The sequence below is a fragment of the Streptomyces sp. NPDC000410 genome (assembly GCF_040300305.1).
GTDB lineage: Bacteria > Actinomycetota > Actinomycetes > Streptomycetales > Streptomycetaceae > Streptomyces.
Genome location: NZ_JBEPDM010000049.1, coordinates 1 through 50,738, shown reverse-complemented (window position 1 = coordinate 50,738; position 50,738 = coordinate 1). Strand labels below are relative to the sequence as shown.

General features: G+C 71.4%; 49 protein-coding genes, 1 tRNA gene and 1 pseudogene. 23 read left to right on the top strand and 28 right to left on the bottom strand.

What is annotated here, in order from left to right; translation table 11 throughout:
• Positions 1–286: 286 nt before the first annotated feature.
• From otsB to ABT342_RS31645, 3 genes are all read right to left on the bottom strand, one after another.
• A complete protein-coding gene (otsB, locus tag ABT342_RS31655; RefSeq protein WP_351581452.1) occupies positions 287–1,138 on the bottom strand; it encodes a trehalose-phosphatase in 852 nt (283 codons plus the stop codon).
• A 9-nt stretch (positions 1,139–1,147) separates the two neighbouring features.
• Positions 1,148–1,384 (bottom strand): DUF3263 domain-containing protein, encoded by a 237-nt coding sequence (locus ABT342_RS31650; RefSeq protein ID WP_351581449.1) that lies wholly within the window; start codon positions 1,382–1,384, stop codon positions 1,148–1,150.
• 79 nt (positions 1,385–1,463) lie between these two features.
• Positions 1,464–2,750, bottom strand: a complete 1,287-nt coding sequence (locus ABT342_RS31645) for an ABC transporter substrate-binding protein (RefSeq protein WP_502965647.1) — start codon at positions 2,748–2,750, stop codon at positions 1,464–1,466.
• A gap of 123 nt (positions 2,751–2,873) precedes the next feature.
• On the opposite strand from ABT342_RS31645, the gene ABT342_RS31640 reads away from it, so the two are divergent.
• The 3 genes from ABT342_RS31640 (at position 2,874) to ABT342_RS31630 (ending at position 6,167) form a co-directional block, all read left to right on the top strand.
• Positions 2,874–3,806 (top strand): ROK family protein, encoded by a 933-nt coding sequence (locus ABT342_RS31640; protein ID WP_351581445.1) that lies wholly within the window; start codon positions 2,874–2,876, stop codon positions 3,804–3,806.
• The gene (nagA, locus tag ABT342_RS31635) at positions 3,806–4,942 is read left to right on the top strand and encodes an N-acetylglucosamine-6-phosphate deacetylase (protein WP_351581443.1); all 1,137 of its coding nucleotides are present in this window, start codon (positions 3,806–3,808) and stop codon (positions 4,940–4,942) included. The genes ABT342_RS31640 and nagA overlap by 1 nt, the downstream gene beginning before the upstream one ends.
• A gap of 298 nt (positions 4,943–5,240) precedes the next feature.
• Positions 5,241–6,167, top strand: coding sequence for a 1-phosphofructokinase family hexose kinase (locus tag ABT342_RS31630; protein ID WP_351581458.1), 927 nt, complete (start codon positions 5,241–5,243; stop codon positions 6,165–6,167).
• A gap of 72 nt (positions 6,168–6,239) precedes the next feature.
• On the opposite strand, the gene ABT342_RS31625 is transcribed toward ABT342_RS31630, so the two are convergent.
• Together ABT342_RS31625 and cdgB are read right to left on the bottom strand one after the other, a co-directional pair.
• A complete protein-coding gene (locus ABT342_RS31625; RefSeq protein WP_351581441.1) occupies positions 6,240–7,211 on the bottom strand; it encodes a carbohydrate-binding protein in 972 nt (323 codons plus the stop codon).
• A 134-nt stretch (positions 7,212–7,345) separates the two neighbouring features.
• Entirely contained in the window at positions 7,346–9,130 is a 1,785-nt protein-coding gene (cdgB, locus tag ABT342_RS31620; protein WP_351581439.1) for a diguanylate cyclase CdgB, read from the bottom strand.
• A gap of 269 nt (positions 9,131–9,399) precedes the next feature.
• Here cdgB and ABT342_RS31615 point away from each other — a divergent pair, with 269 nt between their 5' ends.
• A complete protein-coding gene (locus tag ABT342_RS31615) occupies positions 9,400–9,957 on the top strand; it encodes a flavin reductase family protein (protein ID WP_502965646.1) in 558 nt (185 codons plus the stop codon).
• A 124-nt stretch (positions 9,958–10,081) separates the two neighbouring features.
• On the opposite strand, the gene arfB is transcribed toward ABT342_RS31615, so the two are convergent.
• Complete coding sequence (arfB, locus tag ABT342_RS31610) at positions 10,082–10,516, bottom strand: alternative ribosome rescue aminoacyl-tRNA hydrolase ArfB (RefSeq protein ID WP_351581437.1); 435 nt, start codon at positions 10,514–10,516, stop codon at positions 10,082–10,084.
• A 227-nt stretch (positions 10,517–10,743) separates the two neighbouring features.
• Between arfB and ABT342_RS31605 the strand changes: the two genes are divergently transcribed.
• Positions 10,744–11,319, top strand: coding sequence for a TerD family protein (locus ABT342_RS31605; RefSeq protein ID WP_351581434.1), 576 nt, complete (start codon positions 10,744–10,746; stop codon positions 11,317–11,319).
• Between the two features lie 85 nt (positions 11,320–11,404).
• Here the strand turns inward: ABT342_RS31605 and ABT342_RS31600 are convergent, their stop codons facing one another.
• Positions 11,405–12,820 carry a M1 family metallopeptidase gene (locus ABT342_RS31600; protein WP_351581432.1) on the bottom strand — a complete coding sequence of 472 codons (1,416 nt, stop codon included), beginning with the start codon at positions 12,818–12,820 and terminating at the stop codon, positions 11,405–11,407.
• Between the two features lie 484 nt (positions 12,821–13,304).
• Positions 13,305–13,862 (bottom strand): GlcG/HbpS family heme-binding protein, encoded by a 558-nt coding sequence (locus tag ABT342_RS31595; protein WP_351581430.1) that lies wholly within the window; start codon positions 13,860–13,862, stop codon positions 13,305–13,307.
• A 384-nt stretch (positions 13,863–14,246) separates the two neighbouring features.
• On the opposite strand from ABT342_RS31595, the gene ABT342_RS31590 reads away from it, so the two are divergent.
• The 4 genes from ABT342_RS31590 (at position 14,247) to ABT342_RS31575 (ending at position 17,304) form a co-directional block, all read left to right on the top strand.
• Positions 14,247–15,563, top strand: a complete 1,317-nt coding sequence (locus tag ABT342_RS31590) for a sensor histidine kinase (RefSeq protein WP_351581454.1) — start codon at positions 14,247–14,249, stop codon at positions 15,561–15,563.
• A complete protein-coding gene (locus tag ABT342_RS31585; RefSeq protein ID WP_351581428.1) occupies positions 15,560–16,198 on the top strand; it encodes a response regulator in 639 nt (212 codons plus the stop codon). Before ABT342_RS31590 ends, ABT342_RS31585 begins: the two co-directional genes overlap by 4 nt.
• 86 nt (positions 16,199–16,284) lie before the next feature.
• Positions 16,285–16,788, top strand: coding sequence for a hypothetical protein (locus ABT342_RS31580; RefSeq protein ID WP_351581426.1), 504 nt, complete (start codon positions 16,285–16,287; stop codon positions 16,786–16,788).
• Between the two features lie 12 nt (positions 16,789–16,800).
• Complete coding sequence (locus tag ABT342_RS31575) at positions 16,801–17,304, top strand: hypothetical protein (protein WP_351581424.1); 504 nt, start codon at positions 16,801–16,803, stop codon at positions 17,302–17,304.
• Positions 17,305–17,319: 15 nt separating this feature from the next.
• Here the strand turns inward: ABT342_RS31575 and ABT342_RS31570 are convergent.
• Positions 17,320–18,014 (bottom strand): annotated as a pseudogene (locus tag ABT342_RS31570) (pentapeptide repeat-containing protein).
• A 157-nt stretch (positions 18,015–18,171) separates the two neighbouring features.
• Here ABT342_RS31570 and ABT342_RS31565 point away from each other — a divergent pair.
• The gene (locus ABT342_RS31565) at positions 18,172–19,167 is read left to right on the top strand and encodes a zinc-binding dehydrogenase (protein ID WP_351581422.1); all 996 of its coding nucleotides are present in this window, start codon (positions 18,172–18,174) and stop codon (positions 19,165–19,167) included.
• Between the two features lie 171 nt (positions 19,168–19,338).
• Here the strand turns inward: ABT342_RS31565 and ABT342_RS31560 are convergent, their stop codons facing one another.
• The 3 genes from ABT342_RS31560 to ABT342_RS31550 form a co-directional block, all read right to left on the bottom strand.
• On the bottom strand, positions 19,339–19,581 hold the full coding sequence (locus tag ABT342_RS31560; protein ID WP_351581419.1) for a hypothetical protein: 243 nt from the start codon (positions 19,579–19,581) through the stop codon (positions 19,339–19,341).
• Positions 19,582–19,691: 110 nt separating this feature from the next.
• On the bottom strand, positions 19,692–20,162 hold the full coding sequence (locus ABT342_RS31555) for a GNAT family N-acetyltransferase (protein ID WP_351581417.1): 471 nt from the start codon (positions 20,160–20,162) through the stop codon (positions 19,692–19,694).
• A gap of 26 nt (positions 20,163–20,188) precedes the next feature.
• Positions 20,189–21,094 (bottom strand): aminoglycoside phosphotransferase family protein, encoded by a 906-nt coding sequence (locus ABT342_RS31550; RefSeq protein ID WP_351581415.1) that lies wholly within the window; start codon positions 21,092–21,094, stop codon positions 20,189–20,191.
• A 169-nt stretch (positions 21,095–21,263) separates the two neighbouring features.
• Between ABT342_RS31550 and ABT342_RS31545 the strand changes: the two genes are divergently transcribed.
• Both ABT342_RS31545 and ABT342_RS31540 read left to right on the top strand, forming a co-directional pair.
• Positions 21,264–22,655 (top strand): NAD(P)/FAD-dependent oxidoreductase, encoded by a 1,392-nt coding sequence (locus tag ABT342_RS31545; RefSeq protein WP_351581413.1) that lies wholly within the window; start codon positions 21,264–21,266, stop codon positions 22,653–22,655.
• Between the two features lie 107 nt (positions 22,656–22,762).
• Positions 22,763–23,497: a hypothetical protein gene (locus ABT342_RS31540; RefSeq protein WP_351581411.1), complete on the top strand. Its 735-nt coding sequence runs from the start codon at positions 22,763–22,765 to the stop codon at positions 23,495–23,497.
• A gap of 220 nt (positions 23,498–23,717) precedes the next feature.
• On the opposite strand, the gene ABT342_RS31535 is transcribed toward ABT342_RS31540, so the two are convergent.
• A tRNA-Thr gene (locus tag ABT342_RS31535) sits at positions 23,718–23,793 on the bottom strand.
• A 146-nt stretch (positions 23,794–23,939) separates the two neighbouring features.
• On the opposite strand from ABT342_RS31535, the gene ABT342_RS31530 reads away from it, so the two are divergent.
• The 4 genes from ABT342_RS31530 (at position 23,940) to ABT342_RS31515 (ending at position 28,111) form a co-directional block, all read left to right on the top strand.
• Positions 23,940–25,292, top strand: a complete 1,353-nt coding sequence (locus ABT342_RS31530; protein WP_351581409.1) for an RNA-guided endonuclease InsQ/TnpB family protein — start codon at positions 23,940–23,942, stop codon at positions 25,290–25,292.
• 288 nt (positions 25,293–25,580) lie between these two features.
• Entirely contained in the window at positions 25,581–26,717 is a 1,137-nt protein-coding gene (locus ABT342_RS31525) for an ABC transporter ATP-binding protein (protein ID WP_351581407.1), read from the top strand.
• Positions 26,718–26,912: 195 nt separating this feature from the next.
• The gene (locus ABT342_RS31520) at positions 26,913–27,335 is read left to right on the top strand and encodes a hypothetical protein (protein WP_351581405.1); all 423 of its coding nucleotides are present in this window, start codon (positions 26,913–26,915) and stop codon (positions 27,333–27,335) included.
• A gap of 68 nt (positions 27,336–27,403) precedes the next feature.
• Positions 27,404–28,111 carry a nucleotidyltransferase family protein gene (locus ABT342_RS31515; RefSeq protein WP_351581403.1) on the top strand — a complete coding sequence of 236 codons (708 nt, stop codon included), beginning with the start codon at positions 27,404–27,406 and terminating at the stop codon, positions 28,109–28,111.
• A 92-nt stretch (positions 28,112–28,203) separates the two neighbouring features.
• Here ABT342_RS31515 and ABT342_RS31510 read toward each other — a convergent pair whose 3' ends face one another.
• The 6 genes from ABT342_RS31510 to ABT342_RS31485 form a co-directional block, all read right to left on the bottom strand.
• Positions 28,204–29,805 (bottom strand): DoxX family membrane protein, encoded by a 1,602-nt coding sequence (locus ABT342_RS31510; protein ID WP_351581401.1) that lies wholly within the window; start codon positions 29,803–29,805, stop codon positions 28,204–28,206.
• Positions 29,806–30,037: 232 nt separating this feature from the next.
• Positions 30,038–30,991 (bottom strand): 23S rRNA (guanosine(2251)-2'-O)-methyltransferase RlmB, encoded by a 954-nt coding sequence (gene rlmB, locus ABT342_RS31505; protein ID WP_351581399.1) that lies wholly within the window; start codon positions 30,989–30,991, stop codon positions 30,038–30,040.
• Positions 30,992–31,118: 127 nt separating this feature from the next.
• Complete coding sequence (gene cysS, locus ABT342_RS31500) at positions 31,119–32,519, bottom strand: cysteine--tRNA ligase (RefSeq protein ID WP_351581397.1); 1,401 nt, start codon at positions 32,517–32,519, stop codon at positions 31,119–31,121.
• Positions 32,520–32,595: 76 nt separating this feature from the next.
• Entirely contained in the window at positions 32,596–33,087 is a 492-nt protein-coding gene (gene ispF / locus ABT342_RS31495) for a 2-C-methyl-D-erythritol 2,4-cyclodiphosphate synthase (protein ID WP_351581395.1), read from the bottom strand.
• Positions 33,077–33,814: a 2-C-methyl-D-erythritol 4-phosphate cytidylyltransferase gene (gene ispD, locus ABT342_RS31490; RefSeq protein WP_351581393.1), complete on the bottom strand. Its 738-nt coding sequence runs from the start codon at positions 33,812–33,814 to the stop codon at positions 33,077–33,079. The genes ispF and ispD overlap by 11 nt, the downstream gene beginning before the upstream one ends.
• A gap of 322 nt (positions 33,815–34,136) precedes the next feature.
• The gene (locus ABT342_RS31485) at positions 34,137–34,619 is read right to left on the bottom strand and encodes a CarD family transcriptional regulator (protein WP_017945956.1); all 483 of its coding nucleotides are present in this window, start codon (positions 34,617–34,619) and stop codon (positions 34,137–34,139) included.
• 574 nt (positions 34,620–35,193) lie between these two features.
• On the opposite strand from ABT342_RS31485, the gene ABT342_RS31480 reads away from it, so the two are divergent.
• Entirely contained in the window at positions 35,194–35,883 is a 690-nt protein-coding gene (locus ABT342_RS31480; RefSeq protein ID WP_351581391.1) for a copper chaperone PCu(A)C domain-containing protein, read from the top strand.
• A gap of 118 nt (positions 35,884–36,001) precedes the next feature.
• Here the strand turns inward: ABT342_RS31480 and phoP are convergent, their stop codons facing one another.
• Positions 36,002–36,673: a two-component system response regulator PhoP gene (phoP, locus tag ABT342_RS31475; RefSeq protein ID WP_465269169.1), complete on the bottom strand. Its 672-nt coding sequence runs from the start codon at positions 36,671–36,673 to the stop codon at positions 36,002–36,004.
• 5 nt (positions 36,674–36,678) lie between these two features.
• Positions 36,679–38,049 carry a two-component system sensor histidine kinase PhoR gene (phoR, locus tag ABT342_RS31470; protein ID WP_351581388.1) on the bottom strand — a complete coding sequence of 457 codons (1,371 nt, stop codon included), beginning with the start codon at positions 38,047–38,049 and terminating at the stop codon, positions 36,679–36,681.
• A 200-nt stretch (positions 38,050–38,249) separates the two neighbouring features.
• Between phoR and phoU the strand changes: the two genes are divergently transcribed.
• Positions 38,250–38,927 carry a phosphate signaling complex protein PhoU gene (phoU, locus tag ABT342_RS31465; RefSeq protein WP_351581386.1) on the top strand — a complete coding sequence of 226 codons (678 nt, stop codon included), beginning with the start codon at positions 38,250–38,252 and terminating at the stop codon, positions 38,925–38,927.
• A gap of 153 nt (positions 38,928–39,080) precedes the next feature.
• A complete protein-coding gene (locus ABT342_RS31460; protein WP_351581384.1) occupies positions 39,081–39,233 on the top strand; it encodes a hypothetical protein in 153 nt (50 codons plus the stop codon).
• Between the two features lie 96 nt (positions 39,234–39,329).
• On the opposite strand, the gene ABT342_RS31455 is transcribed toward ABT342_RS31460, so the two are convergent.
• The gene (locus ABT342_RS31455; protein WP_351581382.1) at positions 39,330–40,088 is read right to left on the bottom strand and encodes a phosphoglyceromutase; all 759 of its coding nucleotides are present in this window, start codon (positions 40,086–40,088) and stop codon (positions 39,330–39,332) included.
• A 162-nt stretch (positions 40,089–40,250) separates the two neighbouring features.
• Here ABT342_RS31455 and ABT342_RS31450 point away from each other — a divergent pair, with 162 nt between their 5' ends.
• Complete coding sequence (locus ABT342_RS31450; RefSeq protein WP_351581380.1) at positions 40,251–41,516, top strand: MDR family MFS transporter; 1,266 nt, start codon at positions 40,251–40,253, stop codon at positions 41,514–41,516.
• A gap of 42 nt (positions 41,517–41,558) precedes the next feature.
• On the opposite strand, the gene ABT342_RS31445 is transcribed toward ABT342_RS31450, so the two are convergent.
• On the bottom strand, positions 41,559–42,050 hold the full coding sequence (locus tag ABT342_RS31445; RefSeq protein WP_351581378.1) for a type III secretion system chaperone family protein: 492 nt from the start codon (positions 42,048–42,050) through the stop codon (positions 41,559–41,561).
• Complete coding sequence (gene mshA, locus ABT342_RS31440) at positions 42,043–43,386, bottom strand: D-inositol-3-phosphate glycosyltransferase (protein WP_351581377.1); 1,344 nt, start codon at positions 43,384–43,386, stop codon at positions 42,043–42,045. The genes ABT342_RS31445 and mshA overlap by 8 nt, the downstream gene beginning before the upstream one ends.
• A 451-nt stretch (positions 43,387–43,837) precedes the next feature.
• On the opposite strand from mshA, the gene ABT342_RS31435 reads away from it, so the two are divergent.
• From ABT342_RS31435 to ABT342_RS31425, 3 genes are all read left to right on the top strand, one after another.
• Complete coding sequence (locus ABT342_RS31435; protein ID WP_351581376.1) at positions 43,838–44,656, top strand: class I SAM-dependent methyltransferase; 819 nt, start codon at positions 43,838–43,840, stop codon at positions 44,654–44,656.
• A gap of 201 nt (positions 44,657–44,857) precedes the next feature.
• A complete protein-coding gene (locus tag ABT342_RS31430; protein WP_351581374.1) occupies positions 44,858–45,931 on the top strand; it encodes a C40 family peptidase in 1,074 nt (357 codons plus the stop codon).
• 329 nt (positions 45,932–46,260) lie between these two features.
• Positions 46,261–47,562, top strand: a complete 1,302-nt coding sequence (locus ABT342_RS31425) for a PP2C family protein-serine/threonine phosphatase (RefSeq protein ID WP_351581373.1) — start codon at positions 46,261–46,263, stop codon at positions 47,560–47,562.
• A 159-nt stretch (positions 47,563–47,721) separates the two neighbouring features.
• On the opposite strand, the gene ABT342_RS31420 is transcribed toward ABT342_RS31425, so the two are convergent.
• The 4 genes from ABT342_RS31420 to ABT342_RS31405 all read right to left on the bottom strand — a co-directional run bounded on the left by ABT342_RS31420 (position 47,722) and on the right by ABT342_RS31405 (position 50,536).
• A complete protein-coding gene (locus ABT342_RS31420; protein ID WP_351581372.1) occupies positions 47,722–48,060 on the bottom strand; it encodes a DUF2516 family protein in 339 nt (112 codons plus the stop codon).
• A 106-nt stretch (positions 48,061–48,166) separates the two neighbouring features.
• On the bottom strand, positions 48,167–48,784 hold the full coding sequence (locus ABT342_RS31415) for a hypothetical protein (RefSeq protein WP_351581371.1): 618 nt from the start codon (positions 48,782–48,784) through the stop codon (positions 48,167–48,169).
• A gap of 82 nt (positions 48,785–48,866) precedes the next feature.
• Complete coding sequence (locus ABT342_RS31410) at positions 48,867–49,289, bottom strand: helix-turn-helix domain-containing protein (RefSeq protein WP_351581370.1); 423 nt, start codon at positions 49,287–49,289, stop codon at positions 48,867–48,869.
• Positions 49,290–49,351: 62 nt separating this feature from the next.
• Positions 49,352–50,536, bottom strand: a complete 1,185-nt coding sequence (locus ABT342_RS31405; RefSeq protein WP_351581368.1) for an MFS transporter — start codon at positions 50,534–50,536, stop codon at positions 49,352–49,354.
• Between the last annotated feature and the right edge of the window lie 202 nt (positions 50,537–50,738).

Sequence of the window (50,738 nt, the reverse complement as noted above, 5' to 3'; positions counted from 1 at the left end):
TCCTCGTACTGGACGTACTTGGATGACTCCGACAACGCAGCGAGTGCGCGTGCCGGGCGTCGCGCGCCAGGCGGGATTTGTCAGACACGGCCTAGGGCCCGTCTTCGGGATCAGGCCGGATCAGCGAGCGGGGTCTGGTGCGTGCGATCGCAAGGCGGAGGAAGGAATCCACGCGGTGGGGGCACCTCCCGTGCCCGAAGGGCTACGGGGGAGTCGATGACTGACGACAACGCAGCGAGCGCGCGTGCCAGGGCACGCGAGCCCGGCAAGATCCGAAAGGCAGGCCCTACGTCCGCTCGGCCAGCGCGCCCAGGAAGCGCACCACTTCGCCCGGCCCCGACAGCACCACGTCCGCGCGCTCCGCCAGTTCCGGGACCTCGTTGCTGCCGCTGCACACGAGCAGTCCGGGTACGCCGTCCGAGCGGAGTTTCTCGACGGCGGCGAAGGCGGCGAGGTCGCCCAGGTCGTCACCGGCGTACAGCACGGCCCGCGCCCGCCGCTCGCGTACGTACTCGACGAGGGCCAGGCCCTTGTCGACACCCGGCGGCCGGACCTCCAGGACCAGCCGGCCCGGCTCCACGATCAGCGCGTGGCGGGCGGCCAGCTCGGCGATGGGGCCGCGCAGCGCCTCGAAGGCGGCCTGGGGGTCGTCGGCGCGGCGGGTGTGGACGGCCACCGCGTTCCCCTTCTCCTCGATCCAGGTGCCGTGCCAGGCCCCGATCGTGTCCAGGAAGCCGGGCAGCTCGGCGCGCACGGCCTCGACGCCCGGATGCGGGGCGGGGGCGTGCACGGTGCCGCTGACGGCGTCCCAGCGCTCGGCGCCGTAGTGCCCGAGCACCACCAGATGCTCCAGGCCCGGCACCCCGGCGAAGCCGCCGTACCGCACCGCGACCCCGGCCGGGCGGCCGGTCAGCACCGCGACCGACGCGACCTTCGGCGCGAGGCGGGCCAGCGCGCCGACCGCCCCGGGGTGCGCCCGTGCCTGCTCCGGATCGGGCACGATGTCGGCGAGCGTGCCGTCGAAATCGAGTGCGACCACGCTCTCCCTCGGCCGCGCGAGAATCGCGGCGAGCCCCTCGCGCCCGGCGGGGGTGGTCGGCTCCGGCAGTACGTCGTCGACGTCCGAGTGGCTGCCCATGCTCCGACCCTAGCGGCGCGCGCGCTGGGCGTCCCGGACTCTGCGCAGCCGGTTGACCGTCACGGGGTCGTGGGCCAGCGCGCGGGGGTCGTCGAGCAGCGCGTTGAGCAGCTGGTAGTAGCGGGTCGGCGACATCCCCAGCCGCTCCCGTATCGCCCGCTCCTTGGCTCCGGGACCGGCCCATGCGGCGCGCTCGACGGCGAGCACGGCCCGGTCCTGCTCGGAAAGCTCCACGTCATCGGTCATATGAGCAACATAATGGCCGCCCTCGGCTGATGTCGGGCCCCTTGCCCAGCCCTTGCCCGGCCCTTGCTCCGCCACTCCGCTACTCCGCCGACTGCTCCTCGCGGGCCTCGTTCGCGATGCGGGTCAGCGGGAGGGACGCCTGCCCACCAGGAGCGACCGCCTGGCCGATGTTCTTCTTGACGCTCGCGCTGACCTTCGCCCAGGACGTCTCCCCGAACGGGTAGAGCTCCGACGTCGGCAGCGCCGTCAGGAATTCCCGCAGGTCCTTGTGCTCCGGATCCGCCTCCATCGCCTGGCTCGCCGTGGCCGTGACCGGCAGGATGTCGTAGCGGTCCGAGAATGCGAGCACGTTCGCGTCGTTGTACGCGAAGTCGAGGAAGCGCCCGATCTCCTTGCCGTGCCCCTTCTGCTTGAAGCCCATCATCCAGTCGGTCACCCCCATCGACGGCCGGGATTCACCGTTGGTGCCGGGCAGCGGCACCTTGCCGACCTTGACGCCCGCCCGCTCGGCCGTGTGCATCAGCGTCGGATGGCCGTTGAGCATCCCGACCTCGCCGCGCGCGAACGCCGCGAAGGCGTCCGCGCGGTCCAGTTCGGCGGGCGCGACCGGACCGGTCAGCTTCGGGCGGACCAGGTTGTCCTCGAGCCACTTGAACGTCTGGACGTTCTCGGGCGAGTCGATGGCATAGGCACCGGTAGCCCGGTCCTGGTAGCCGCCCCCGCCGCTGAGCATCCAGATCATCGCCTCGGCCTGCGCCTCCTCGGAGCCGAACGGCAGCGCGAAGGGGTACTTCACGCCACGCGCCTTCAGCTTCTGCGCCGCGCCCCGGATCTCCGCCCAGGTGCGCGGCGGCTGGATCCCCGCGTCGGTGAACAGCTCCTCGTTGAAGAAGAGCAGCCGGGTGCTGGCCGCGAACGGCATCCCGTACTGGACGCGCTCGTAGCGGCCCGCGTCGGCGAGCAGGGGCAGGAAGTTGGCCTGCGTGGCGACGGAGACCGTCTGGTCGAGGCGGTAGAGCTTGTCGTCGGCCGCGTAGTCCGCGTACGCGCCGATCTGCGCGATGTCCGGCGCGTTCCCGGCGGCGACCAGCTCCGCGACCTCGCGGTCGACGTCCTTCCACGAGTACACGTCGACGTCGATCTTGATGCCCGGGTTCTTGGACTCGAAGTCCCGGGCCACGCCGTCCCAGTACGCCTGCGAGGAGTCGTTCGCGCCGGTGCCGTAGTCGGCGGCGACCAGCTTGAGCGTGACGTCCCCGGACCCGGATCCGTCCGATGCCCCGCACCCGGCGAGTACCGCCGTCATCGCGAGTACGGCTGCCGCCGCTGTCGGACCCAGGAAGCGCCGCTGCACTGCTTTCCCCACCCTCGTTGTCGCCCTGTTGTCACCGTTTGTGAACCCAAGAGGTCTACACCACTACTCCCCCGTGCGGCAAAACCACTCCACAGTGGACTAGACCTTTCAATGGTCACGCGCGAGACTGTCCACGTGAGACACGTCATCGCCCTCGATGTGGGCGGCACCGGGATGAAGGCCGCCCTGGTCGGGGCGGACGGGGCACTGCTCCACGAGGCACGCCGCGCGACCGGCCGGGAACGCGGCCCCGAGGCCGTCATCGGGACGATCCTCGACTTCGCCGCCGAGCTGCGCGCCCACGGCCGCGAGCGGTTCGGCGAGGGCGCCGCCGCAGCCGGTGTCGCCGTGCCCGGCATCGTCGACGCCGAGAACGGCACGGCCGTCTACGCGGCGAACCTCGGCTGGCGCGACGTCCCCCTGCGCGATCTGCTCAGCCGCAGGCTCGACGGCATCCCCGTCGCCCTCGGCCACGACGTCCGCACCGGCGGCCTCGCCGAGGGGCGGATCGGCGCGGGCCGGGGCGCCGACCGGTTCCTGTTCGTGCCGCTGGGCACGGGCATCGCCGGGGCCATCGGCATCGGCGGCGTCATCGAGGCCGGAGCGCACGGGTACGCCGGCGAGATCGGCCACATCGTCGTCCGGCCCGGCGGCCCGGAGTGCGGCTGCGGACAGCGCGGCTGTCTGGAGACCCTCGCCTCCGCCTCCGCCGTGTCCCGGGCCTGGGCGGCGGCGAGCGGCGACCCGGGGGCGGACGCCGCCGACTGCGCGAAGGCCGTGGAGTCCGGCGACGCCGCCGCCGTACACGTATGGCAGGAGGCGGTCGCGGCGCTCGCGGACGGACTCGTCACCGCGCTCACCCTGCTGGACCCCCGCACGCTGATCATCGGTGGCGGCCTCGCCGAGGCGGGAGAAACCTTGTTCACACGGCTGAGGAGCGCGGTGGAGGCACGCGTCACCTTCCAGAAACTGCCCTCGATCGTCCCGGCGGCCCTCGGGGACACCGCCGGCTGCCTGGGCGCGGGACTGCTCGCCTGGGATCTACTCGACACGGAGGTAACCGCCTGATGGCCGACCGGATGGTTCTCACGGGAGCCCGTGTGGTGCTGCCCACCGGGATCGTCGAGAACGGACGGGTGATCGTCGAGGGAACCCGGATCGCCGGGGACGCCCCCGCCGACGCGCCCGGCGTCGACCTGTCCGGCCACTGGCTGGTCCCCGGCTTCGTGGACATGCACAACCACGGCGGCGGCGGCGCGTCCTTCACCTCCGGGAGCGCCGAGGACGTGCTCACCGGCGTGCGTACGCACCACGAGCACGGCACCACCACCATGGTCGCCTCCACCGTCACCGGCGACATGGACTTCCTCACCCGCCGCGCCGGGTTCCTCTCCGAGCTCGTCGAGCAGGGCGATCTGGCGGGAATCCACTTCGAGGGGCCGTTCATCAGCCCGTGCCGCAAGGGCGCGCACAGCGAGCAGCTACTGCGCGACCCCGACCCTGCGGAGGTGCGCAAGCTGCTCGACGCGGCGCGCGGGACGGCCAGGATGGTCACCCTCGCCACCGAGCTGCCGGGCGGCATCGAGTCCGTACGGCTGCTCGCCGAGCACGGCGTGATCGCGGCGATCGGCCACACCGACGCCACGTACGAACAGACCATCGAGGCGATCGAAGCGGGCGCCACCGTGGCGACGCACCTCTTCAACGCCATGCCCGCCCTCGGCCACCGCGCCCCCGGGCCGATCGCCGCCCTGCTGGAGGACGAGCGGGTCACCGTCGAGCTGATCAACGACGGCACGCATCTGCACCCGGCGGCCCTGGAGCTGGCCTTCCACCGCGCCGGCGCCGCGCGGGCCGCGTTCATCACGGACGCGATGGACGCGGCGGGCTTCGGCGACGGCGTCTACCACCTCGGCCCGCTGGAGGTCGAGGTCAAGGACGGGGTCGCGCGGCTGGTGGAGGGCGGTTCGATCGCCGGGTCCACGCTCACCCTGGACACCGCGTTCCGACGGGCCGCGACCGTCGACCGGCTGCCGGTCGAGGACATCGTGCGGGCGATCTCGGCGAACCCGGCCCGGCTGCTCGGCGTCTACGACAGGGTCGGCTCGCTGGAGCCCGGCAAGGACGCGGACCTGGTGGTGCTGGACGCGGACTTCACGCTCAAGGGCGTGCTGCGCAAGGGCGCCTGGGTCGTCGAACCGTAGGACGGCGGGCCGTCGAACCGGAGGACGGCCGGTGCGCGAGGCCCGGGCCGGGCCTGGGGCGCAGAACGGCCGGTGCGCGAGGCCCGGGGGGCGCCGTCGAGCCGGAAGACAGCCGGTGCGGGAGGCGTGGGGGGCGCCGTCGAGCCGGAAGACGGCCGGTGCGGGACGGGCCTGCCGGGGCGCAGAACGGCCGGTGGGGGAGGGCGTTTGGCCGACGCGGGTCTGGGCCAACCGCCTTCTTTTTGGCATGATCAGGACCCGTCCGGCCAGGCGCGCAGATTCTCGGGGGGTGTCAGAAGTGATCCTGACGGTCACGCTGAACACCGCTCTGGACCTCACCTACAAGGTGCCCGCCCTCGTCCCGCACAGCTCCCACCGCGTCACCGAGGTCACCGAACGCCCCGGCGGCAAGGGCCTCAACGTCGCCCGCGTGCTCGCGGCGCTCGGTCACGAGACGGTCGTCACCGGCTTCGCGGGCGGCCCGACCGGCGCGGTCCTGCGCTCGATGCTGGCGGACCTGCCGGTACGCGAGGCGCTCGTCCCGGTCGCCGGGAACACCCGCCGCACGATCGCGGTCGCCGACGCGACGACCGGCGACACGACCCAGCTCAACGAGCCGGGACCGACCGTGACCGCCGACGAATGGGCCGCGTTCCTCACCTCGTACGAGACGCTGCTGCAAGGCGCCGACGCCGTCGCTCTGTGCGGCAGCCTGCCGCCCGGCATCCACGTGGGCGCGTACGCCGAACTGATCCGCCGGGCCCGCGCGGCCGGCGTCCCCGCCCTCCTGGACACGAGCGGCGAGCCGCTGCGCCGGGGCATCGCGGCCCGCCCCGACCTGATCAAGCCGAACGCGGACGAGCTCGCCCGGCTCACCGGCTCCCGCGAGCCGCTGCGCGCGACCCGTGACGCCCGTCGCCGGGGCGCCCACAGCGTGGTCTCCTCGCTCGGCGCCGACGGCATCATCGCCGCCACCCCCGACGGCATCTGGCAGGCACCCCCGCCCGTGAAGGTCCGCGGCAACCCGACCGGCGCCGGCGACTCCGCCGTCGCCGGGATCCTCTCCGGCCTCGTCGAATCGCTGCCCTGGCCGGACCGGCTGGCCCGCGCGGTGGCACTGGCGACGGCGACGGTGCTGGCGCCCGCGGCGGGCGAGTACGTGACCGCGTCGTACGAGGCGCTGCTGCCCGAGGTCAAGGTCACGGCGGCGGAACACGCGGCGTGACCGCATACGGCGACGGCCGTGGGAGGAGCACCCCTCCCACGGCCGTCGTATGCCTTTGCCTTGTCCGGGCTGTCAGCCCTTATCGCCCTTGCCGCCCTTGCCACCGGCCTTGCCCGCCTCGATCCACACCTGGTCGAGGAACGCCTCGCAGGTGTCCCCCTGCTCACAGGAGATCTTCAGCGTGTTCGAACCCTTGGTGAGGTTGACGTAGGAGTAGGTGCGCGTCCAGCCCTTCTCCCAGTCCCCCTCCTTGGCCTTGGCGAAGTTCGACATGTTGATGGAGCGGGTCGGCTGGTCGTTGATGGTCAGCGAGGTCTTGGCGTCCTTGCCCGGCACGCTGTACCGGATGAACAGCGTGTACTCGCCGTCGGCCGGGATGTCGACCGACCAGCTCGCCGCGCCGCCCACCCCGTTGAACATCACGTACGCGCCGTTCGTGCCCTGCGCCCCCTTGATGCCGGTCGCCGCCGCCGCCGGCGGCGCGAGCTTCAGGGTGGCCGCGTCCTGCTTCGGCAGCTCGTCGACCGGCTTGGTCGGGTCGCCGCCCTTCGACGGCTCGTCGCTCGGCCTCACCTGGTCGGCCGGGCCGGTGCTCTGATTGGCCCGCGGCGTATCTTCGTCGCCCTTGCTGTTCACGAGCGCGGCGGCGATGCCGATGACGACGACCGCGACGACCGCCACGGCGCCGATGAGCAGGCCCTTGGTGTTGGGCCCGCGGCCCCGGCCGCCGCCGCCCTGGCCGCCGGCCGCGGGGACCTGACGGGTGGGGGCGCCGCCGGGGTAGGTCTCGGGGGCCGCGTACTGGGGGCTTGGCTGCTGCGCGTGCTGCTGCTGCTGGTGCGGGACCTGCCCGTACTGGCGCTCGCCGACCGTCCTGACCTGGTTGTACGACGTTCTGGGCACGCCGGGCTGCGCGGCCGGACCGGGGTAGCCGTAGCCGCCCTGGCGGGGAGATGTCGCGCCCGCCTGCTGTCCGTCCGCGTACAGGTAGCCGAACGGATCGTCGTCCTCAGGCGTGCTCGCGCCGCTGTTCCCGGCCGTCATCCCTGGTCACTCCTATCCATGCTCGCCAGCCGTCGCCGACCGGCCGAGCCTACCCCGTTCGAGCAAGTCCAAAGACGGCGCTTGGCCCCGCACCGGTTCCACGTACGGCAGCCACGATTCGTTCACCGCGTCGGCTAGCCGGCCCGCCTGTGGACCTTGGCCCGGGACCGCTTCTCGATGTACATCCGCTGGTCAGCGGATTGAAGGACCTCTTCCACGGACATTCCGCAGACCGCCCAGCCGATGCCGAAACTCGCCCCGACGCGGACGGCCCTTCCGTCCACCCGGATCGGCGGGATGATCGCGTTCCGCAGGCGCACGGCCAGGTCGGCGGCGTCGGCCGCACCGAGACCGTCGGCGAGGACGACGAATTCGTCACCCCCGAGCCGGGCGACGGTGTCCCCGTCGCGTACGGCGGTGGTGAGCCGGCGTGCGACCTCGATGAGAACGGCGTCGCCGGTGTTGTGCCCGAACCGGTCGTTGATCGACTTGAAGCCGTCCAGGTCGCAGAAGAGGACCGCCAGGCCCTTCGTGCCGTCGTCGTGCTCGCTGTCCGGCGCGACGGCGTGCACATGGTGGTCGAACGGGCCGCCGGGGGCCGGGGGCTCGAAGGCGTCGGCCCTGAAGCCGTGCTCCTCGTCGCTCCCGTGACCGTTCCCGTGTCCGTTCCCGGCGGCGGGGTCGTATCCGCTGTAGCCGTTGTGGCCGTTCTCGTACGGGGTGGCGTAGCCGGTGCCGTCACCGCTGCCGTTGGCGTTGGTGTTTCCGTTGCCGTTGGCCGAGTACGCCGCGTCCAGGGCCTCCACCGCGGTCGAACGCGCCGACTGCGCCGACTGCGGCCGCTCGCACAGCCGCGAGCTGAGGCGGGCGCGCAGCTCCGCGCTGTTGGGCAGACCGGTGAGCGAGTCGTGACTGGCCCGGTGGGCGAGCGCCAGCTCATGGCGCTTGCGCTCCTCTATGTCCTCGACGTGCGTGAGCAGGAACCTGGGGCCGTCGGCGGTGTCGGCGACGACGGAGTTGCGCAGCGAGACCCAGACGTACGTGCCGTCCCTGCGGCCGAGGCGCAGCTCGGCCCGGCCGCCCTCGGCGGACGTGCGCAGCAGGGTGCCGATGTCCTCGGGGTGGACGAGGTCCGCGAAGGAGTAGCGGCGCATCGCGGACGCGGGGCGGCCGAGCAGCCGGCACAGCGCGTCGTTGGTGCGCAGCAGCCGGCCGTGCTGGTCGCCGCCCATCTCCTGGATGGCCATACCGCTCGGCGCGTACTCGAACGCCTGCCGGAACGACTCCTCGCTGGCGCGGAGCGCCTGCTGCTCGCGCTCCAGCCGGACGAGGGCGCGCTGCATGTTTGCTCTGAGGCGGGCGTTGCTGATCGCAATGGCGGCCTGGGACGCGTACATCTGGAGGGCTTCCTGCCCCCAGGGGCCGGGGCGGCGGCCGTTGCGCGGCTTGTCGACCGAGATGACGCCGAGGAGCTCACGGCCGCCGCCCGAGGCGTACATGGGGGCGTAGAGCCGGTCCTGTGGGTGCCACTCGTCCTCGAAGCGGGGCTCGGGTCCTTCCGTGTACCACTGCGGAACGTCGTCCTCCAGCAGCACCCAGCCCTCGGTGTGCGGGATGAAGCGCAGGTCGCCCCAGGCCTCGCCCATGGACAACCTGCGGTCCCAGGAGAGGCGGGAGCCGACCCGGCCCGTGATCAGGGCTTCGGCCGCGGAGTTCCCGGCGAAGGCGGCGACGACGAGATCCCCGTCGGGGCGGACGAGATTGACGCAGGCCAGCTCGTAGTTGAGGCCGAGGATGACACCGTCCGCGACGCTCTGCAGCGTGTCCGCCAGGCTACGGGCGGTGTTGAGGTCTGCGACGACCTGATGCAGCTGCCGCAGGGTCGCAAGACGGACGTACGGCTCCGACTCGGTCTCCATCGTTCGCTCTCCCCGAGACCTCGACAGCTGACTCCAGTGTTCTCATCGGCTCTCGTACTGCACTGTCCCCGCCACTGAATCACAGCGAGCTGTCCACTCGGTACACAGGGTCAACAAATACCGCCCTCTGTGACTCAAGTCACAACGGGTGGGGATGGAGGGTCTGTTGGTGCGAACGCAAATCGCTGCCGTATGGCCCATTGGTCCTAGGACCATCCTGGTCCCCTGGCCCGATGTGACGGCGCGGGGACGAGATTAGCGTTCCGCTCGTGCCCCAGACGACCCCCACCCCGGTCCCCGCCCCGAGCGTCGATGTCATCCCCCATCCTGAGGGGGTGAGCAACGACGAGTTCCGCGCCGCCATGTCCCGGCTGGCGGCCGGTGTGGTGCTGGTGACCGCGCAGGAGCCCCCGCTCGGCGAGGACGTCGGCATGACCGCGACCGCCTTCACTTCGGTGTCCCTGGACCCTCCGCTGGTACTGGTGAGCCTGCGGGAGGGTTCCCGGATGGACGACCTGCTGGCCGAGCAGCCGCTGTGGGGCGTGTCCCTCCTCGCCGAGAGCCAGCGGCACATCGCCGGGCGGTTCGCGATGAAGGGCCGGATCAGCGACCGGCTGCTGTTCGAGGACATCGCCTACACGCGCGGGGAGATCTGCGGGGCGCCACTCGTCGGCGGGGCGCTGGCGGTCCTGGAATGCCGCACGGAACAGCGCGTCGAGGCGGGCGACCACACGCTGGTCATCGGCCGCGTCCTGAGCGTGGGCCTGCCGAGCGGGGACGGCGGCCCTCTGACGTACTTCCGCGGCAGGTACCGGCACCTGGGCTGACGGGGTGGGAGCGGGGGATCAGGGGTTCGGGGCTGCCGGGCCGGGATACGGGTCCGGGGCCAACGGCCCGGGGCTGCTGGACCAAGGCCAACGGCCCGGGGCTGACCGCTCTGGGGCCCCGGGGCTACCAGTCCCGGCCGCTGCGGCCGCGCTTCGTCTCCGCCCGCTGCTTCTTCTCCCGCAGGCGCCGCTCATTGATCCCGCGAGGGATCTTCGTCGCGCGCCGCGGCCTCGGCGGCGGCGCCGTCGCCTCCGCCAGCAGCGCGGCGAGCCGCACCGCCGCCGTCTCGCGGTTGCGCCACTGCGAGCGGTGATCGGAGGCCCGTACGCAGATGACGCCGCCGACGAGCCGCGAGGCCAGCCGCTCCAGCGCGCGCTCCTTCCACACCTGCGGCAGGGCGTCCGTCGCCGCGAGGTCGAAGCGGAGCTCCACCTGCGAGTCGCTCGTGTTGACGTGCTGGCCGCCGGGGCCGGAGGACCGCGAGAAACGCCACAGGAGCTCGGCCTCCGGGAGGGAGACCGAGCCGCGGATGAGATAGGGCCCGGACATGGACCCCATGGTCCCGTCCCCGCGCCGCCGCGTCACCCGCTTTTCCGTTCGACGCGCGGCACGGGGGCACGGGCGCGCACGGGAGCAGGGGCTTCGCCGGGGCCGCTTCGGTAAAGAAAGTAAAGCCCGCTGGAACCTGGACGTCCTGCGCGTGCGTTATGGGGGGTGACGGTAACTTCGGGACCACTCGAAGCCCGCACCACCGCGAGCATGGCGACTAGGAAAGGGACTTCCCCATGGCTGTAAGCCTGTCCAAGGGCGGCAACGTCTCCCTCACCAAGGAGGCACCGGGCCTGACCGCCGTCACGGTGGGCCTCGGCTGGGACGTCCGTACCACCACCGGCACCGACTTCGACCTCGACGCCTCCGCGATCGCGGTCAACCCCGGCGGGAAGGTCGTGTCGGACGGCCACTTCGTCTTCTTCAACAACAAGTCCACGCCGGACCAGACCATCGTCCACACCGGTGACAACCGCACCGGCGAAGGCGGCGGCGACGACGAGCAGATCAACGTCAACCTGGCGGGTCTGCCGGCCGACGTCGACAAGATCGTCTTCCCGGTCTCCATCTACGACGCCGACAACCGCAGCCAGAACTTCGGCCAGGTGCGCAACGCGTACATCCGCATCGTCAACCAGGCCGGCGGCAGCGAGCTCGCCCGCTACGACCTGAGCGAGGACGCCGCCACCGAGACCGCCATGGTCTTCGGCGAGCTGTACCGCAACGGCGCGGAGTGGAAGTTCCGCGCGGTCGGCCAGGGTTACGCCTCGGGTCTGACGGGCATCGCCCAGGACTTCGGCGTCAACGTCTGACGCGCTTTCCGACCTGCCGGTCAAGCCCTGGGCCCGGCCCGGGGCTCGGCCGGCAGGCGAGAGCCGGGCCCGGCTGGGGCCGCGGCTAGGGCTTGGCCGGTTTGTCCTCGCCGTACAGCCAGGTGTCCCACAGTTCGGTGAGGTCCTTGCCGGACTCCTCCTCGACGTACGCGACGAAGTCGTCGGTGGAGGCGTTGGCGTGGCGGTGCTCCTGCGCCCAGCCCTCCACGATGGTGAAGAAGGTGTCGTCGCCGACGGCCTGGCGGATCTTGTGCAGGACCATCGCGCCGCGTCCGTACACCGGCGGGTCCGAGATGTTCTCGGCGCTCGGCGGCTCGGCGGGCGGGAAGGCCCAGTTGCTGCGGTCGGCGAAGGCCCTCTCGTGGCTGACCTGGGCGGGGGTGTCCTCGAAGTCCTCGGAGTACAGCCATTCCGCGTACGTCGCGAACCCCTCGTTGAGCCACATGTCCTGCCACGTCCTCGGCGTGACGGAGTTGCCGTACCACTGGTGGGCCAGCTCGTGGACGAGGATCCCCGTGGTGAACTGGTCGGCCGGCATGACGGGCCGGTTCTGCGTCTCCAGCGCGTAGCCACTGTCTCCCGTGCGCTCGACGATCGCGCCGGTGGACAAGTAGGGGTACGGGCCGAAGTTCTCCTGCGCCCACGCAAGCAGTTCGGGGATCCGGGCGAGCAGCTTCTCGCTGCGCGCGGTGACGGTCCGGTCGGAGGCCGAGTAGACGGGCACACCGTCCGCGCCCTTCTTGGGGGTGGTCCTGACGTCGTACGCGCCCATGGCGACGGTCGCGACGTAACTCGCCATCGGCTGCCCGGCGTGCCAGACGAAGGTGGTGCGGCCACCGGAGCCGGCGGGGCGCCGGGAGCGCAGCTCCCCGTTGGAGACCGCGGTCAATCCCTTGGGAACGGTGACGGTGATGTCGTACGACGCCTTGTCACTGGGGTGGTGGTTGCCGGGGAACCAGGCCATCGAGCCGGTCGGCTCGCCGAGCGCGATGGCTCCGTCCGACGTCTTCAGCCAGCCCTCCTCGGAGGAGTCCGCGTCCGTGATGGTGCGCGGGGAGCCGGAGTAGCGGACGACGGTCTTGAAGGTGCTGCCCTTGTCGAGGTCGGCGCGGGGGCGCAGGGTCAGCTCGTTGGCGGCGCGGTTGACGGCGGCCGGGGCGCCGTCGACGGTCGCGCTGTGGACGGTCATCCCGTGGAAGTCGAGGTTGAAGGCGCTGAGGTCCTGCGTGGCACGGGCGGTGATCTCGGCGGTGCCGGTGAGCTGGTTCGCCTTCGGGTCGTAGTCGAGGGTGAGGGCGTAGTGGCGGACGTCGTAGCCGCCGTTGCCGAGCTTCGGGAAGTACGGATCGCGCAGACCGGCGGCCCCGGGGGTGCCGCCGACTCCCCTGACGGCGTCTGTGGTGGCCGTGCAGCCCGCGCCGGCGAGGGCGAGCAGGAGGGCGGCGGCGAGCGCCGGGGCGCGGGATCGCTGGTGGTCCACACCAGCGATCCTACGCACGGCGTGACGCTGACCGCTCCCGCCGATCACCCGCCGATCACCCGCCGATCACCCGCCCTCATCGCTCAGCGGTGCTTCGGCGGTGCCTCGGCGGCGACCCGGCAGGCGGCCGGGCGACGGCCCGGCGGGCGCCCCGGTGGGCGGCCAGACGAGAGGCCCCCGGCGGGCCACCAGCCAACGGCCAGGAGACGGCTCGGCGAGAGACCAGGGATGCCCCGGCAGGCGGCCAAGCGGCGACCCGGCGACTGCTCGGCGGCGGCCAGGTGGCGGCCAAGCGGCGACCCGGCGACTGCTCGGCGGCGCCCCGCCAGGCGGCCCGGTGGCGGCCAGGCGATGCCTCGCCGGGCGCCCCGGCGAGAGACCAGGCGGCGCCCCGGCGGCGGCCACCAAGGCGGCCCCGCCGACGACCCCGCGGTTGCTCGGCAATGACCCGGCGGTCACTTGCCTCGCTTGCCGATCAATCGGCTCACTTGCCGAGGGCAGCCACGCCCGCCTGGGCGAACTTCTCGTCGAGGGCACCGCTCGGCGCGCCCGCGACACCGATACCGGCGATCGGGGCGCCCTTGACCTGCACCGGGGCGCCGCCCCCGAGGAACAGCGTGCCCGGGATGTCCTTCAGGTTCGGGGCCTGCGCCAGGCGCCCGGCCAGCTCGGAGGTGGGCGCGTTCCAGGAGACCGCGGTGAACGCCTTGCGCTCGGCGGACTCGTAGGACTGCGGGCCGGCGCCGTCGCCGCGCAGCGTGACGATCGTGTTGCCGTTGCGGTCGACGACGGCGACGGTGACCCGCTGGTTCTCGCCCTCGGCCGCGTCGAGCGCCGCCTGGGCCGCCTTGGTGGCCGCCGCGATGGTCAGGTGCGTGGTCTGGTGGAGGTTGCTGTTCGCGGCGTCGGCCGTGACCGTGGTGCGCGCGGCGGCGGCCGGGGCGGAGGCGTTCGCGGAGACGGCACCGAAGGTCCCGGCGCCGAGCGCGGCGGCGGCGACTGCACCGGTCAGGACGCGGGCGCGCAGCGACATCTTCTTCATGGGATAACTCCTCGGTAGGCGCCGGGGGTTCGGCGGGAACTCTCTCTGCCATCGATCCTCGTGCCACCGCCGGGCCCGTACGGTCGACGGAGCGGATGCCTCCTGCGCGCATGATGGATGACGGCGGTGTCAACCGATCGGCTGATGCCGCCGTGACCCCGCCGGGGCAGCATGGGCAGGTATACGCAGGTCAGCGAAGGGTGACGGACGGTGGACCGCCAACACGACCCCAGCCCCGACACCCACCGCACCTCCGGCGCCCCGGGCGCCTCCGGTCATCCGACCGCCCGCCCCTCCGAACCGGACGCGGGCGCCGACGCGCCCCGCGGCCCCAACCGTGCGCCGGAGAGCCGTGATCCCGATGCCCGGTGGCTGGCCCGGGTGATGCACGCGGCGTTCTTCCTGCTGCTCGGTGCCTCGCTGGTGCGCTATCTGCTGCGGCATCCCTGGGAGGGCCGCTCTCCGTGGATCATCGGCCTGTCGGCCGCGCTCGCCGCCCTGTACGTGCTCGGCCCGGCCATCGGCTCCCGCGCGACGTTCGCGCAGGGCGAGCCCGGCGGCGGTGCGGACGTCCCCACCAGGCCCCGCGCCGGAGCACGCCGCGCCCCGACGGCGGTCGGCGCACCCGGCACGCGCCGCGCCCACGCAACCGTCGGCGCACGTGGCGCCACCGCGCCCCCCAGCCACCGGGCCGGACCCGCGACGGACCTCGGGGCCACCCCGCGCCGGCTCGCCTGGCTGGGGACGGTCGTCGCCGTCTGGATGGTGCTCGTCGTCCTCGCGCCGAGTTTCGCCTGGTGCGCGGTGCCCCTGTTCTACACCGGTCTGCGTACGCTCCCGCCGCGCGCCGCGCTCGTCCTCGTGACCGTCCTGACCGCGTTCGTCGTCGCCGCGCAGCTCAAGCTCGCGTACGGCGGGTTCGATCCGAACCTCGTGATCGCCCCGCCCGCCGTCGCGGCGATCGCGACCGCCGTGTTCGTCCACGCCGAGCGCCTGGCCGCCCGCCAGCGCGCCCTCATCGACGACCTCATCCGCACACGCCGCGAACTGGCCGCCACCGAGCGCCGCGAGGGCACCCTCGCCGAACGCCAGCGGCTCTCCATGGAGATCCACGACACCCTCGCCCAGGGCCTGTCCAGCCAGCAGATGCTGCTCCAGGCCGCCGACCGCACCTGGGACGCGGACCCGGAGACCGCCCGCCGCCACGTCCGTACCGCCGAGTCGATCGCCGAGCGCAGCCTCGCCGAGGCCCGCCGCTTCGTCCACGACCTGGCACCGGCCGATCTGGCCGAGGGCGGCGGCCTGGAGGAGGCGCTGCGCGCGCTCGCCGCCCGCGAGTCGACCGCCGCCGGCATCACCGTCCGCGTCCACGTCGAGGGCGCACCGAACCCACTGCCCGACCGGGTCCAGTCGGCGCTGCTGCGCATCGCGCAGGGCGCCCTGGCGAACGTACGGGAGCACGCGGGCGCCACCACCGCCGCGCTGACCCTGACCCACCTCGGCGACCAGGTGGTCCTCGACATCGCGGACGACGGCCGCGGCTTCGACCCGCGCGAGACACCCGCCGCTGGCGGCGTACGCGGCCACGGCCTGCCCGCGATCCGCGCCCGCGCCGAACAGCTCGGCGGCACACTGACCATCGAGTCCGCGCCCGGTGAGGGCACGGTGCTGTCGGCCTCGTTCCCCCTGGAGACCCCATGACCGTACGCATCCTCCTCTGCGACGACCACGCCGTCGTACGCGCCGGCCTCCTCGCCCTGCTCGGCAGCGCACCGGACATCGAGGTCGTCGGCGAGGCCGGCAGCGGCGAGGAGGCGGTCGCCATGGCCGCCAAGCTGAAGCCGGACGTCGTCCTGATGGACCTCCAGCTGGGGTCCGGCATCGACGGCGCCGAAGCCACCCGCCGGATCACCGCCGCCCGCCGCACCCGCGGCACCCGCGTCCACGTCCTGGTCCTGACGACGTACGACACGGACGCGGACGTCACCCGCGCCATCGAGGCGGGCGCGACCGGCTATCTGCTGAAGGCCGAGCGCCCGGAAGAGCTCTTCGCCGCGATCCACTCCGCCGCCCAGGGCCGCACCACCCTCTCCCCGCCGGTCGCCAGCCGCGTCATGGACCGCATGCGCGGCGCGGCCCGCCCCACCCTGACCGACCGCGAGCAGGACATCCTGGGCCAACTCGCCCGGGGCCTCGGCAACCGCGAGATCGCTCGGGCGCTGTTCATCAGCGAGGCGACGGTGAAGACCCACCTCGGCCGGATCTACGCCAAGCTGGGCGTGGACACCAGGGCGGGCGCGGTGGCGGTGGCGAAGGAACAGCGCCTCCTCCCCTGAGACAGACCCGTCTCCGCCGGACGGTGGAGACGGTCCGCCGTCCGGAACGACGAAGCAGCCCCCCTGTCCACGGCAGCCTTGGCGTCATGACGACAGCGACCGACCCGCTCCCTCCCCAAGCCCCGGCCACCACCTCGCCGGTGCCCCGGTCCGCCCGCCGCGCCACGCACGCTCTCGCCCTGTGCACGGTCCCCATGGGCCTCTGGCGCCTGGCCATGGCCGCCGGCATCCCCGTCGGCTACAGCGACGAGGTGCTGCGCGAGGTCTACGGCATCCCCGGCTGGGGCATCGCGTACGTCGTCGGCCTCACCGTCCTCCAGGAATGCGCGGCCCTCCTCCCCCTGCTTCTGGTCAGCAACCGCATACGGTTCCGCCGCCCCCGGGCCGTCGCCGCGACCGCCTGGGCCGTCTCGGCCGTGGTCACCCTCTTCTGCCTGAGCCAGCTGGTCCTCGCCTTCTTCGTCGAGCCCGACCCGAACATGTCCCCCGACGGTCACACCGTGCTGAACCTCTGCCTCGCCCCGCTGCTCGCCACCGGCCCCCTGCTGGCGTATGTGACCTGGGCGTACGGCAAGAGGCACCGCGCATGACACCATCGACCCGTGCTCGACATCGGCTACTCCCTCTCCCGCCGCTTCCCGGATCCGCCCCAGACGGACTACCGCCGCGCGGACGTCCACGCCCTGCGCCACGACCTCTTCTGCGGTGACGTCTACCTCGCGGACACCAAGGCGGACCGTGAGGTGTCCACCGCCTGGGGATGGGTGCCGGTGCTCGACTTCGCGTGGGCGCTGTGCGACATCGTCGAGCAGCTCGACCGCGACCCTCGCGGCAGCCGCGCCTCCCAGCCGCAGTACGCCGAGCTGGACTTCACCGAGTCGACCGACCGCATGCTGTTCGAGCGCCGCTTCGGCTGGGTGGACGTCGAGGCCGACTGGATGCCGGGCAACGAGCCGCCGCTCACCTTGAACCACGCCGAACTGCGCCGCGAGGCCCGCGACTTCCTGCACGATCTGATCGCCGACCTCACCGATATGCACGAGGGCCTCGCCGACAACCCCGCCATCTGGGACCTCCAGGCCCGCTTCCCCCGCACCACTCCCTGACCCACTCCCTGGCCCTCAACCCTCCACACGCACCCCCACCTGTGCCGCGAACACCGGCGCCAGATCCAGCAGTTGAGCCGCGCTGATCACCGCACCCGCCAGCCGCTCCACCCCCCTCGCGATATCCAGCTCCGCCACCTGCCGCAGATCCACATCCCGCATCCGGGCACCGCTGAAGTCCACCCGCCGCAGCGCACAGTCCCGGAACTCCACCCGGGTCAGCTCCGCCCCGCCGCCGTATCGATATGCCGCTACCGCGGCGCGGCCGGCTCGGACAGCACGCACCCCTCGAACACCACGTCCTTCAGCTTCGCCTTCCGCAGATTCAGGTAGTCGATCTTCCCTCCCCTCACCAGCACCCGCTCCAGCACCGCCCCGTGCGGCTGCACCCCTCCCATCCGCGCGTCCACGACCTCCACGTCCCGCAGCGCCGCGCCCGCGAGATCCGTGCCCACGCCCCGCACCCCCGTCAGCACCGAGTCGATGAACCGGGCGCTCACCAGCGACGTCTCGTCCAGACCGCACTCCCGCAGCGCACAGTCCATGAACCTGGCACCCGGCCCGTCCTGCCCCGCCAGGTCGAGCCCGGCCAGCTCAAGACCGTCGTAGTCCCCGTCCGGCTCCAGCCGGCCGCCCCCGAACGGACTCAGCGGCGGCAGCCGCACCTCCGGCCGCCGCGCCGCCCGCACGCTCTTCGTCTCTCCCGCCATGAACCCATCGTGACGTACGCCACTGACAGCGCCCTCGAACGCCATGTCCTGAGATCGCCTGTTGACCTCAAGCTTGCTTGAGGTTGAAGAGTGGGACCCACGCCCGACCAGGCCCACGCCCGGCGGACAAACGAACGGACGAACAGGGGAGCCCACCATGCACGCCATCCGCCTCCACGCCTTCGGCCCCGCCGAGAACCTCACGTACGAAACGGTCGCCGACCCCCAGCCCGGCCCCGGCCAGGTCCGGATCGCCGTCACCGCCGCCGGCGTACACCTCCTCGACGCCGCCCTGCGCGAAGGCGAGCCCGGCCCCTTCCCCGCCCCCACGGAGCTCCCCACCATCCCCGGCCGCGAGGTCGCCGGCACGGTCGACAAGCTCGGCGAGGGAACGGACGAGCACTGGCTCGGCAAGCGCGTCGTCGCCCACATCGGCATGAACCCCGGAGGCTACGCCGAGCTCACCGTCACCGACGCCGACAAGCTTCACGAACTCCCCGACCACCTGGACGCGGCCGCAGCCGTCGCCATGATCGGCACCGGCCGCACCACCCTGGGCATCCTCCAGTTCACCGACCTCGGCCCCGACTCGATCGCCATCGTCCCCGCCGCCGCCGGAGGCATCGGCACGCTCCTCGTCCAGTACGCCAAGAACGCCGGCGCCACCGTCATCGGCCTCGCAGGCGGCCCGCAGAAAGTCGCCCGGGTCAACGACAACGGCGCCGACCTCGCCGTCGACTACAAGCTCCCCGACTGGCCCGAGCGCGTCCGCGCGTACCTCGGCGACCGGCGCGCCACCGTCGTCTACGACTCCGTCGGCGGGGACACCGCCCGCGCCGCCGTCGACCTCCTCGGCAAGGGCGGAAAGCACATCGTCTTCGGCTGGTCCTCAGGAGGCATTCTCGGCGGCTCCCCGCTCGCCTTCACCGACGAGGAACTCGCCGCACGCGGCATCACCTCCGAGGGCGTCCTCGGCCCGGCCATGCTCGAAAAGGCCGGCGGCCTGCGCGCCCTGGAGACACTCGCCCTCACCGAGGCAGCCGCGGGCCGCCTGCGCCCTGCCGTCCAGCGCTTCCCGCTCGCCGAGGCCGCAGAGGCCCACCGCGCCCTGGAGACCCGGGGCACGATCGGCAAGGTCGTCCTCGTGCCCTGAGGCTCGTGCCCCGGGGCCCGCCACTCTGAGGCTCGTCCCCCGGGGCCCGCCACCTGAGGTTCGTCCCCTGCCACTCGCCCCCCTGAGACTCGCCCCGAGGTTCGTCCCCCGAGGCTCGTTCCCCAGGGAGCGCGCCCAGGGAGGACCTGCCCCCAGCCCCAGGCCGTGCCCTCAGAGCGACTGGCCCGGACCACCCCGGTACACCTCGTCCCGGTACACCTCACCCAAGTCACCCAAGGCGTCATCCACATCCATCGTCTCGTCCCCGGACGCCGCCTCACGCGACTCGGACGAACCAGATGTCCCGGCGGCGGCCCGGTCGGAGGCGGACTCCCGCTCCTCCTTCCGGCCCCGCCGCTTCTCCTCCAGCAAGTGCTCGCGGATCCGTTCGGGCTTGTCTCCGAGCTGGTCCATGACCATCTCCTTCGTCAGCGCCCCCCGACCGCCCCGCGGCCAGAGTCACACAGCCCCGCCCGCCCCGCACCCCGGCGACGCCACGACTCCAGCCGCACGGACCCCAGCCGCTACGACCCCAGCCGCTCCAGCGCCTCGTCCGTCAGCCGGTACACCGTCCACTCGTCCTGCGGCCGCGCCCCCAGCGACTTGTAGAAGTTGATCGACGGCGTGTTCCAGTCCAGCACGGACCACTCCAGACGCTCGTACCCCCGCTCCACACAGATCCGCGCCAGCTCCGTCAGCAGCGCCTTCCCGTGCCCGCCGCCCCGCAGCTGCGGCCGTACGTACAGATCCTCCAGATAGATCCCGTGCACCCCGCGCCACGTCGAGAAGTTCAGGAACCACAGCGCGAACCCGGCGACCTCCCCGTCCTCCGTCTCCGCGATATGCGCGAAAGCGGCGGGCCGCTCCCCGAACAGCGCCTCACGCAGCTGCTCCTCGGTCGCCTTGACCTCGTCCGGGGCCTTCTCGTACTCCGCGAGCTCGCGGACCAACTCGTGAATGACAGGAACATCGGCAGGTGTAGCAGTACGAATCATGAAAGGCACCCTGCCCGTACGACCGCTCAACGCGCCAGCAGATTCCGAGCAATGGACACCTGCTCCTCCTGCAACCGCGTCTCGCCGTCCTCCACATCCCACAGACTGTTCTGCAACACCCGCCCCAACGTCCACGCCCTCGCCCGCTCCCGGTCCAGCCCGAGCCGCTCGGTCAGCAGATCGAAGCGCCACAAGGTCGCATCCGGATCGAAACGGTTGTCGAGCGCGGGCATCAGATCGAAGCCCGGGTCACCCACCAGCGGCTTCGGATCGATCGCCAGCCACGGCTCACGGTCGGCCGCCAGGATGTTGTCGTAGTGCAGATCCCAGTGCAGCAGCCGCTCCCCCGGCTCCCCCACCACCTCCCGCACCGCCGCCGCACAATCCACGAGCAGCGCCCGCTCACCCTCGTCCACCAGCAGCCCGACCGCCCCCGGCACCTCGTCGAGCATCGCCGCCGCGATGTCCCCGAGCCGCCGCAGCCCATACGCCTGCGCCTCCGCCGCCGAAACGGACACCGCCGTCAGCCGCGCCAGCAACTCCCCGAGGATCCCCACGGCCTCCCGGTCGTCCGCCACCCCCGACAGATGCCGCCCCTCGTCCAGCCGCTCCAACAGCATCGTGCCCGTACCGGCGTCATGATCCAGCAGCCGTACGATCCCCGCCCCGTCCCAGATCCTGAGACCGACCGGCTCACCCTCCGTCTCCTCGTCCAGAAGCTGCATCTTCAGCGCGGCGCGCGTCCCGTCCGCCTCCCGCACCACCGGCAGCACCAGCGACGCCCACCCGTACATCGAAGGCCCCGTGACCCGCAGCCCCCACCTCTCCACGAACTCCCGGGCCCGCTCGGGAAGCGCCTCGACGAAGGCGCGTCCCGACTCCCCGTTGAACCTGATCTGGCTCGCCACCAGCTCTTCCGGAACTTCGATCATCAAACGAGCGTACGTCCGCACGTCGCGAAAACCGGGCCGGAGCAGTAACCTCCCGCCACACGGACCGCAACCGCACCACCGCGCAACAGGCACCGCGCGCCGGCACCAGCACTGGCACCGGCACCGGGCGTCGAGCACCGCGCAACAGGCATCGGGCAGGGAATCGAGCATGAGCACCGTCAACGGCGGCATATCGTTCTGGTACGCGCAGGAAGGCCTCCCCGCCCCACGGGAGCCCCTGCCCGGGGACGCCACGGCCGACGTCTGCATCGTCGGCGGCGGATACACCGGACTGTGGACGGCGTACTACCTGAAGAAGGCCGTCCCGTTCCTCAACATCACCGTCCTCGAAGCCAAGTTCTGCGGATACGGCGCCTCCGGACGCAACGGCGGCTGGCTCTACAACGGCATCGCCGGCCGCGACCGCTACGCCAAACTCCACGGCCACGACGCCGCCGTACGCCTCCAGCAGGCCATGAACGACACCGTCACCGAGGTCATCGACGTCGCCCGCGACGAACAGATCGACGCCGACATCCACCACGGCGGCGTCCTCGAAGTCGCCTACACCCCCGCCCAACTGGCCCGCCTCAAGAACTTCCACGCCGCCGAGATCGCCTTCGGCGAGAAGGACCGCGAACTGTACGGCGCCCGCGAAACCGCCGACCGCGTCCGCGTCGCCGGAGCCGTCGCCTCCACCTGGACCCCGCACGGCGCCCGCCTGCACCCCGCCAAACTCGTCAAGGGCCTCGCGGCCGCCGTCGAAGAACTCGGCGTCACCATCCATGAGTCCACCCCCGTCACGGAGATCAAACCCAAGCACGCCCACACCCCCTACGGCACGGTCCGCGCCCCCTACATCCTGCGCTGCACCGAAGGCTTCACCGCCTCCCTCGCAGGCCAGCGCCGCACCTGGCTCCCCATGAACTCCTCCATGATCGTCACCGAGCCCCTCCCCGAACACATCTGGTCGGAGATCGGCTGGTCCGGCCGCGAAACCCTCGGCGACATGGCCCACGCCTACATGTACGCCCAGCGCACCGCCGACGACCGCATCGCCCTCGGCGGCCGCGGCGTCCCCTACCGCTTCGGCTCCCGCACCGACAACGACGGCCGCACCCAGCCCGCCACCATCGAGGCCCTGCGCGAGATCCTCGTACGCTTCTTCCCCCAGCTCGCCGGAACAGCCATCTCCCACGCCTGGTCCGGCGTCCTCGGCGTCCCCCGCGACTGGTGCGCCACCGTCACCCTCGACCGCTCCACCGGCCTCGGCTGGGCCGGCGGCTACGTCGGCTCCGGCGTCGCCACCACCAACCTCGCGGCCCGCACCCTGCGCGACCTCATCCAGCAGGACTCCGGCCAGTCCGGCCCCACCGACCTCACCACCCTCCCCTGGGTCAACCACAAGGTCCGCAAATGGGAGCCCGAGCCCCTCCGCTGGCTCGGCGTCCACACCCTGTACGCGGCCTACCGCGCCGCCGACCGCCGCGAACTCACCGCCCCCACCACCCGCACCGACCGCGTCGCCACCCTCGCCGACAAGATCTCCGGCCGCCACTGACCGGCTCACACCACCCGCGACCCCCGTCACGCGGCCGTCACGCTCCCGTCACGGCCGGACAGCCAGACTGACCCTGGTTGCCCGGCCCACCCACGGGAGACACCACCATGACCCGCAGACGACACCACCTCGCACTCCTCGCCACCCCACTCGCCGCATCCCTCGCGCTGGCACCGGCGTTGACATCCACCGCGACTGCCGCCCCCACCGCGGAATGCCGACTGGTGAAGAGCGAGGACACCCAGGGCGGCAAAGCCACCTTCACCCTGGAAGGCCGGGAGTTCACCGCCGTGAAGAAGGTGACCATCACCACGACGCCGGGAGGAGAGCCAGTGAGTTCCTCCGACGTATCCCCCGAAGGAACCTTCACGGCCCAGAACCTCCCGGACGACACCTACTTCGCCACACCCACGGACTCACCGAATGCGCAACCGGTGCAGTGCTCCAAGTCTGGAAAGAAGGGAAAGGGCGACAAGGACCGGGAGAAGGACAAGGACAAGAGCGGCAGAACCCCAGCGGTCTCAGCCCTTACCACGGCAGTCACCACCTCCCCCGAGAAGCTCGACTGCACGAAGAAGCAACGGCTGGACATCGCCCTCACCGGCACCATCTCGGCCCAGGGCTCCGGCAAGGTCACCTACCGCTGGGTACAGGACGAGAACACAGCCAGGGACCCCGCGACCATCACCTTCAAGAAAGCGGGCAGCCAGCCCGTGAAACCCGAAAACTGGACGGTCATGGTCAGTACGCCGGTCATCGGTACCGCGCACATCGAGATCCTCAGCGGCCCCTCGAAGGGCAAGAAGTCCACCGCGGCGAAAATCGACGTCCCCTGCCAATAGCGGATCCGACGAGCGCCGCGCCTTCCGTGAGCCGCGTCCCACGCCACTCGATCCGCAGCCCAGGCCGACTCCGCTCATCACGACCGCGACCCCGGCAGTGCCATGTGACTCTCGCCCGCCACACATGGCCGCCACCCTGACTCTCGCCCCACCAGCCGGGGACAGCCGCACCCCTAAACGCAAGTGTCCCGGACCTGAGGGGTCCGGGACACCGATTCTCTGGAGCCGCCTGTCGGAATCGAACCGACGACCTTCGGGTTACAAAGCCGGTGCTCTACCAACTGAGCTAAGGCGGCATCGCGCACTTCGAAGCCGCGCGCGGAGGCTCCCCACTGTACACAGCCGCCAAGTCCCCCCACCAAGAATTCGTGACCTTCCGCCCACCTGTTCGTTGAGAGCACTGACGTGCTGTTCCGATGATCGGCTCGTAAGGGAGGCGACGGTGACAGAACGAGTGACCGGGGCGCAGGCCGTGCAGCTCAAGGAGGAGCTGCTCGGCATCCCCTCGCAGCGCTGCAAGCCGGGGAAGCCAGTGAAGCGCCGGGCCAAGGCGGCCGGGACGCGGCAGCGGACCTACCGCTATCGGTTCTATCCGTCCCCATCGCAGGCGGAGCAGCTGGGGAAGACCTTCGGAGCCTGTCGTTGGGTCTATAACCAGGGGCTCGAGCTGCGTCGGGAGGGCTGGGAGCGGTACCAGGTATCGGTGGGGTACGCGGAGACGTGCCGGGCACTGACGGGGTGGCGGCGGGCCGAGGGGACGTCGTGGCTGACCGAGGTGTCGGCGACGGTGCTTCAGCAGGCGCTGCGGCATTTGGATGCGGCGTTCCAGGGCTTCTTCCGGGGCACCCGGAGGTATCCGAAGCGGAAGCGGAAGCATCTGGCCAAGGACTCGGCGACGTATGTGCGGGCCGGGATGGGCTTCCGTTGGGTGGAGGATCCGGACCGGCCGGGTACGGGGCTGCTGACCCTGGCCAAGCAGACGGAGCCGTTGGCGGTGCGTTGGTCACGTGCGCTGCCGCCGGGGGTGGTCCCGGTGAAGCTGACGGTGACCCGGGATCGGGCCGGTCGGTACTTCGTGTCGGTTCTGGTGGAGGAGGTCATCGAGCCGCTGCCCGAGGTGATCACGGATGAGGGTGACGGCCCGAAGGTGGTCGGGGTGGATCTGGGGATCGCTTCTCTGGCGACTCTGGATGACGGCACAAAGGTCGACCATCCACGCCTGCTGCGCCGGTATGCCGCTCGTCTGGCCCGGCTTCAGCGGCAGTTGCATCGAAGACGGAAGGGTTCGAAGAACAGGGCGAAGGTCCGGGAGAAGATCGCCCGGCTGTACGCGTTGATCAGGGATGTCCGTAAGGACTTACTGGACCGGCTGACGACCCGCCTCGTGCACGAGAACCAAGTGCTGGTGGTGGAGGACCTGTCCGTTGCCTCCCTGATGCGCGCCGGGGGACGCCGCAAGGCTCGGCTGAACGGGTCGATCGTCGATGCCGCGTGGGGCGAGCTGCTGGGGATGCTGACGTACAAGGCGGAGTGGTACGGCCGCACGGTGGTGATCGTGGACCGCTTCTTCCCGTCGACGCGGCGCTGCTCGGTATGTCAGGCGGACGGTGGGAACAAGGGGCTGTCCGTCCGGGTGTGGAGGTGTGCCGGGTGTGGCGCTGTGCACGACCGGGATGTGAATGCTGCGGTCAACATCCGTGAGGAGGGTCTGAGGCTGTACCGGCTGGTGGCCGATGCGTTGCCTGCCGGAAAAGCGCCGCCGTCCTTGATCCGGGCGTCTGAGCTGCCCGGATAACTGATGCGGTACGGACCGACGGGCTGTCGGCCGTCACGCCTGTGGAGTCCGTGTAAGTCCGTCGGCGCGGTGGGGCAACCCGCCTTGCCGTCGGCTGTGGGCGGCGAAGCAGGAATCGCCGGGATTCGCTTCCAGAGGCGCAGGTCAAAAGAGGGGTGCTCTGCCCTGCTGACAGACGGGACCTCGCCCGGTACCGTCGCCTGAAGTTCACTCCGGTGGACTAGACCGAAACCTTCCTTCCACTCGGATCGTCCGGCACGTTCCTGCCGGTGAAGGGACTCATCACCCATGGCCACTGTCACTTTCGACAAGGCGACCCGGATCTACCCGGGATCCACCAAGCCCGCCGTCGACGGGCTCGAGATCGAGATCGAGGACGGCGAGTTCCTTGTCCTCGTCGGCCCCTCCGGCTGCGGTAAGTCGACCTCCCTGCGCATGCTCGCGGGTCTGGAGGACGTCAACGGCGGCGCCATCCGCATCGGTGACCGCGATGTCACCCACCTCCCGCCGAAGGACCGGGACATCGCCATGGTGTTCCAGAACTACGCGCTCTACCCGCACATGACGGTCGCCGCGAACATGGGCTTCGCGCTCAAGATCGCGGGTGTCAACAAGGACGTCATCCGGCAGAAGGTCGAGGAGGCCGCGAAGATCCTCGACCTCACCGAGTACCTGGACCGCAAGCCGAAGGCGCTCTCCGGTGGTCAGCGGCAGCGTGTGGCGATGGGGCGGGCGATCGTCCGTGAGCCGCAGGTGTTCCTGATGGACGAGCCGCTGTCGAACCTCGACGCGAAGCTCCGCGTCTCGACGCGTACGCAGATCGCGTCGCTCCAGCGCCGGCTCGGCATCACCACGGTGTACGTCACCCACGACCAGGTCGAGGCCATGACGATGGGCGACCGGGTCGCCGTGCTGAAGGACGGTCTGCTCCAGCAGATCGACTCGCCGCGCAACATGTACGACCGCCCGGCGAACCTGTTCGTCGCGGGCTTCATCGGCTCCCCCGCCATGAACCTGGTGGAGGTGCCGATCACCGACGGTGGTGTGAAGTTCGGCAACAGCGTGGTCCCGGTCTCGCGCGAGGCGCTGTCGGCCGCCGCGGACAGGGGCGACCGGACCGTGACGGTCGGCGTACGACCCGAGCACTTCGACGTGCTGGAGCTGAACGGCGGCGCGGCGAGGTCGCTGTCGAAGGACGCCGAGGACGCGCCGGCGGGGCTGGCCGTGACCGTCAACGTCGTCGAGGAGCTCGGCGCGGACGGGTATGTGTACGGCACCGCCGAGGTGGGCGGCGAGAAGAAGGACCTGGTGGTCCGGGTCAACGGGCGTTCCGTGCCGGAGAAGGGCGCGGAGCTGCATGTCGTGCCGCGGCCGGGTGAGACGCACGTGTTCGCGACGTCGACCGGTGAGCGCCTCAGCGACTGACATCTGTCGGCCTCAGGCTCTGGACGGCTCTCTCGCTCCGGCGAGGGGGCCGTTCTCGTATGTCGACAAATTCCCCGGCAGACCGGTCATTTCACCGTCGGACGTCAACACTCGATTCGAAAAGACCACTCGAACCATCCCTCGCGAGAGTGACTAAATGTCGCCAAATCATTACTGGCCGCTACGCTCGCCTGCGTGACCCACACAGCCCGCCGAATCGGCCGCACTCTCGCTCTCGTCCTGCCCGTCGTCCTGGTGCTCTCCGGAACTCTCGCGGTCACCAGCGTCCCGTGGTCCGGGCGCAACTCCGAGACCCGGATGCTCACCGCGTCCTCGGAAAATGTATCGGTCCGCGCCAAGTCCCGTGCGCCGCACGAGGTTCTTCGCGACAAGCTCCTCGTCGAGCTCCAGGAGAAGGACCCGGGCATCGCCCTCACGCACCTCCAGCTCGCGGTCTCCGAGAAGCCGTCGCTGGCCAAGCACTGCATGTCGATCGCGAAGGCCCTCGGCCGCGCCGCGGTCGCCCACTACGGCCCGACGCGCGCGCAGTCCTTCTCGCGCCCGGTCTGCGACACGTCGTTCGCCTCCGGTGTCTTCCAGCAGGCGCAGGGCATCTGACGCGGCCGCGAGGCGCCCGGCGACCGGGCCCGCGTGGCTCACCTCAGGGCACGGCCTATCGTGCCCGTATGCATACGTATCCGACGCAGGCCGTGGTCCTGGCGGGCGGCCAGGGCTCACGGCTGCGCCCGTACACCGATGACCGCCCCAAGCCGATGGTCGAGATTCCCGGCACCGGGACTCCGATCATCGGCCATCAGCTTTCCTGGCTGGCGGCGGAGGGCGTGACCGACGTCGTGGTCTCCTGCGGGCATCTCGCCGAGGTGCTGCAGGAGTGGCTGGACAGCGCGGTGCTTCCGCTGCGTGTGACGACCGTCGTCGAGTCGGAGCCGCTGGGCCGGGGCGGGGGCCTCAAGTACGCCGCACAGAGCCTCCCGCATCCCGACCAGCCCTGGTACGCCACCAATGGCGACATCTGGACGCGTTTCTCGCTGCGCGAGATGGCCGAGTTCCATGCGGAACGGGATGCTACCGCGACGCTCGCACTGGCCCGCCCGCGCATTCCGTGGGGTGCCGTGGAGACGGACGAGTTCGGCCACGTCCTGGACTTCATCGAGTCGCCGCCGTCGCCGTATCTGATCAACGCGGGTGTGTACGTCTTCTCCGCGGCCTTCACCGGCCTGCTTCCGGACCGTGGGGACCACGAGCGCACCACGTTCCCCCGGCTGGCCCGTGAGCGCGCTCTGGCCGGCTTCCCGCTGCCGCAGGGGGCGTACTGGCGGGCGATCGACACCGCGAAGGATCTGGCGGAGGCGGCGAAGGAGCTCACGGCCTGAGGGACTCGTGCGAAGGGACTCGTGCGAGAGGGCGGCCACCGCGGTGCGGTGGCCGCCCTCTCGTCGTCGGGACGGGTCGGCGGGGCGGGGGATCAGCCCAGCAGCCCGCCGATCGGGTTGTGGTTGCCGCTTCCGCTGCCTCCCGAGTTGCCGTCACCGGCGCCTCCGCCGTTTCCGCCGCCTCCGCCGGAGGAGGAGGGGCCGGAGCTGCCGGAGGACGGGGGCGCGGGCTCAGACTGCTGCGGGGGTTGCTGGCCGCCCGTCCCCTGCGACTGGGACTCGCTGGGGCTGCCCGCCTCGCCGACGCGGCCGCTCTCGCGGACCGTCTCCGACGGTTCCGCGCTTTCCGTCTCCTCGGTCCGCTCGGCCGAGGGGCTGCCCGCCTCGCTGCGGGACGGCTCGGCCCGCTGCTGTTCCGTCTCCTGTGACGGGCCGCGCTCGTCCGACTCGCTGGGCAGCGGGGAGCCTGGGAGGTGGTTGGTGGGGTCGACGTTCGGTCCGGGCACGGTGACCAGTTCCGTGGAGCGTACGGCCCCGCCGAGGATCGAGCCGATGAGCAGGGTCAGGCCGACGACCACGGCGGCGAGCACACCGCCCCGCCGCAGCACCCGGCGTCGCAGCTCCCACAGCTCGGAACGCGGGCCGAGTTTGCGCCAGGCCTCGCCCGCGAGGCGGCCGTCCAGCGAGTAGACCGGGGCGCCCGCGATGAGCAGCGGGGACCAGGCGGCGAGGTAGATGATGTCGGGCGCGTCGTAGACGGGGACGGTGCGCCAGCTGACGGTCATGATCAGCGCGGCGGAGAGCAGTGCGCCGATCACCGCCGCGACCCGCTGCCAGAGTCCGAGGACGGTGAGGACACCGACCACGACCTGGAGGAACGCGACGGTCAGCCCGGCGCCGACCGGGTGGGAGAGGGCGAAGTCGCGCAGCGGTTCGGCGAGTGCCCAGGGGTGCAGCGAGGTCAGCCACTTGACCATGGAGCCGCGTTCGCCGCCGTCGAAGTAGACGGGGTCGCAGAGTTTGCCCATGCCGGCGTAGATCGAGATGAAGCCGAGGAAGACGCGCAGCGGGAGCAGGACGACGCCGAGGTTCATGCGTCGGCCGGGGTAGTAGGCGTGCCGGACGCCGGCGTCGGTCGCGGATCGCTGTGGGGGCGCGTCGTAGGCGAAGCCGGTCTCTTCCTCGGCTTCCTGCCCGTAGGGCTCGTACGCGTCGTAGGTGCCGTCGTACGCGCCTTCGGCCTGCCGCATCGGCGGCAGCAGCGGCCCCGGAGCGCTGCCCTGGCGTCCGACGACGGGGGTGGGCATGGTGTCGGAGGCCAGGTCGACGCGCGGGATGACCTGGGTGGCGCCCGCGTCGTAGGTCTGGGTGGCGTTGGAGGTCCGTACGGCTTGGAGGAGGCCGGTCGCTCCGCTGTCGCCCGGGGCGGACCTGCCGCTCCAGACGACGGGCGAGCGGCGGCGCGCCGTCGTGCTCGCGCCGCCGGCGGCGGGGATCCTGGCGGTGTCCGCCGCGCCCCGCGCGGGGCGCGGGCCCTGACTCAGGCTCTGGTTTGGGCTCTGGCTCGGTCCGAGCTTCACCCGGAAACTGGCGTGGTTCACGATGACCTGCGCGGGATCGCAGTGCACCTTGACCATGCTCAGGAAGGGCTGGTCGTCGATCCCGGGCCGGGGCGTTCTGGTGTCCACACTCATCTAACCGAGTGACTTGTGTTTAGGACACTGCCTTGACGGCCCCGAAATGTCCGAGACCCGTCAAGATCACTTCCACGCCCCCGACCGCGTAACCGACCGCGTAACCGGCGGCGTACCCGGCAACGTCCCAGCGGCGTCCGGGGCGATGTCCCGCCCGGCGCCTCTGGCGACGCCCCCGCCCAGACCCGGGACGAGGCCAGGGGCGATGCCCGGGAGCCGCTTCGGGGGTCGGTCAGGCCCGGCGGCGAGCCGCCTCGTACAGCACCACGCCCGCCGCGACGCCCGCGTTCAGCGACTCGGCGCCGCCCGGCATCGGGATCCGCACCAGGAAGTCGCAGGTCTCGCCGACGAGGCGGGACAGGCCCTTGCCCTCGCTGCCGACGACGATGACGACCGGGCCGTCGAGGGCTTCGAGGTCGCCCACCTCGGCGTCGCCGTCCGCCGCGAGGCCGACGACCGTGATGCCGGCCTTCTGGTACGCCTCCAGGGCCCTGGTCAGGTTGGTGGCGCGGGCGACCGGGGTGCGGGCGGCGGTGCCGGCCGAGGTCTTCCAGGCGCCGGCGGTCATGCCCGCGGCGCGGCGCTCGGGGACGACGACGCCGTGGCCGCCGAAGGCCGCGACGGAGCGGACGACCGCGCCGAGGTTGCGGGGGTCGGTGACGCCGTCGAGGGCGACGATGAGGGGGTCCTCGCCCTCGTCGAACGCGGCGGCGGCGAGGTCCTCGGGGTGGGCGTACTCGTACGGCGGGACCTGGAGGACGAGGCCCTGGTGGTTGAGGCCGTTCGTCATCCGGTCCAGCTCGGCGCGGGGCGCCTCCATCAGGTGGATGTTGCCGCGCTGCCCGGCGAGCTGGAGCGCCTCGCGCACCCGCTCGTCGTTGTCGATGAACTGCTGGACGTAGAGCGTCGTCGCGGGTACGCCGTCGCGCAGCGCCTCGAAGACGGGGTTGCGGCCGACGACCATCTCGGACGAGCCCTTGCCGCCGCGCCGGGCGACGGGGCGTCGCGTGGCCTGCTTCTTGGCCTTGGCGTTGGCGAGACGGTTCTTCACATGGCCCTTGCGGGCCGAGGCGGGCGGCGTGGGGCCCTTGCCTTCGAGGCCGCGGCGCCGCTGGCCACCGCTGCCGACCGTCGCGCCCTTCTTGTTGGACGTGCGACGGTTCCTGCGCTGGCTGTTCCCGGCCATGACTACCTGTTTCCCTGAATGCTCGTGATCCTCGTGGATCCCGTATGCGTACGTGCGTAAGGCCGCTGCGCTTCGGGCCTCACTTGAAGTGTGCCGCCTGGAACACCGGGCGGCACATCGTCGCTGGTCAGCGTGGTCCGAGTGTCCAGCGCGGGCCGTCGGGGCCGTCCTCGACGGCGAGGCCGGACTGGCCCAGCTGGTCGCGGATGGCGTCCGCCGTGGCCCAGTCCTTGCGGGACCTGGCCGACTCACGCTGCTGGAGCACCATCCGCACCAGCGTGTCCACGACCCCGTGCAGGTCCTCGCCGCGGTCGGCCTCGCCGGCCCAGTGGTCGTCCAGCGGGTCCAGGCCGAGCACGCCGAGCATGGCCCGGACCTCCGCCAGCCGGGCGACGGCCGCTTCCTTGTCGTCGGCGGCGAGTGCGGAGTTGCCCTGGCGGACCGTGGTGTGGACGATCGCGAGCGCCTGCGGCACACCGAGGTCGTCGTCCATGGCCTCGGCGAAGGCGGGCGGCACCTCGGCGGCGGGGGCGACCGTCTTGCCCGCCTTCTCGGTGACCCGCTGGACGAAGCCCTCGATCCGCGCGAACGCGGACTCGGCCTCGCGCAGGGCCTCCTCGCTGTACTCGATCATCGAGCGGTAGTGCGGGGTGCCCAGGTAGTAGCGCAGGACGATCGGGCGCCACTGCTTGACCATCTCGCTGACGAGCACCGAATTGCCGAGCGACTTCGACATCTTCTCGCCGCTCATGGTCACCCACGCGTTGTGCACCCAGTACGTCGCGAAGTCGTCGCCGAACGCCTTGGCCTGCGCGATCTCGTTCTCGTGGTGCGGGAAGATCAGGTCGAGGCCGCCGCCGTGGATGTCGAAGGCGGAGCCCAGGTACTTGTGGGCCATGGCCGAGCACTCCAGGTGCCAGCCCGGACGTCCCCGCCCCCACGGTGTTTCCCACGAGGGCTCACCCGGCTTCTCCGCCTTCCACATGGCGAAGTCCCGCGCGTCGCGCTTTCCGGTCTCGCCCTCCGCGGAGGGCTGGCGCAGGTCGTCGATGTCCTGGTTCGACAGTTCCAGGTAGCCGGGGAAGGAGCGCACGTCGAAGTACACGTTCCCGTCGGCCTCGTAGGCGTGGCCGCGCTCGATGAGGCCGCGCATCATCTCGACCATCTCGGGGACGTGGCCGGTGGCGCGCGGCTCGTACGTCGGCGGGAGGCATCCCAGCGCGTCGTAGCCCGCGTTGAACGCCCGCTCGTTCTCGTACCCGATCGACCACCAGGGGCGGTTCTGGAGCGCCGACTTGGCGATGATCTTGTCGTCGATGTCCGTCACGTTGCGAACGAACGTGACGTCGAAGCCGCGGTACTCGAACCAGCGGCGCATGATGTCGAAGTTGAGCCCGGACCTGATGTGCCCGATGTGCGGGGCCGACTGCACGGTCGCGCCACACAGGTAGATCGAGACACAGCCCGGCGTGAGCGGGACGAAGTCGCGGATCTGCCGGGCGTTGGTGTCGTACAGCCGAATAGTCACCACTCCAGAGTAGTGGGAGTGGACCCGTGCCCCGCGCCCCCTGTGGACGCGGGTGCGGGATTGTGACGGGACCCGCTCACGCGGTCCGGTAGACGAGTGCCGTGGCGATCGCGGCGAGCCCTTCCGCCCGGCCGGTCAGCCCGAGGCCGTCCGTCGTCGTGCCCGATACGGAGACGGGGGCGCCCGCCGCCGCGCCGAGCGCCTTCTGTGCCTCTTCGCGCCGCTTTCCGACCTTCGGCCGTACGCCGATGACCTGGACGGCGATGTTGCCGATCTCGAAGCCCTCGGCACGGACGATCCGGGCGGCCTCGGCGAGCAGGGTGGTGCCGGAGGCGCCGGACCACTCGGGGCGGCCAGTGCCGAAGTGGGCGCCGAGGTCGCCGATGCCGGCGGCTGAGAACAGCGCGTCGCAGGCGGCGTGGGCCGCGACGTCGCCGTCGGAGTGGCCGGCGAGTCCGTACTCCTCGCCCTCCCACAGCAGTCCGGCGCACCACAGCTCGCGGCCCCGCTCGAAGGCGTGCACGTCGGTGCCGATACCGACGAGGGGGAGAGGTACGTCAGAAGCCATCGTTGGCCCTCCTGCGGGCGAGTACGGCCTCGGCGAGGACGAGATCCAGCGGCCGGGTCACCTTGAACGCTTCTTCGTGGCCGGGTACGACCACGACGGGCGCGCCGAGCTGTTCGACCATGCTCGCGTCGTCGGTGACGCTGCCGGTGACGGTCTCGTGCGCGCGGACGAGCATGTCGCGGTCGAAGCCCTGCGGGGTCTGCACGGCGCGCAGCCTGGCCCGCTCGGGCGTGGCGACGACGGGCTCGGGCTCGCCCTTCTCGCCCGGCTCGACCTCCTTGACGGTGTCGGCGAGCGGCAGGGCGGGGACGACGGCCTGTGCCCCGTCCCGTACGGCCTCGATCACCGCGTCGACCGTGTCGACGGGAACCAGCGGGCGGGCCGCGTCGTGGACGAGGACGGTGGTGACCGTCTCGGGGAGGGCCTCGAGGCCGAGTCGTACGGATTCCTGGCGGGTGTCGCCGCCCGCGACGACGAGGAAGTCGGTCCGCTCGGGCAGGGCGTGCTCGTCGAGGAGGTTCTTGACCTCGGTCACGCCGTCCGGCGGGGCGACCACGACGACGAGCGACACGGCCCGGGACTGGGCCATGGCGCGGACCGCGTGGATGAGGATGGGCGTGCCGTTGAGCGCGCGGAGCGCCTTGGGGGCGCCCGGGCCGAGCCGTACGCCCCGGCCTGCCGCGGGGATCACCACGGCGGTGCGGCCGGTGCGTGTCTGTTCTGACATCGGTTCCTCTCCGGAGGTCGGGGGACGGGCCGGGTCGGGCCGGCTCCCGATTTGGCATGGCCAGGTTTGTTCACTCGGCCGGGATGGGTATGGCCTGGGAGTGCCGGGCGCGATGCCTTGACCGGACCTTTTCCGTGACAACTGGTTGAGCAGCTGCCCGGGCCCGGCACGCCAGGGAGGCAGGGGACGGGGGGATTTTCGGGAGTACCGTGCGCGGGAGTGCTGCGAACATGCCGCAGTGCCCGGCGACACAACGTGGTAGCTGGTCAGCGGGCACCGCGGCATTCAGTTCTGCACCATAGGCGCTTGCGTCAGGACTGCGTCAGGACGCGAGAACCTCGTCGAGGAGAGCCTCGGCCTTGTCCTCGTTCGTGTTCTCCGCGAGAGCCAGCTCGCTCACCAGGATCTGGCGGGCCTTGGCGAGCATGCGCTTCTCACCTGCGGAGAGACCGCGCTCGCGCTCACGACGCCACAGGTCACGCACCACTTCGGCGACCTTGATGACATCGCCGGAGGCGAGCTTCTCGAGATTTGCCTTGTAGCGACGGGACCAGTTCGTCGGCTCCTCGGCGTACGGCGCGCGCAGTACGTCGAAGACCCGGTCCAGCCCGTCCTGACCGACCACGTCGCGTACGCCAACGAGATCCGCATTGTCCGCCGGCACACGAACCGTCAAGTCGCCCTGGGCGACCTTGAGCACCAAGTAGGTCTTGTCCACGCCTTTGATCTGGCGAGTTTCGATGGCCTCGATCAGCGCGGCCCCGTGATGGGGATAGACCACGGTGTCGCCAACCTTGAACGTCATGTGACAGGTACCCCTTCCGTGGCTATCCAGGGTAACACGAGAACGGCTTCTTCTGAATGGCGTTTTCGCAGGTCAGGGCATATCTCGGGGCTTGACAACAGCAACCCGATCGTGCTGCGGGCGGCTTGCGGAAGGGGGTATTCGCAGGTCGGAGCGGCTGCACGGACACAGAGAAACCCGCACGCTACACGCACCACAACCCCTGCCCAAGTGGACGAACGTCCCGATTTGCCTGGTTCCAAGCGGTCTACTTCCCATACTCCGTTCGAGGTCCGGCCACTCGTACGGCCGAGAGTCGACGAGAATCCTGGAATTGATCAACGGAGCACCCCGGGGCAATTCCGTAAGGAATGTGTATGGGCCGGTTGAATTGATCACCGAGTTATGTGAACAGCGGACGAAATCCAGCCGCGGAGAACGTCGGGTTCCGGCCGGAGAGGGATCACGGCGTGGTCTCGGCGTGGTCGGGACGTGTCGGGGGCGGGTCGGGTGCGGGGGGCCGACGGCGGGTCGGTAACCTAAGCGCGCTGAAAGATCCATAGCCTGTCCGTACGTCCTAGGAGATGCCGCCGCCGTGAGCAGCAGCCTTCGACGCGGCGTCATCGCCGCGACTGCCCTCGTGATCTCGATCGCCTCGCTCTCCGCCTGCGCCGCGGGCAACGACGCGCAGACGCTCGGCATCAAGCCGGACAACGCCGCCACCTCGGTCGGCGACATCAAGATCCAGAACGCGGCGGTGCTCGCGAAGCCCGGAGCGGGTCCGGCGGCCGTGTCGGCGACGGTGTTCAACAACAGCACCAAGCCGCAGACGCTCGAATCGATCACGCTCCCGGACACCGAGGCGACGGTGAAGCTCACGTCGGCCAAGGGTTCCGGTCCGGTCACCGTGCCGGCCCTCGGTTCGGTCATCCTCGGCGGTGAGGGCAACGCCTCCGCGGTCATCGCGGAGGGCGTCAAGCTCACGGACGCCGGCGATTTCCAGCCCGTCGTGTTCAAGTTCAGCGAGACCGGCGACGTCCGCATCGAGGCCCTCGTCGCCCCGTCGGCCGGCTACTTCAAGGACTTCGGTCCGACCGGGGCCCCGGAGGCCCCGGCCACCACGCCGACGGGCACGCCGACCGGCGGCGCGAGCTCCCCGGCGACGGGCGCGCACGGCGGTGAGAACGAGGACGCCGACGCCGACGCGGACAAGAGCGAGACCGAGACCGAGACCGAGTCGACCCCGTCGGGCTCCTCCTCGGCGTCCCACGAGGCGGGCCACTGACCGCCCCCCGCACGCGCGGCGGCGCCCCACCGGTTCCGTACGAACCGGTGGGGCGCCGCCGTCTTTCCCCCTGTGCATCCCCCGTGGTCATCCCCCTCGGGCCGGAGTGGCCGTCGGTCTACGGCTCGAACTTGTAGCCCAGTCCCCGCACCGTGACCAGGTACCGCGGCGCACCCGGGTCCGGCTCGATCTTGGCGCGGAGGCGCTTGACGTGGACGTCGAGGGTCTTGGTGTCGCCCACGTAGTCCGCGCCCCAGACGCGGTCGATCAGCTGCATACGGGTCAGCACGCGGCCCGCGTTGCGCAGGAGCATCTCCAGGAGGTCGAACTCCTTGAGCGGGAGGTCGACCTTGCCGCCGGCGACCGTGACGACGTGGCGGTCGACGTCCATCCGCACCGGGCCCGCCTCCAGGGCCGCGGGGGTGACCTCCTCCGGCTCGCCGCGGCGGCGGAGCACCGCGCGGATGCGGGCGACCAGCTCCCGCGAGGAGAAGGGCTTCGTCACGTAGTCGTCGGCTCCTATTTCCAGGCCGACGACCTTGTCGATCTCGCTGTCCTTGGCGGTCACCATGATGACCGGGACGTTGGACCGGCCGCGCAGCTGGCGGCAGACCTCGGTACCGGGCAGGCCCGGCAGCATCAGGTCGAGGAGGACGAGGTCGGCTCCGTTGCGCTCGAACTCGTCGAGTCCCTCGGGCCCGGTGGTCGCCACAGCGACCTCGAAGCCCTCCTTGCGGAGCATGTAGGAAAGAGCGTCGCTGAAGGATTCCTCATCCTCGACGACGAGCACTCGGGTCACGGGAGGACCTCCGGGGCAGGCAGTGATTCGCGTGTGGTGGTCCGGGGATCAGGACCGGGGTGGGATTCGGGGTGGGATTCGGAGTGGGAATCGGAATCGGCGTCGGGGCCGGAGCCGGGACCGGTCGCCGATTCATGATCCCCATCGGGATCGGGGCCGTACAGTCCCTCGTCGGTGTCGCCGTCGTCGGCGATCCGGATGTGCGTACGGTCCCGGACGGAGCCGGCCTCCGGCAACCGCAGGGTGAACGTGGAGCCCTGTCCCTCGGTGCTCCACACCGTGACCTCCCCGCCGTGCGAGGCGGCCACGTGCTTGACGATGGCCAGGCCCAGGCCCGTACCGCCGGTGGCCCGGGAGCGGGCGGGATCGACGCGGTAGAACCGCTCGAAGATCCGCTCGCGGTCCTTCTCGGAGATGCCGATGCCCTGGTCGGTCACGGCGATCTCGATCAGGTCCCCGCCGGGGGCGGCGACACGGCGTGCGGCGATGCCGACACGGGTGCGGGCCGGTGAGTAGTTGACGGCGTTCTCGACAAGATTTCCGAGGGCGGCGGCCAGCTTGCCGCGGTTGCCCCAGACATGCAGGTCGGCGGTGCCGCCGGCGGCCATGGTGATCTGTTTGGTGGACGCGGTGTGCCGGGAGCGGTCGATGGCCTCGGCGACCAGTTCGTCCACCCGTACGGGCTCGGCGTCCTCCAGCGGGTCGTCGTTCTGCACCCGCGAGAGGTCGATGAGCTCCTGTACGAGGTTGGTGAGCCGAGTCGCCTCGATCTGCATCCGGCCCGCGAAGCGGGTGACCGCCTCGGGGTCGTCCGAGGCGTCCATGACCGCCTCGGAGAGCAGGGAGAGCGCACCGACGGGAGTCTTGAGCTCGTGGCTGACATTGGCGACGAAGTCGCGTCGTACCGCTTCGATACGGCGGGCTTCGGTGAGGTCCTCGACCAGGAGCAGCACGAGGCGGGAGCCGAGCGGTGCGACGCGGGCGGAGACGGCGAGGGCTTCGCCGCGGCCGGTGCCGCGGCGCGGCAGGTCGAGCTCGACCTGGCGTATCTCTCCGTCCCTGCGGGTGTCGCGGGCCATGTGGAGCATCGGCTCGACGGCCAGCTTCCCGCCCCTGACCAGGCCCAGCGCATACGCGGCGGAGCTGGCCTTGACCACGGAGTCGCTCTCGTCGAGGACGACCGCGGAGGAGCGGAGCACGGACAGCACGGTGTCGACGCCGGGCGGCAGCACGGCGTCCGTGTGCAGGGATGTACGGGTGGGTCGCGCCTGGTCGCGCTCGCTCCAGCGGAACGCCAGCATGGCGATCACGCCGGTGCACACCCCGGCGATCGCAGCCAATGCGGCGACCGCCGCGTTCACGTCCATGCGTCCAGATTAAGCGGGTCCGCTGACACGCTCCCAGCCATCCGAGTGGCACCTCGAACACTCGTCGCCCAGAGTTCACCAAGGGGATAGTGCCGGTTCATTTCGGAGGGAGGAACCGGACGCGTCCGGGCCGGAACGTGGGAGCGTGGGGGTCTCAGCCCCACCCGGACCCACCGTTCGCTTCAAGAGAGGGAACCCCCATGCGGGACGCGTACCACGAGGAACTGGATTCGATCGGCGAAGGCCTTGTCGAGATGGCCCGCCTGGTCGGCTCGGCGATCGGGCGCGCCACCACGGCCATGCTCGACGCCGACCTGAAGCTCGCCGAGAGCGTGATCGCCGCCGACCAGAAGGTCGACGATCTGCAGCACGACCTGGAGGCCCGGGCCATAGCCCTGCTGGCCCGGCAGCAGCCGGTCGCGACGGACCTGCGGATCGTGGTGACCTCCCTGCGCATGAGCGCGGACCTGGAGCGCTCCGGCGACCTGGCCCAGCACGTGGCCAAGCTGGCCCGGCTGCGCTTCCCGGCCTCCGCGGTTCCGGACGACCTGCACGCCACCATCCTGGAGATGGGCCAGCTCGCGCAGCGCCTGATGGCGAAGGCGGCCGAGGTCATCATCACCAAGGACGTCGACCTCGCGCTCCAGCTGGAGACGGACGACGACGAGATGGACCTGCTGCACCGCGCGCTCTTCCAGCACCTGATCGACGACCGCTGGAAGCACGGCATCGAGACGGCGGTCGACGTCACCCTGCTCGGCCGCTACTACGAGCGCTTCGCGGACCACGCCGTCTCGGTCGCCAAGCGCGTCGTCTACCTGGTGACGGGCGAGCACGCGGACGAACTCCAGGCGGACACGCAGGTCGAGGGCGCGTAACGGCTCAGGGCCTGTCTTGCGGATCAGCCCGGCAAGATCCGCAAGAGAGGCCCTGGGGCCGCGTGGCACTTCCATGCGCCGTTGATGCGCCGGGCGAAGTGGGCATGCAATGGGGAGAGGCGAACGACCTGGACGCCTTCGAGGAGGGACCCCATGGCCGAATCCCCCAAGCCCGACCCGCAGCAGGAAGTCCCCGTTGAAGTGGTGCCCCCGCCCATGCGCCTGCCGCTGCTCGGCGCCTGCGGCTGCGGCTCGGGCTGCGGCTGCGGCTGCCAGTCCGGCGGCCCGTGCCAGTGCGGCGGCTGACCACGGCCTCCGCACGCGCGTGAACGAGCGCGGAAGGGCCCCGTCCGATCCCCGGACGGGGCCCTTCCGCATACGGTCGTCAGCTGATCCGACGGGCTACTTCTTGCCCTGGTTCTTCACGGCCTCGATCGCCGCGGCCGCCGCCTCCGGGTCGAGGTACGTGCCACCGGCCTTGACCGGGCGGAAGTCGGCGTCGAGCTCGTAGACGAGCGGGATGCCGGTGGGGATGTTCAGGCCCACGATGTCCGCGTCGGAGATGCCGTCGAGGTGCTTGACCAGCGCGCGCAGGCTGTTGCCGTGGGCGGCGACCAGCACGGTGTGGCCGTCGCGCAGGTCCGGGACGATCGAGTCGTACCAGTACGGCAGCATGCGCTGGACGACGTCCTTGAGGCACTCGGTGCGCGGGCGGAGCTCGCTCGGGATGCCGGCGTAGCGCGGGTCGTCGCTCTGGGAGAACTCGGCGCCGTCCTCGAGGACCGGCGGCGGGGTGTCGTACGAGCGGCGCCACAGCATGAACTGCTCCTCGCCGAACTCGGCGAGGGTCTGCGCCTTGTCCTTGCCCTGGAGCGCGCCGTAGTGGCGCTCGTTCAGCCGCCAGGAGCGGTGCACCGGGACCCAGTGGCGGTCCGCGGCCTCCAGCGCGAGCTGCGCGGTGCGGATGGCGCGCTTCTGGAGGGAGGTGTGCAGGACATCGGGGAGCAGGCCGGCGTCCTTGAGCAGCTCACCGCCGCGGACTGCCTCCTTCTCGCCCTTGTCGGTCAGGTTGACGTCCACCCAGCCGGTGAACAGGTTCTTCGCGTTCCATTCGCTCTCGCCGTGGCGGAGGAGGATCAGCTTGTACGTCGCGTCGGCCATGGCCATGAGCCTAATCGACGCCCGACGGGCCGGACGATTGCCCGACGGTTGCCCGACGATTGACGGTCGGCGTCAATCCGCTGGCGCGGCAGAGCATCGCGCTTGTAAGTTGCCGCATACCGAAGCACCACTTACAGCCGCCACATCCGGGGGGATACCCATATGTCCGTTGCCTCACTCAGGCGGGCCGCGAAGGAGAGCGTCTCGGGCCTCCCCCGGGCGTTCTGGTGGCTGTGGGCCAGCACCCTGGTCAACCGGCTCGGGGCGTTCGTCGCGACGTTCCTGGCCCTCTACCTCACTCTGGAGCGCGGCTACTCGGCCTCGTACGCGGGACTCGTCGCCGCCCTCCACGGCCTCGGCGGTGTCGTCTCGTCGCTCGGCGCCGGCGTGATGACCGACCGGCTCGGGCGGCGGCCGACGCTGCTGATCGCGCAGAGCGCGACGGCCGTGTCGGTGGCGGTGCTCGGCTTCATGCACCATCCCGTGGCGATCGCGGCGGTCGCCTTCTTCGTCGGCATGGCCAGCAACGCGTCACGGCCCGCCGTGCAGGCGATGATGGCGGACATCGTCAGGCCCGAGGACCGGGTGCGGGCCTTCTCGCTCAACTACTGGGCGATCAACCTCGGCTTCGCGATCTCGTCGGCGGGCGCCGGCTTCATCGCGAAGTACAGCTATCTCGCGGGCTTCCTCGGCGAGGCGGCCCTCACCCTCGTCTGCGCGGTGCTGGTCTTCGTCAAGCTGCCCGAATCCCGCCCGGAGCGCGCGTCCGGCGCCACGGGCAAGGACGAACCGGAGATCGGGCTCGGGACCGTCCTGCGCGACGGCCGGTACATGGGCGTCGTCGGACTGTCTTTCCTCATCTCGCTGATCTTCATGCAGTCCTACGTCGGCCTTCCCGTGGCGATGGGCGCGGACGGCTTCAGCCCCTCCGACTACGGACTCGTCGTCGCGGTCAACGGCGTCCTGATCGTCGCCCTGCAGATACCGGTGACCCGCTTCATCGAGCACCGCGACCCGCAGCGGCTCCTGGTGATCTCCGCGCTGCTGGCGGGCTACGGCTTCGGGCTCACGGCGTTCGCCGGGTCCATCGGCCTCTACGCCGTGACGGTCTGCGTCTGGACGCTCGCCGAGATCATCAACTCCCCCACCCAGATGAGCCTGGTCGTCCGCCTCTCCCCGGCCCACGGCCGCGGCCGCTACCAGGGCGTCTACACCATGTCCTGGTCGGTCGCCGCGCTGCTCGCCCCGCTCATGGCGGGTTACGTCATCGACCACTTCGGCGCCCGGTGGCTGTGGGGCGGGTGCGCGGCGATCGGAACGGTGGCGGCGCTGGGGTACTGGCTCGTGATGCGCGGCCTGCCGCACGCCGAGCCCCCGGCCGAGGCCTCCCCCACCCCGGCCGAGGTGCCCGAGAAGGCCGGCGCCTGAGCGCTCCGCCGGAAGCGCTGGAGGTCCGGTGCGCCGGGAAGGCTACTTCGCGGGGCGCTGGGTCAGATGCGTGAACGCGTCGAGGTTGCGCGTGGACTCGCCGCGCGCCACCCGCCACGCGTACTCCTTGCGGATCGCGCTCGCGAAGCCCAGCTCCAGCAGGCTGTTGAAACCGCCGTCCGCGGCCTCGAGCACCGTGCCCAGCAGCCGGTCCAGCTCCTCCGGGTCGATCACCGAGAGGGGCAGCTTGCCGACCAGGTAGATGTCGCCGAGCGGGTCGATCGCGTAACTCACGCCGTACAGCTTGAGATTGCGCTCCAGCAGCCAGCGGTGGACACCCTGCTCGTTCTCGTCCGGGTGGCGGATGACGAAGGCGTTGAGGGAGAGGGAGTGCTGACCCACGATCAGTGAGCAGGTCGTCGACAGCTTGCGGGTGCCGGGCAGTTTGACGACGTACGAACCCTGCTGCGGGCTCTCCCAGTCCAGTTCCGAGTCCTTGAGGAACGCCTCGATGATCTGGTGTACGTCAGCCATGGTGGGAGCGTACGCGACGGCGGTGCTCGTGCATCGCCGCCGTGTAGACGTCGGCGGTCGCGGAGGCCGCCGTGTCCCAGCCGAAGCCGCGGGCGTGGACCGCCGCCGCCGCGCCCATCCGGTCCGTCAGACCCGGGTCGTCGACGAAGCGGCGCAGCGCGCGGGCGTAGTCCGCCGGGTCGTGGCCGGGGACCAGGATGCCGGTGTGTCCGTCGCGGACGGCGACGGGCAGTCCGCCGACCCGGGCCGCGACGACGGGTGTGCCGGTCGCCTGCGCCTCGACGGCGACGAGGCCGAAGGACTCGCTGTGCGAGGGCATGACCAGCACGGACGCGGCCCGGAACCAGTCCGCGAGGCGGGCCTGGGTGACCGGGGGCCGGAACCGTACGACATCGGCGATGCCGAGCCGGGCCGCCAGCTTCTGCAGGCCCTCCGGCTTGGCGAGGCCGCTGCCGCTGGGGCCGCCGACGACCGGGACGACGATCCGGGAGCGCAGGGACGGGTCCTCGTCCAGCAGGCGGGCGACCGCCCGCAGCAGCACGTCGGGGGCCTTGAGCGGCTGGATACGGCCGGCGAAGAGCGGTATGAGGGCGTCCTGCGGGAGGCCGAGGCGGGCACGGGCGGCGGCCCGGCCGTCGGCCGGGCGGAAGCGGTCCAGGTTCACGCCGGGGTGGACGACGGCGACCTTGGCCGGGTCGGCGTCGTAGAAGCCGATCAGCTGGTCCGCCTCTTCGGCGGTGTTGGCGATCAGACGGTCGGCGGCGTCGACGATCTGGGTCTCGCCGATGACGCGGGCGGCCGGCTCGGGGGCGTCGCCCTCGGCGAGCGCGGCGTTCTTGACCTTGGCCATCGTGTGCATGGCATGGACGAGGGGGACGCCCCAGCGTTCGGCGGCGAGCCAGCCGACGTGGCCGGAGAGCCAGTAGTGGGAGTGGACCAGGTCGTAGTGGCCGGGCCGGTGGCCCGCCCAGGCCTGCATCACCCCGTGCGTGAAGGCGCACAGCTGGGCCGGCAGCTCCTCCTTGGCCAGGCCCTCGTAGGGGCCGGCGTCCACGTGCCGTACGAGCACCCCCGGCGCGAGCTCGACGACCGGGGCGAGGCCGCCCGTGGTCGCCCGGGTGAAGATCTCGACCTCGATGTTGAGCTCCGCCAGCCGCTGGGCGAGCTCGACGATGTAGACGTTCATACCGCCCGCGTCGCCGGTGCCCGGCTGGTGCAGGGGCGAGGTGTGCACGCTGAGCATGGCGATCCGGCGTGGCCTGCGGTGCTGGCCGGGCAGCCGCAGCCGGGGCGGCGGCACAAGGGTGCCGGCGAGCCGGGACACGTACTGGCTCACGTGGACGGTCCTCTCGCGCGGGGCATGGCTCCGGTCGGGAGCGCTCCTGTCGGGGAGCACTCCTGCGCGGAGCGCTCCCATGGCGGAGAGCGAGTACCGCCCTCCAAGGCCAGGAACAGCGGAAGCGCTCCTTTCATTTCCCCGGCGCCCTCCCCTTTGCCCAATCATTGCCGAGGGCGGCGGCGTGTCATCCCCGGTTCCCCAGGGCCTGCCTTTCGGATCTTGCCGGGCTCGCGTGCCCTGGCACCGCGCCTCGCTGCGTTGTCGTCGGTCGGCATGGTCCCCCGTAGCCCTTCGGGCACGGGAGGTGCCCCCACCGCCATGACTCCCTCCTCCGCCTTGCGATGCGTCCCCTAGGCCCTGCGGGCCTGGGGAGACCCCATGCACCAGACCCCGCTCGCTGATCCGGCCTGATCCAAAAGACAGGCCCTCGCCCTTTACCCTCGGTTTCATGCCCCCGCGCTCCACCCCGCCCCCCTCCCGCCCCGTGGGCGCGGTGACCCGTGGCACCACCAACCCGAACCGGCTGCGCCGCATGGACCGCTGGATCGCCGCCGCGCACGGCCCGGCCCTGCGCCGCGCCGACGACCCCCTCGCGGTGGACCTCGGGTACGGGGCCGCCCCCTGGACCGCGGTGGAGCTGCTGCACCGGCTGCGTACGGCGGCGCCGCGCACCCGGGTCGTCGGCATCGAGATCGAACCGGCGCGGGTCGCGGCGGCGCGCCCGTACGAGCGCGACGGGCTGCGCTTCACGCACGGCGGCTTCGAGATCCCGCTGCCCGGCCGGCCCGTGCTCATCCGGGCCGCGAACGTCCTGCGGCAGTACGACGAGGACGAGGTCGCCGCGGTCTGGGCGCGGCTGTGCGCCCGGCTCGCGCCCGGCGGGCTGCTCGTCGAGGGGACGTGCGACGAGATCGGGCGGCGGCACGTGTGGGTGGCGCTCGGGCCCGAGGGGCCGCGGACGGTGACCTTCGCCACCCGGCTGGGGTCGCTGGAGCGGCCCTCGGACCTGGCGGAGCGGCTGCCCAAGGCGCTCATCCACCGCAATGTGCCGGGCGAGCCGGTGCACGCGTTCCTGCGCGACTTCGACCGGGCGTGGGCGGCGTCGGCGCCGTACGCCTCGCTCGGCGCGCGCCAGCGCTGGATCAGGACCGTACGGGAACTGTCGGCCGACTGGCCTCTGACGGGGGCCGGGTCGGACGGGCTGCGGCGGTGGCGGCAGGGTGAGGTGACGGTGGATTGGGCCGCCCTGGCGCCCAATTCCCGCTGAACGGGTGGCAAAGACGGGGACAAAGGGGGCGGACGGGGGAACGCGGGGCGGGATTTGATCGTCTGTGACAGACGGATCCGGCAGTTGGTGGTGACGTGGCGAACAGCCGCGCGCCCCTGTCGCTTTCGGGGACGGCGTGGCACCATCACGAGGTCACGCGTATGTTACTGACGGTAAATCACATGTTAAGAGGGGGAGCTTGTGAACCGACGCCACCGTGCCGCCGCCGCGATCGTCGTGGTCTGCGCCGTGACGTTGCTGGCGGCGCCCAGTCAGGCCTTCGCCGCGCCGGCGCCGCCCGGGGCCCCGGCGGCCCCCGCCGCTCCCCCCGCTCCCCCCGGCAAGTCCCTGGAAGACGTACGCCTGGAGCTCGAAGGCCTCTACGCGAAGGCCGCGTCCGCCACCGACGCGTACAACCTCGCCGAGGAGCAGACGAAGAAGCAGTCGGCCCAGATCGTGAAGCTGGCCCAGCAGATCGTCAAGGGCCAGGCCAGGATCGACGACCTCAAGAAGCGCGCGGGCGCCACCGCCCGTGCCCAGTACCGGGACGGCGGACTGCCGCCCGGGGCCCAGCTGCTGCTCTCCGAGAACCCGCAGCTCTTCCTCGACGGCGTCAACCGGATCCAGCAGGGCCAGAAGGCGACCAAGGACCTCCTCGGCGAACTGACGAGGACCCAGGCCGACTTGGCGGCGTACTCCAAGGAGGCGAGCCTCCAGTGGACCAAGCTGGAGGCCAACCGGGTCAAGCAGGAGAAGGCCAAGAAGGAGATCAACGACCGGATCACGGCCGCGAAGAAGATCGAGGCGCGGCTGAAGTCGGAGGAGCGCGCGCGGCTGCTGAAGCTCGAACAGGACGCCGCGTACAAGGCGCAGACCGCCTGGCTGAGCTCCGGCGCCCTCAAGGGCGCGACCGGCGGCGCGAGCGAGACGGGCAAGGCGGCGATCGCCTTCGCGACGGCGCAGATCGGCAAGCCGTACGTCTGGGGCGCGGAGGGGCCCGGCTCGTACGACTGCTCCGGGCTGACCTCGCAGGCCTGGGCGGCGGCGGGGCGCGGCATCCCGCGCACCTCGCAGGAGCAGTGGCGGCTGTTGCCGCGGATCGACATCAAGGACATGCGGCCGGGCGATCTGATCATTTACCACGCCGATGCCAGTCATGTCGGCATGTACGTGGGGGACGGGGCGATCGTGCACGCGCCGCGGCCGGGGCGGAACGTGACGCTGGCGGGCGCGGGGTCGATGGCGATCCTGGGCGTCGTACGACCGGACAAGTAGCCCCGCCGGGCCTCGCCGAGGACGCCCGGCGCAGGCCCACCGCGGGCTCGGCGTGAGCCCGGCGCAGGCCCACCGCTGGCTCGGCGTGAGCCCGGCGCAGGCTCGGCGTGAGCCCGGTCACGACCATCCGCGTGAGGAGCGTCACCCGTCCCGCGTGACGTTCGTCATCACCGTGCGTCCAACTACCTCCCCATGCGCGGCATATGCCATCCGATCTTCTCGGAACGCCATTCCCCCACACCGCCCGCTACCGCTATGGTCCCCGTCTGGTGGTCGTCGATCGACGTCCCACCGCGCGACCCTCGGGGGGAGGGAAGGAAACCAAACCGATGCTCGTACCCGTTCCGCGCCAGCGGACCGGCTCGCCCCTTGCCGCGGAGCCCGTCACGGACACCGCGGGCGGCGGCGACCTCACGCTCCTCGTCATCGAGGACGACCCGGCGGGCACGTTCACCGTTCCCGAGCTGCTCGACGCGGTCGGCACCCGCATCCGTATCCGCACCGCCCGCAACCTCACCGAGGCCGAGCGACTGCTCACCGACGACGTCCACTGCATCCTCGTAGACCTCGCGCTCGCCCTGCCCGGGCGCGGACGCGGCGACGACGAGGCCGACGAGCTGTCCGTACTGCGCCACGTCCTGGAGCTCGCGCCGCGCCACGCCGTACTGGCGCTGGCGACGGACGCGGACGCCGAGCGGGCCGCGGAGGCGGTACGCGTCGGCGCCCAGGACTTCCTTCTCCGCGACGAGATCGACGGACGGCTGCTCAGCCGGATCATCCGGTACGCCGTCGAACGCAAGCGCGCCGACTCGGCCCAGGTGAAGCTGGCCGAGTCCCGGCTGCGGGCACAGGAGAACGCCCGCCTGGAGCGCGGACTGCTGCCCACGCCCCTGCTCCAGGGCTCGGACCTGCGCTTCGCCGCCCGCTACCGGCCCGGCCGCTCCCGCGCCCTGCTCGGCGGCGACTTCTACGACACCGTCCGCACGCCGGACGGCACGGTCCACGCGATGATCGGCGACGTCTGCGGCCACGGCCCGGACGAGGCCGCGCTCGGCGTGGAGCTGCGCATCGCCTGGCGGGCCCTGACCTTCGCGGGCCTGTGCGGGGACGAGCTGCTGTCCACGCTCCAGCAGGTGCTGGAGCACGAGCGGGAGAGCGAGGAGATCTTCGCGACCCTCTGCACGGTCGACATCGCGCCGGACGGCCGCCGCGCGGGCCTGTGCCTGGCCGGCCACCCCTCCCCGCTGATCGTCCGCAGGGACCGGCCCGCACGGCTGCTCCCGTACGAGAACAGCGGCCCGGCACTGGGCCTGCTTCCGCGCGCTCGGTGGCCGCGCCGCCAGGTCGAGCTGGGCGGGGCATGGAGCCTGATGATGTACACGGACGGGCTGATCGAGGGCCGGATCTCGCCGGGCGGGGACCGCCTGGGCCAGGACGGCATGGTCGAGATGATCAACCGCAAGCTGACGGAGGGGCTGCGCGGCGAGCGGCTGCTGGAGTCGGCGGTCGCGGAGGTGCGGGAGCTGAACGGCGGCGAGCTGACCGACGACGTGGCGGTGCTGCTGCTGGACCGTACGGAACACGCGGAGAAGCGCGACCGGGCGCGCCGGAGCGGGCGGACGCGGGCCTGACGGGCCCCGCCGACCGGACGGACCAGGTGCGGCGCTGGGGGTCTCGCCGACCGGACGGACCAGGTGCAGCGCTAAGTGTCTCGCCGGGTGGGCGGGCCGGGCGGGGGCCCGAGAGCCCCGCCGACCGAACGAACGGGCGCGGCCGCCCGAGGGTCTCGTCTACCGGCCGCCGTTGTACGGGCCGTACGGCCCGTCGCTGCTCGATCCGCCGCGCCGCCCGCGGCCGCCGCCCGACACCTGCTGGAGCGCGGGCCGTACGTCGACCATGAAGACGATCGTCGCGATCAGTCCGGCGATCTGCAGCATGAACAGCACCGGATACAGGTTCACCACGACGGTGATGCCCAGCAGGATCAGCCAGAGCGTCTTGTTCTGCTTGTCGGCGGCCCGGTAGGCGTCCTCGCGGGCGAGGGCCGCGATGACCAACGCGACCACGGCGAAGATCGTCATGGCCACGGACAGCAGCCAGAGGAACGAGCCGAATCCTGCTAGCAACATGCTGAGCACCGCCCAATCGGTGATTGCCTGCACCACGCCGACGACACCAAGGTAACGCCACCGGCAGGGCCGGACACCGCCACGGCGCCCGGCCCGTACCCGCGGTCTACTTGCCGGACTGCGGGGTGGTGGTCTTCTTCGCCGCGGGCTTGCGCGCGGCAGCGGGCTTGCGAGGCGCCGGGGCCGTGGTCTTGGCCTCGGGCCCGGCGGCGGCCTTGGCCTCGGGGGCCTCCTGCGCCTTCGCCCGCTCGGTGCCCTTCGGCTCGTCCGCCTTGGGCTCGACGGCGACCGCGATCTCGGCGATCTCCTCCGCCGCCTCGCCGCGCCACGCCTTCACGGTCTGCTCGCCGTGCTCGGCGACCTTCTCGTACGTCTCCCGCGCCTTGACCGCGTACTCCGCGGCCACACCCACGCTCCGCAGCGCCAGGTCCTGCGCGGTCTCCCCGAACTTCTTCAGATCGGTGTCGAGGCTTCCGAGGACCTCGGTGACCTTCGCCTGAATGGTGGCCTGGGCCTCCTTGGCCCGGTCGGCCACCTTCTCCTGCACGGCCTTCGGGTCGGCCTCCCGCACCGCCTCGAACCGCGCGGGCGCCTCGGCCCGCAGCTGCTCGATCAGCGCGGGCACCTTCTTGGCCTGCTGCACGGCGAGGTCGGCCGTACCGGCCGCGAAGTAGAGGGGGGTGGGGTCGGTGAGGGTCTTACGCAGGTCATCGGTGATGGCCATGACTGTGGTCCTCCCGGATCGCAGATTCGTGATGAGGGTTGCTCGTGACAACTCACGTTGCTCGTACAACGCGTACTGCGTACTACTCGTACTGCTCGGCACCACTGCCGCCGGCCGTGCGGGGGCCGTCATCGGTGGTGTCCTTATCCGTATCGGCGTCGAAGCCGTTCTCCTTGCGGAACGAGTCGTAAATCTGCAGCAGCACCTGTTTCTGCCGCTCGTTGATCGACGGGTCCGCCACTATGACGGCCCGCGTCTCCAGCTCGTCCCGGTCCCGCTCGTCCAGAATCCCGGCCCGTACGTACAGCGTCTCGGCCGAGATCCGCAGCGCCTTCGCGACCTGCTGCAACACCTCCGCGCTCGGCTTGCGCAGCCCTCGCTCGATCTGGCTGAGGTACGGATTGGACACCCCGGCGGCGTCGGCGAGCTGCCGCAGCGAGAGCTGCGCGCTGCGCCGCTGCTCGCGGAGGTACTCACCGAGATTGCCGACGTTGAGTGATGCCATGCCCCGATGGTGCAGCATTATCGCTAACTATTGCAAGCACATGCTTGCAATAGTGTGCCCCGTCACGTGCGGCGGGCCGTACCGGCCGTACGCGTGCGGCGGGCCGCACGACTGAGCGTCAGGGTCACGGCGACCGATCCGGCCGCCATCAGCGTCATCGCCGTGGCCGGGGAGGTCAGCTGCGCCAGGGCGCCCGCGAGGGCGGCGCCGACGCCCTGCATGGCGGCCATGCCGGTGGCGTGCAGGCCGAGGGCCTGACCCGCGAGGTCGTCGGGGGTGAGGGACATCAGGCGCTCCTGCAGGACCAGGCTCGCCGCGAAGCCGACGGAGGCGACGGTGACGGCCACGGCCGACAGCGCCACTCCCGGCCGCAGGACGAAGAACAGGTAGGGAACCGCCAGCAGCAGGCGCAGCGGGTTCGCGAGACGGGGGCGCACCGCGGGCGGTACCAGGCGGCCCACCGCCATGTCACCCACGAACATGCCCAGCGCCCCGCACGCGTACAGCGCGCCGGCGGCTTCGGGGGCGTAGGAGACGTAGAGCGAATCACCGCCGACCACCAGGCCGTTGGGGACCCACAGACCCAGGTAGGCCAGGCGGCGGGGGCGCGAGGACCACAGGAGGGCGTTGGCGCGCCAGGTCGCCGAGAGGGACGGGCGGCCGGAGGAGCGCTGCGGGCGGGCCGTGAGGCCCAGGCGGGTGACGAGGGCCGATATCAGGTACAGCGCCGCCGCGAGGAGCAGGCAGGTCCGCGGGGAAAGGAGCGCCAGCAGCGCGCCGCCCGTCGCGAACCCGGCCACCTGTGTCAGACCCCAGAGCATGTTGTGGACCGAACGGCCCAGGACATAGCCGTCCTTGGGCAGGATCTCGTTCAGCAGCCCTCCGCGTACTCCCCCGCCCAGCGCCGCGACCAGGCCCTGCAGGAGCACGACGGCGAAGAACGCCCAGACCGGCAGGCCGGGCAGCGCCAGTACGGCCGTGCCGGCCGCGAAGGCGAGGGCGAGGCCGGACAGGACCGCGCGCGGGGGCAGGCGGTCGGCGCCCGAGAGCAGGAACGCGCCCCCCAGCAACTGGGCCAGCTGCGGGCCGAACATGCTCACCGCCGACAGGAACGGAGAGCCGGTGGCCCGGAAGACCAGCGTGCCGAGGGCCAGGCCGCCGATCGTCTGGGCCGCGGCGAAAGCGGCGAAGGAGAGCAGGAACGGGGTGAACTCCGGGGTGCGGAAGAGGGAGCGGTAGCTACGCATGCGCCGAAGTCTCGGGGCGGCCCGGGGGGCGTGTTCGTTGTTTCGCCGACTGCCCACAACTCCGGACCGACCGGCTCGGGTTGCGCCCCGGAACCCGGGCGTCGTGATGGTGCTTGTCAGATGCTGCGGGCGGTGATGTTGCCGTAGGCGGTGGTGGCGTGGATGTTCAGGCCTGCCGCGGTGCCGTCGGTGTTGGTGAGGG

Excerpts from the sequence above, each read along its gene's own strand:
- otsB (WP_351581452.1), bottom strand. The coding sequence starts at position 1,138 with ATGGGCAGCCACTCGGACGTCGACGACGTACTGCCGGAGCCGACCACC.
- ABT342_RS31650 (WP_351581449.1), bottom strand. The coding sequence starts at position 1,384 with ATGACCGATGACGTGGAGCTTTCCGAGCAGGACCGGGCCGTGCTCGCC.
- nagA (WP_351581443.1), top strand. The coding sequence starts at position 3,806 with ATGGCCGACCGGATGGTTCTCACGGGAGCCCGTGTGGTGCTGCCCACC.
- ABT342_RS31625 (WP_351581441.1), bottom strand. The coding sequence starts at position 7,211 with ATGACGGCCGGGAACAGCGGCGCGAGCACGCCTGAGGACGACGATCCG.
- cdgB (WP_351581439.1), bottom strand. The coding sequence starts at position 9,130 with ATGGAGACCGAGTCGGAGCCGTACGTCCGTCTTGCGACCCTGCGGCAG.
- arfB (WP_351581437.1), bottom strand. The coding sequence starts at position 10,516 with ATGGGGTCCATGTCCGGGCCCTATCTCATCCGCGGCTCGGTCTCCCTC.
- ABT342_RS31605 (WP_351581434.1), top strand. The coding sequence starts at position 10,744 with ATGGCTGTAAGCCTGTCCAAGGGCGGCAACGTCTCCCTCACCAAGGAG.
- ABT342_RS31595 (WP_351581430.1), bottom strand. The coding sequence starts at position 13,862 with ATGAAGAAGATGTCGCTGCGCGCCCGCGTCCTGACCGGTGCAGTCGCC.
- ABT342_RS31590 (WP_351581454.1), top strand. The coding sequence starts at position 14,247 with ATGCACGCGGCGTTCTTCCTGCTGCTCGGTGCCTCGCTGGTGCGCTAT.
- ABT342_RS31585 (WP_351581428.1), top strand. The coding sequence starts at position 15,560 with ATGACCGTACGCATCCTCCTCTGCGACGACCACGCCGTCGTACGCGCC.
- ABT342_RS31580 (WP_351581426.1), top strand. The coding sequence starts at position 16,285 with ATGACGACAGCGACCGACCCGCTCCCTCCCCAAGCCCCGGCCACCACC.
- ABT342_RS31565 (WP_351581422.1), top strand. The coding sequence starts at position 18,172 with ATGCACGCCATCCGCCTCCACGCCTTCGGCCCCGCCGAGAACCTCACG.
- ABT342_RS31560 (WP_351581419.1), bottom strand. The coding sequence starts at position 19,581 with ATGGACCAGCTCGGAGACAAGCCCGAACGGATCCGCGAGCACTTGCTG.
- ABT342_RS31555 (WP_351581417.1), bottom strand. The coding sequence starts at position 20,162 with ATGATTCGTACTGCTACACCTGCCGATGTTCCTGTCATTCACGAGTTG.
- ABT342_RS31550 (WP_351581415.1), bottom strand. The coding sequence starts at position 21,094 with ATGATCGAAGTTCCGGAAGAGCTGGTGGCGAGCCAGATCAGGTTCAAC.
- ABT342_RS31545 (WP_351581413.1), top strand. The coding sequence starts at position 21,264 with ATGAGCACCGTCAACGGCGGCATATCGTTCTGGTACGCGCAGGAAGGC.
- ABT342_RS31540 (WP_351581411.1), top strand. The coding sequence starts at position 22,763 with ATGACCCGCAGACGACACCACCTCGCACTCCTCGCCACCCCACTCGCC.
- ABT342_RS31525 (WP_351581407.1), top strand. The coding sequence starts at position 25,581 with ATGGCCACTGTCACTTTCGACAAGGCGACCCGGATCTACCCGGGATCC.
- ABT342_RS31515 (WP_351581403.1), top strand. The coding sequence starts at position 27,404 with ATGCATACGTATCCGACGCAGGCCGTGGTCCTGGCGGGCGGCCAGGGC.
- ABT342_RS31510 (WP_351581401.1), bottom strand. The coding sequence starts at position 29,805 with ATGAGTGTGGACACCAGAACGCCCCGGCCCGGGATCGACGACCAGCCC.
- rlmB (WP_351581399.1), bottom strand. The coding sequence starts at position 30,991 with ATGGCCGGGAACAGCCAGCGCAGGAACCGTCGCACGTCCAACAAGAAG.
- ispF (WP_351581395.1), bottom strand. The coding sequence starts at position 33,087 with ATGGCTTCTGACGTACCTCTCCCCCTCGTCGGTATCGGCACCGACGTG.
- ispD (WP_351581393.1), bottom strand. The coding sequence starts at position 33,814 with ATGTCAGAACAGACACGCACCGGCCGCACCGCCGTGGTGATCCCCGCG.
- ABT342_RS31485 (WP_017945956.1), bottom strand. The coding sequence starts at position 34,619 with ATGACGTTCAAGGTTGGCGACACCGTGGTCTATCCCCATCACGGGGCC.
- phoR (WP_351581388.1), bottom strand. The coding sequence starts at position 38,049 with ATGGACGTGAACGCGGCGGTCGCCGCATTGGCTGCGATCGCCGGGGTG.
- phoU (WP_351581386.1), top strand. The coding sequence starts at position 38,250 with ATGCGGGACGCGTACCACGAGGAACTGGATTCGATCGGCGAAGGCCTT.
- ABT342_RS31460 (WP_351581384.1), top strand. The coding sequence starts at position 39,081 with ATGGCCGAATCCCCCAAGCCCGACCCGCAGCAGGAAGTCCCCGTTGAA.
- ABT342_RS31455 (WP_351581382.1), bottom strand. The coding sequence starts at position 40,088 with ATGGCCGACGCGACGTACAAGCTGATCCTCCTCCGCCACGGCGAGAGC.
- ABT342_RS31450 (WP_351581380.1), top strand. The coding sequence starts at position 40,251 with ATGTCCGTTGCCTCACTCAGGCGGGCCGCGAAGGAGAGCGTCTCGGGC.
- ABT342_RS31445 (WP_351581378.1), bottom strand. The coding sequence starts at position 42,050 with ATGGCTGACGTACACCAGATCATCGAGGCGTTCCTCAAGGACTCGGAA.
- ABT342_RS31435 (WP_351581376.1), top strand. The coding sequence starts at position 43,838 with ATGCCCCCGCGCTCCACCCCGCCCCCCTCCCGCCCCGTGGGCGCGGTG.
- ABT342_RS31425 (WP_351581373.1), top strand. The coding sequence starts at position 46,261 with ATGCTCGTACCCGTTCCGCGCCAGCGGACCGGCTCGCCCCTTGCCGCG.
- ABT342_RS31420 (WP_351581372.1), bottom strand. The coding sequence starts at position 48,060 with ATGTTGCTAGCAGGATTCGGCTCGTTCCTCTGGCTGCTGTCCGTGGCC.
- ABT342_RS31415 (WP_351581371.1), bottom strand. The coding sequence starts at position 48,784 with ATGGCCATCACCGATGACCTGCGTAAGACCCTCACCGACCCCACCCCC.
- ABT342_RS31410 (WP_351581370.1), bottom strand. The coding sequence starts at position 49,289 with ATGGCATCACTCAACGTCGGCAATCTCGGTGAGTACCTCCGCGAGCAG.
- ABT342_RS31405 (WP_351581368.1), bottom strand. The coding sequence starts at position 50,536 with ATGCGTAGCTACCGCTCCCTCTTCCGCACCCCGGAGTTCACCCCGTTC.